The sequence below is a fragment of the Noviherbaspirillum autotrophicum genome (assembly GCF_000818395.1).
GTDB classification, from domain to species: Bacteria; Pseudomonadota; Gammaproteobacteria; order Burkholderiales; family Burkholderiaceae_D; genus Noviherbaspirillum; species Noviherbaspirillum autotrophicum.
Map to the genome: position 1 here is coordinate 1589556 of NZ_JWJG01000028.1, position 56486 is coordinate 1646041.

General features: G+C 58.2%; 55 protein-coding genes and 2 tRNA genes (2 of these 57 cut by a window edge). 32 read left to right on the forward strand and 25 right to left on the reverse strand.

Features of this window, described 5'->3' with window-relative positions:
• From hscA to uvrB, 10 genes are all read right to left on the reverse strand, one after another.
• Positions 1-401, reverse strand: the 5' end (the start) of a protein-coding gene (hscA, locus tag TSA66_RS08655) for a Fe-S protein assembly chaperone HscA (RefSeq protein ID WP_040039701.1). 1465 nt of this gene lie to the left of the window's left edge; the window shows 401 of its 1866 coding nt (coding positions 1-401); it begins with the start codon at positions 399-401; the stop codon falls past the left edge of the window.
• Positions 402-481: 80 nt separating this feature from the next.
• Positions 482-997, reverse strand: a complete 516-nt coding sequence (gene hscB, locus TSA66_RS08660; protein WP_040039702.1) for a Fe-S protein assembly co-chaperone HscB — start codon at positions 995-997, stop codon at positions 482-484.
• 130 nt (positions 998-1127) lie between these two features.
• Positions 1128-1451 (reverse strand): iron-sulfur cluster assembly protein IscA, encoded by a 324-nt coding sequence (gene iscA / locus TSA66_RS08665; RefSeq protein ID WP_040039703.1) that lies wholly within the window; start codon positions 1449-1451, stop codon positions 1128-1130.
• Between the two features lie 55 nt (positions 1452-1506).
• On the reverse strand, positions 1507-1896 hold the full coding sequence (gene iscU, locus TSA66_RS08670; protein ID WP_040039704.1) for a Fe-S cluster assembly scaffold IscU: 390 nt from the start codon (positions 1894-1896) through the stop codon (positions 1507-1509).
• Positions 1897-1926: 30 nt separating this feature from the next.
• Positions 1927-3180: an IscS subfamily cysteine desulfurase gene (locus tag TSA66_RS08675; protein WP_040039705.1), complete on the reverse strand. Its 1254-nt coding sequence runs from the start codon at positions 3178-3180 to the stop codon at positions 1927-1929.
• A gap of 17 nt (positions 3181-3197) precedes the next feature.
• Complete coding sequence (iscR, locus tag TSA66_RS08680; RefSeq protein ID WP_040039706.1) at positions 3198-3671, reverse strand: Fe-S cluster assembly transcriptional regulator IscR; 474 nt, start codon at positions 3669-3671, stop codon at positions 3198-3200.
• Between the two features lie 219 nt (positions 3672-3890).
• Complete coding sequence (locus tag TSA66_RS08685) at positions 3891-4862, reverse strand: hypothetical protein (protein WP_157691635.1); 972 nt, start codon at positions 4860-4862, stop codon at positions 3891-3893.
• 249 nt (positions 4863-5111) lie between these two features.
• Positions 5112-5633 carry a low molecular weight protein-tyrosine-phosphatase gene (locus TSA66_RS08690; RefSeq protein ID WP_040039707.1) on the reverse strand — a complete coding sequence of 174 codons (522 nt, stop codon included), beginning with the start codon at positions 5631-5633 and terminating at the stop codon, positions 5112-5114.
• 262 nt (positions 5634-5895) lie between these two features.
• Complete coding sequence (locus TSA66_RS08695) at positions 5896-6687, reverse strand: uracil-DNA glycosylase family protein (protein ID WP_040039708.1); 792 nt, start codon at positions 6685-6687, stop codon at positions 5896-5898.
• Between the two features lie 104 nt (positions 6688-6791).
• Positions 6792-8885 carry an excinuclease ABC subunit UvrB gene (gene uvrB / locus TSA66_RS08700; protein ID WP_040042347.1) on the reverse strand — a complete coding sequence of 698 codons (2094 nt, stop codon included), beginning with the start codon at positions 8883-8885 and terminating at the stop codon, positions 6792-6794.
• Between the two features lie 130 nt (positions 8886-9015).
• Here uvrB and TSA66_RS08705 point away from each other — a divergent pair, with 130 nt between their 5' ends.
• The 7 genes from TSA66_RS08705 to TSA66_RS08740 all read left to right on the forward strand — a co-directional run bounded on the left by TSA66_RS08705 (position 9016) and on the right by TSA66_RS08740 (position 17399).
• Positions 9016-10230 carry an amino acid aminotransferase gene (locus TSA66_RS08705; RefSeq protein WP_040039709.1) on the forward strand — a complete coding sequence of 405 codons (1215 nt, stop codon included), beginning with the start codon at positions 9016-9018 and terminating at the stop codon, positions 10228-10230.
• A gap of 98 nt (positions 10231-10328) precedes the next feature.
• A tRNA-Asn gene (locus TSA66_RS08710) sits at positions 10329-10404 on the forward strand.
• Between the two features lie 315 nt (positions 10405-10719).
• Positions 10720-11655: a peptidase U32 family protein gene (locus TSA66_RS08715; protein ID WP_040039710.1), complete on the forward strand. Its 936-nt coding sequence runs from the start codon at positions 10720-10722 to the stop codon at positions 11653-11655.
• Positions 11656-12070: 415 nt separating this feature from the next.
• Positions 12071-13771: a histidine kinase gene (locus tag TSA66_RS25470; protein WP_084199430.1), complete on the forward strand. Its 1701-nt coding sequence runs from the start codon at positions 12071-12073 to the stop codon at positions 13769-13771.
• A gap of 443 nt (positions 13772-14214) precedes the next feature.
• Positions 14215-15381 (forward strand): sensor histidine kinase, encoded by a 1167-nt coding sequence (locus tag TSA66_RS08730; protein WP_040039712.1) that lies wholly within the window; start codon positions 14215-14217, stop codon positions 15379-15381.
• Entirely contained in the window at positions 15378-16022 is a 645-nt protein-coding gene (locus tag TSA66_RS08735) for a response regulator (RefSeq protein WP_040039713.1), read from the forward strand. The genes TSA66_RS08730 and TSA66_RS08735 overlap by 4 nt, the downstream gene beginning before the upstream one ends.
• Positions 16023-16535: 513 nt before the next feature.
• Complete coding sequence (locus TSA66_RS08740; protein WP_232429431.1) at positions 16536-17399, forward strand: Crp/Fnr family transcriptional regulator; 864 nt, start codon at positions 16536-16538, stop codon at positions 17397-17399.
• A gap of 210 nt (positions 17400-17609) precedes the next feature.
• Here the strand turns inward: TSA66_RS08740 and TSA66_RS08745 are convergent, their stop codons facing one another.
• The gene (locus TSA66_RS08745) at positions 17610-18329 is read right to left on the reverse strand and encodes a phasin family protein (protein ID WP_084199432.1); all 720 of its coding nucleotides are present in this window, start codon (positions 18327-18329) and stop codon (positions 17610-17612) included.
• Between the two features lie 170 nt (positions 18330-18499).
• Complete coding sequence (gene phbB, locus TSA66_RS08750) at positions 18500-19246, reverse strand: acetoacetyl-CoA reductase (protein ID WP_084199949.1); 747 nt, start codon at positions 19244-19246, stop codon at positions 18500-18502.
• Between the two features lie 530 nt (positions 19247-19776).
• Between phbB and TSA66_RS08755 the strand changes: the two genes are divergently transcribed.
• The 4 genes from TSA66_RS08755 to minE all read left to right on the forward strand — a co-directional run bounded on the left by TSA66_RS08755 (position 19777) and on the right by minE (position 22423).
• The gene (locus TSA66_RS08755; RefSeq protein ID WP_157691636.1) at positions 19777-20259 is read left to right on the forward strand and encodes a hypothetical protein; all 483 of its coding nucleotides are present in this window, start codon (positions 19777-19779) and stop codon (positions 20257-20259) included.
• A gap of 312 nt (positions 20260-20571) precedes the next feature.
• The gene (minC, locus tag TSA66_RS08760) at positions 20572-21324 is read left to right on the forward strand and encodes a septum site-determining protein MinC (RefSeq protein WP_040039717.1); all 753 of its coding nucleotides are present in this window, start codon (positions 20572-20574) and stop codon (positions 21322-21324) included.
• 29 nt (positions 21325-21353) lie between these two features.
• Positions 21354-22169, forward strand: coding sequence for a septum site-determining protein MinD (minD, locus tag TSA66_RS08765; protein WP_040039718.1), 816 nt, complete (start codon positions 21354-21356; stop codon positions 22167-22169).
• 2 nt (positions 22170-22171) lie between these two features.
• Positions 22172-22423 (forward strand): cell division topological specificity factor MinE, encoded by a 252-nt coding sequence (minE, locus tag TSA66_RS08770; RefSeq protein WP_040039719.1) that lies wholly within the window; start codon positions 22172-22174, stop codon positions 22421-22423.
• A 128-nt stretch (positions 22424-22551) separates the two neighbouring features.
• On the opposite strand, the gene TSA66_RS08775 is transcribed toward minE, so the two are convergent.
• Positions 22552-22878 carry a hypothetical protein gene (locus TSA66_RS08775; RefSeq protein WP_040039720.1) on the reverse strand — a complete coding sequence of 109 codons (327 nt, stop codon included), beginning with the start codon at positions 22876-22878 and terminating at the stop codon, positions 22552-22554.
• Positions 22879-23177: 299 nt separating this feature from the next.
• Between TSA66_RS08775 and TSA66_RS08780 the strand changes: the two genes are divergently transcribed.
• The 7 genes from TSA66_RS08780 to TSA66_RS08805 all read left to right on the forward strand — a co-directional run bounded on the left by TSA66_RS08780 (position 23178) and on the right by TSA66_RS08805 (position 29309).
• Positions 23178-23543, forward strand: coding sequence for a hypothetical protein (locus tag TSA66_RS08780; protein WP_040039721.1), 366 nt, complete (start codon positions 23178-23180; stop codon positions 23541-23543).
• Between the two features lie 45 nt (positions 23544-23588).
• Entirely contained in the window at positions 23589-24068 is a 480-nt protein-coding gene (locus tag TSA66_RS08785) for a YMGG-like glycine zipper-containing protein (protein ID WP_232429432.1), read from the forward strand.
• 56 nt (positions 24069-24124) lie between these two features.
• On the forward strand, positions 24125-26347 hold the full coding sequence (locus TSA66_RS08790) for a YgiQ family radical SAM protein (RefSeq protein WP_084199434.1): 2223 nt from the start codon (positions 24125-24127) through the stop codon (positions 26345-26347).
• A gap of 538 nt (positions 26348-26885) precedes the next feature.
• Entirely contained in the window at positions 26886-27023 is a 138-nt protein-coding gene (locus TSA66_RS26815; protein ID WP_157691637.1) for a hypothetical protein, read from the forward strand.
• Between the two features lie 291 nt (positions 27024-27314).
• Positions 27315-28550, forward strand: coding sequence for a site-specific integrase (locus TSA66_RS08795; protein ID WP_040039723.1), 1236 nt, complete (start codon positions 27315-27317; stop codon positions 28548-28550).
• A 172-nt stretch (positions 28551-28722) separates the two neighbouring features.
• The gene (locus TSA66_RS08800; RefSeq protein ID WP_040039724.1) at positions 28723-28995 is read left to right on the forward strand and encodes a head-tail connector protein; all 273 of its coding nucleotides are present in this window, start codon (positions 28723-28725) and stop codon (positions 28993-28995) included.
• Entirely contained in the window at positions 28992-29309 is a 318-nt protein-coding gene (locus TSA66_RS08805; protein WP_040039725.1) for a phage head closure protein, read from the forward strand. Before TSA66_RS08800 ends, TSA66_RS08805 begins: the two co-directional genes overlap by 4 nt.
• Positions 29310-29419: 110 nt before the next feature.
• On the opposite strand, the gene TSA66_RS08810 is transcribed toward TSA66_RS08805, so the two are convergent.
• The 4 genes from TSA66_RS08810 to TSA66_RS08825 form a co-directional block, all read right to left on the reverse strand.
• Positions 29420-29494 (reverse strand) — tRNA-Val (locus TSA66_RS08810).
• Between the two features lie 37 nt (positions 29495-29531).
• A complete protein-coding gene (gene dnaQ, locus TSA66_RS08815) occupies positions 29532-30242 on the reverse strand; it encodes a DNA polymerase III subunit epsilon (RefSeq protein WP_040039726.1) in 711 nt (236 codons plus the stop codon).
• Positions 30243-30310: 68 nt separating this feature from the next.
• A complete protein-coding gene (gene rnhA / locus TSA66_RS08820; RefSeq protein WP_040039727.1) occupies positions 30311-30745 on the reverse strand; it encodes a ribonuclease HI in 435 nt (144 codons plus the stop codon).
• Positions 30738-31526 carry a class I SAM-dependent methyltransferase gene (locus TSA66_RS08825; RefSeq protein ID WP_040042351.1) on the reverse strand — a complete coding sequence of 263 codons (789 nt, stop codon included), beginning with the start codon at positions 31524-31526 and terminating at the stop codon, positions 30738-30740. The genes rnhA and TSA66_RS08825 overlap by 8 nt, the downstream gene beginning before the upstream one ends.
• A gap of 3 nt (positions 31527-31529) precedes the next feature.
• Here TSA66_RS08825 and gloB point away from each other — a divergent pair, with 3 nt between their 5' ends.
• Both gloB and TSA66_RS08835 read left to right on the forward strand, forming a co-directional pair.
• A complete protein-coding gene (gene gloB / locus TSA66_RS08830) occupies positions 31530-32303 on the forward strand; it encodes a hydroxyacylglutathione hydrolase (protein WP_040039728.1) in 774 nt (257 codons plus the stop codon).
• Between the two features lie 214 nt (positions 32304-32517).
• Entirely contained in the window at positions 32518-34026 is a 1509-nt protein-coding gene (locus TSA66_RS08835) for a transglycosylase SLT domain-containing protein (protein ID WP_232429433.1), read from the forward strand.
• A gap of 49 nt (positions 34027-34075) precedes the next feature.
• On the opposite strand, the gene TSA66_RS08840 is transcribed toward TSA66_RS08835, so the two are convergent.
• The 5 genes from TSA66_RS08840 to TSA66_RS26820 all read right to left on the reverse strand — a co-directional run bounded on the left by TSA66_RS08840 (position 34076) and on the right by TSA66_RS26820 (position 39947).
• The gene (locus tag TSA66_RS08840; RefSeq protein WP_040039729.1) at positions 34076-35686 is read right to left on the reverse strand and encodes an ABC transporter ATP-binding protein; all 1611 of its coding nucleotides are present in this window, start codon (positions 35684-35686) and stop codon (positions 34076-34078) included.
• Positions 35683-36726, reverse strand: a complete 1044-nt coding sequence (locus tag TSA66_RS08845; protein WP_040039730.1) for an ABC transporter permease — start codon at positions 36724-36726, stop codon at positions 35683-35685. The genes TSA66_RS08840 and TSA66_RS08845 overlap by 4 nt, the downstream gene beginning before the upstream one ends.
• Positions 36723-37784, reverse strand: coding sequence for a microcin C ABC transporter permease YejB (locus TSA66_RS08850; RefSeq protein ID WP_040042353.1), 1062 nt, complete (start codon positions 37782-37784; stop codon positions 36723-36725). The genes TSA66_RS08845 and TSA66_RS08850 overlap by 4 nt, the downstream gene beginning before the upstream one ends.
• A 10-nt stretch (positions 37785-37794) precedes the next feature.
• Positions 37795-39594, reverse strand: coding sequence for an extracellular solute-binding protein (locus TSA66_RS08855; RefSeq protein WP_040039731.1), 1800 nt, complete (start codon positions 39592-39594; stop codon positions 37795-37797).
• A 140-nt stretch (positions 39595-39734) separates the two neighbouring features.
• Positions 39735-39947 carry a hypothetical protein gene (locus TSA66_RS26820; protein WP_157691638.1) on the reverse strand — a complete coding sequence of 71 codons (213 nt, stop codon included), beginning with the start codon at positions 39945-39947 and terminating at the stop codon, positions 39735-39737.
• Positions 39948-39949: 2 nt separating this feature from the next.
• On the opposite strand from TSA66_RS26820, the gene fabI reads away from it, so the two are divergent.
• Both fabI and TSA66_RS08865 read left to right on the forward strand, forming a co-directional pair.
• The gene (gene fabI, locus TSA66_RS08860) at positions 39950-40732 is read left to right on the forward strand and encodes an enoyl-ACP reductase FabI (RefSeq protein WP_040039732.1); all 783 of its coding nucleotides are present in this window, start codon (positions 39950-39952) and stop codon (positions 40730-40732) included.
• A 355-nt stretch (positions 40733-41087) separates the two neighbouring features.
• Positions 41088-42497, forward strand: a complete 1410-nt coding sequence (locus tag TSA66_RS08865) for a DEAD/DEAH box helicase (RefSeq protein ID WP_040039733.1) — start codon at positions 41088-41090, stop codon at positions 42495-42497.
• A gap of 81 nt (positions 42498-42578) precedes the next feature.
• On the opposite strand, the gene senA is transcribed toward TSA66_RS08865, so the two are convergent.
• Complete coding sequence (senA, locus tag TSA66_RS08870; RefSeq protein WP_052452189.1) at positions 42579-43766, reverse strand: selenoneine synthase SenA; 1188 nt, start codon at positions 43764-43766, stop codon at positions 42579-42581.
• Between senA and TSA66_RS08875 the strand changes: the two genes are divergently transcribed.
• Positions 43766-44011 carry a hypothetical protein gene (locus tag TSA66_RS08875; protein WP_040039734.1) on the forward strand — a complete coding sequence of 82 codons (246 nt, stop codon included), beginning with the start codon at positions 43766-43768 and terminating at the stop codon, positions 44009-44011. The two genes, senA and TSA66_RS08875, sit on opposite strands and share 1 nt — an antisense overlap.
• 267 nt (positions 44012-44278) lie before the next feature.
• A complete protein-coding gene (gene leuA, locus TSA66_RS08880; RefSeq protein WP_040039735.1) occupies positions 44279-45988 on the forward strand; it encodes a 2-isopropylmalate synthase in 1710 nt (569 codons plus the stop codon).
• Positions 45989-46061: 73 nt separating this feature from the next.
• Here leuA and egtB read toward each other — a convergent pair whose 3' ends face one another.
• On the reverse strand, positions 46062-47291 hold the full coding sequence (gene egtB, locus TSA66_RS26550) for an ergothioneine biosynthesis protein EgtB (RefSeq protein WP_052452190.1): 1230 nt from the start codon (positions 47289-47291) through the stop codon (positions 46062-46064).
• A 9-nt stretch (positions 47292-47300) separates the two neighbouring features.
• Complete coding sequence (gene egtD / locus TSA66_RS26555; RefSeq protein ID WP_094299000.1) at positions 47301-48278, reverse strand: L-histidine N(alpha)-methyltransferase; 978 nt, start codon at positions 48276-48278, stop codon at positions 47301-47303.
• Between the two features lie 219 nt (positions 48279-48497).
• Between egtD and TSA66_RS08895 the strand changes: the two genes are divergently transcribed.
• The 8 genes from TSA66_RS08895 to TSA66_RS08930 form a co-directional block, all read left to right on the forward strand.
• Positions 48498-49163, forward strand: coding sequence for an ABC transporter ATP-binding protein (locus tag TSA66_RS08895; RefSeq protein WP_040039737.1), 666 nt, complete (start codon positions 48498-48500; stop codon positions 49161-49163).
• Complete coding sequence (locus TSA66_RS08900) at positions 49160-51709, forward strand: FtsX-like permease family protein (RefSeq protein WP_040039738.1); 2550 nt, start codon at positions 49160-49162, stop codon at positions 51707-51709. Before TSA66_RS08895 ends, TSA66_RS08900 begins: the two co-directional genes overlap by 4 nt.
• Positions 51709-52791 (forward strand): lipocalin-like domain-containing protein, encoded by a 1083-nt coding sequence (locus TSA66_RS08905; protein ID WP_052452191.1) that lies wholly within the window; start codon positions 51709-51711, stop codon positions 52789-52791. Before TSA66_RS08900 ends, TSA66_RS08905 begins: the two co-directional genes overlap by 1 nt.
• Positions 52788-54581, forward strand: a complete 1794-nt coding sequence (locus TSA66_RS08910; protein ID WP_040039739.1) for an ABC transporter transmembrane domain-containing protein — start codon at positions 52788-52790, stop codon at positions 54579-54581. Before TSA66_RS08905 ends, TSA66_RS08910 begins: the two co-directional genes overlap by 4 nt.
• A 106-nt stretch (positions 54582-54687) precedes the next feature.
• Positions 54688-54954 (forward strand): PepSY domain-containing protein, encoded by a 267-nt coding sequence (locus TSA66_RS08915; protein ID WP_040039740.1) that lies wholly within the window; start codon positions 54688-54690, stop codon positions 54952-54954.
• Between the two features lie 19 nt (positions 54955-54973).
• Positions 54974-55480, forward strand: coding sequence for a cytochrome b/b6 domain-containing protein (locus TSA66_RS08920; protein ID WP_052452192.1), 507 nt, complete (start codon positions 54974-54976; stop codon positions 55478-55480).
• A gap of 79 nt (positions 55481-55559) precedes the next feature.
• The gene (locus TSA66_RS08925; RefSeq protein ID WP_040039742.1) at positions 55560-56354 is read left to right on the forward strand and encodes a thymidylate synthase; all 795 of its coding nucleotides are present in this window, start codon (positions 55560-55562) and stop codon (positions 56352-56354) included.
• On the forward strand, positions 56354-56486 hold the start of the coding sequence (locus TSA66_RS08930) for a dihydrofolate reductase (RefSeq protein ID WP_040039743.1). The gene runs 350 nt beyond the window's last position; the window shows 133 of its 483 coding nt (coding positions 1-133); it begins with the start codon at positions 56354-56356; the stop codon falls past the right edge of the window. The genes TSA66_RS08925 and TSA66_RS08930 overlap by 1 nt, the downstream gene beginning before the upstream one ends.

Sequence of the window (56486 nt, forward strand, 5' to 3'; positions counted from 1 at the left end):
GCCAGTATCTCGGCAGATACTTCCACAGGGCTTTTCACGCCGGCGACAGTCTTGATCTGCACCATGCCCGGCGCATCGACGAAATCGTATGGCAGGTTTTCCGCGTAGGCGATGTCCTTCAAGCCGCGTCCCATGAAGCGCTTAACCGACACGATCGTATTCTTCGGGTCAGTCGTCTGCGCCGCCTGCGCCTTGTAGCCGATGTTTGCATGGCCGTTCGGCAGATAGCGCACGATCGACGGCAGCAGGGACCGGCCTTCCTCGTCGTTCAGGACTTCCGGAATGCTGCTGCGTACCGTCGCAACCAGCGAATTGGTGGTGCCCAGATCGATGCCCACCGCCAGCCGATGCTGGTGCGGCGCGGTGGACATGCCGGGTTCGGAAATTTGCAGGAGTGCCATTAGAATTTTTACTCTGTCAGTTCATTGGCGCGCGCAACAGGCGGGCGAATCGAAATCGGACTGAATGATAGCCCAGGAACTCATCCTTCGATATGTTCGAAGATATGCCCGATCTCCGTCGAAAACTTTTCGAGAAACATCAGCTTGCGCACGCCATGCGCAGCCTCGGCAAAATCTTGCGCATCCAGTTGTTCGCCGATTTTCCTCACTTCCGCCTTGCGGGCGCCTTGCAGCTCCGCGTTCAGCGCTTCCAGCGCATCGATATCCCTGGCTGCCTTCGCCTCTTCCAGCGCTTCGCGCCATTCCATCTGCTGCATCAGGAATTCGCCGGGCATCGCGGTGTTCGACTCTGTTTGCAAATCGATGCCGTTCAGCTCGCACAGGTAGGCCGCCCGCTTGTACGGATTCTTCAGCGTCTGGTACGCCTCGTTGGCACGCGTGGCCCACTGCATGGCGACACGCTTTTCGGTATCGGTCGCGTTGATGAATTTGTCGGGATGAACGCGGTTCTGCACCTCGCGATAGGCCTTGTCCAACGCCGCCATATCCGTATCAAAACGCTGCGGCAGGTGGAACAGCTCGAAGTGATTTTGCATGGCTATTTAAAACAAAAGCCTGCTCATTGATCGACAGGCTTATCTGAAATCTCAGGCTGCGCCACCCCCGCATATACGGGGAATGACGAACCAAACAAGCACAAAGGCTCTTTATGACGGCGATATTCGCTCAGATACTGAAACTTTCTCCGCAGCCGCACTCGTTCTTGACGTTCGGGTTGTTGAACTTGAAGCCTTCGTTCAGTCCCTCGCGCGCGAAGTCGAGTTCGGTGCCGTCGATATACGGCAGGCTCTTCGGATCGACGAACACCTTCACACCGTGCGATTCGAACACCATATCGTCCGGCGCGCTCTCGTCCACATATTCCAGCTTGTACGCCATGCCGGAACAGCCGGTGGTGCGTACGCCAAAACGCAGGCCCACACCCTTGCCGCGGCGTTCGATATAACGGTTGATATGCTTTGCTGCTTTTTCGGTCAATGTGACTGCCATAGTGCCTTACCACCTTTCGCAATGCCATTCCGGCACGCAGGCCGGAACTCCAAAATCAGGCCGCCTGCTTGGACTTGCTCTTGTAGTCCTGCACCGCCGCCTTGATTGCGTCTTCGGCCAGGATCGAGCAGTGAATCTTCACCGGCGGAAGCGCGAGCTCTTCCGCGATCTGCGTGTTCTTGATCGCCATCGCCTCGTCGAGCGTCTTGCCCTTGACCCATTCTGTCACCAGCGAAGATGACGCAATCGCGGAACCGCAGCCATAGGTCTTGAACTTCGCGTCTTCGATCACGCCATCGGCGCCGACCTTGATCTGCAACTTCATCACATCGCCGCAAGCCGGCGCGCCGACCATGCCGGTGCCCACCGACTCGTCGCCCTTGTCGAAGGCGCCGACGTTACGCGGGTTTTCATAATGGTCGAGGACTTTTTCCGAATAAGACATTTGATGCTCCTTATAACTTTGACAGGCCGCTCAGTGCGCCGCCCACTGAATCGAGTTGATATCGATCCCTTCCTTGTGCATATCCCACAGCGGCGACAGTTCGCGCAGCTTGGCCACCTTGGACTTGATCAGGTTGATCGTGAAATCGATATCTTCCTCGGTGGTGAAACGGCCGATGGTGAAGCGGATCGAGCTATGCGCCAGTTCGTCGCTGCGCCCCAGCGCGCGCAACACATACGAAGGCTCCAGGCTGGCCGAAGTACAGGCCGAGCCGGACGACACGGCGATATCCTTGATCGCCATGATCAGCGACTCGCCTTCGACATAATTGAAGCTGACGTTCAGGTTGTGCGGAACGCGGTGCTCCATGTCGCCGTTGACGTAGACTTCCTCAATCTCGTTCAACCCCTTGGCCAGGCGGTCGCGCAGCGCCTTGATGCGCACGATCTCGGCATCCATCTCTTCCTTCGCGATGCGGAAGGCTTCGCCCATGCCGACGATCTGGTGCGTCGGCAGCGTGCCGGAACGCAGGCCGCGCTCGTGGCCACCGCCATGCATCTGCGGTTCGATGCGCACGCGCGGCTTGCGGCGCACGTACAGCGCGCCGATGCCTTTCGGACCGTAAGTTTTGTGCGCGGTGAACGTCATCAGGTCGACCTTCCATTTTTGCAGGTCGATATGTACCTTGCCGGTCGCCTGCGCAGCGTCGCAATGGAAAATGATGCCCTTCGAGCGGCACAGTTCGCCGATCTCCGGAATCGGCTGGATCACGCCGATTTCGTTGTTGACCAACATGACCGATACCAGGATCGTGTCCGGACGAATCGCCTGCTCCAACTGCTCGAGCGTAATCAGGCCGTTGTCCTGCGGCTGCAGGTAAGTCGCTTCGAACCCCTGACGCTCCAGTTCGCGCACAGTGTCGAGGACCGCCTTGTGCTCGGTCTTGACCGTGATGATGTGCTTGCCCTTGGTCTTGTAGAACTGCGCCGCGCCCTTCAATGCCAGGTTGTTGCCTTCAGTAGCGCCGGAAGTCCAGATGATTTCACGCGGGTCGGCATTGACCAGCGCAGCGACATGCGCGCGCGCTTCTTCCACCGCTTTTTCCGCTTCCCATCCGTACATGTGGCTGCGCGAAGCCGGATTGCCGAACTGCTCGCGCAGGTAGGGAATCATCTTGTCGGCCACGCGCGGGTCGATCGGCGTGGTTGCCGAGTAATCCATGTAGATCGGGAAATGCGGCGCCTTGATAGTATCGATCAGGCTTTTTTCCAGAGGGGCGTTCATACGGTAATTCACTCCAATCAAGCAGCCACGTGGGGACGGTGCATCACGACCACGCTGTTGTCTGCATTCTTTTGTTTTTGCTGGTCTACCAAGTCTTTGAGAGAGACGGAATCGAGGTATTCGACCATCTTTGCATTAAGCGTGGACCACAGATCATGGGTCATGCAACGAGTGCCGTGCTCATGGCTGGAGCTATGGCAATTTTCCTTGCCGCCGCACTGAGTCGCATCGAGCGGTTCATCGACCGCGATAATAATGTCCGCAACGGTGACATCCTCCGCACGACGCGCGAGAGTGTAGCCGCCGCCAGGGCCACGGACGGATTCGACGATTTCATGACGGCGCAGCTTGCCGAATAACTGTTCCAGGTATGACAGGGAAATTTCCTGCCGTTGGCTAATAGCAGACAAGGTGACTGGACCTTTGTCCTGGCGCAAAGCCAGATCGATCATCGCCGTCACTGCAAACCGGCCTTTTGTAGTCAGACGCATAAAACCTCAGCTCCCAAGCGAAACTGTATCCAAGTTCTAACAAATACCCCGGATTCCCGAATATTTTAGTCAAGTATACCAAAGCCGACTGATTTTGTCAGGTATTCCGGGCAATACATGGACTTGGGTCGCGCAAGAGAGGATTATTTGATTGCTGCGGTGCAACTGAATGGATGCCATTATTTCATATTTCACTTCACGCCGCTTTCCCGCTTTTCTTTACTGCAGGCGCAAGCGCATGAAAACCATGAATGCAGCGGGCTCGCTCCCGTAAACAGGCGAAGCGGATGGAGGGACGACATAACGGCTCACGAATGCGCCGGTATCCACCTTAACTGCCCCCCGCCCCCCGCCTTCATGGAAATAGCCGAACGTCAGCTTATTCATCTTGAATGTGCGGTTCATCGCGGCACCGCTTTCTGCCACCAATTCGCCGCTGGCCACCTGTTCCAGCCGTCCGAACACTGCGTGCGGGCCATTGAAGCGAAGTGTGGATTCGATCAGATAGCCCATCGCCGGCTCACGCGACTTCCTGGTGTTTCTTCCCCAAGCGATCGTGCTTTGCCAATTGCCATTGTTCAAGGCGCGATTGTAGGTCGCCGATAAGGTTGCGCGTCGGACCTCCTCATCCGGCGCAAGCTGGTCCAAGTTGCTCAAGGTGCCACGGCTGAACTGAAAAGACCAATTCGGGGACGGATTGTAAGACAGCCGAGTCGACGTGGAATCCAGCCGCAATGCGTACTTGTCAGATGGCGAGCCATCATCCCGTACCTGCCCGGAGAACGCGGACCCTTCGAGCTTGAGCGCATGCCATGCATAGCCGACCGTAAAAACACGGGACGCTTGGCCGCTCGCATCCAGCCAATGGCTGGCGCGCCCTGATTCCGGATTGTCGACGCCAGACAGTCGGCGCATGTAGGAAACCGGCGGCCCTAACGCCGGCTCGCCCGGCATCCCAACGTAACCGAACAAGGAACTCCGGCTGCTCATAGCGAGACTATACGAGGCGGAGAAGCTTTGCTCCCGGACACGATTGCCCTCACGAGCTAGCATCAATGGGGCACGCCAATTCCATGCGGAATATATGACGGATTCGGCTTGATCGCTTGCCTTTTCAATTGCCGGCCCAGCATATATCGGGCAGCTTGCCACGCAACTTGCCACTGCCACCGCTGTTGTTATTGCCTTCATGCTGCGCCCCTTCCTGTTTGGCACACGAAGTCATTAGCACAATGCAAACCTCATACCAGTGCAACAGCAAAGTTTCTGCATCACCGCGAACCGACCTGCAATCTCGCCGAGAACGCCGATTCGTTCATTATCAGGAAGGGTTTAAGGTGGATTTTGTGGCGCCTAACGGGACATAGCACTGGCACTGCCCGCATGGGAAAAATTACAGCACCGGGCAAGCATTACAGTGCAAGATGCACCTGATATATCCTACATGCCGGGGCCGGGAGCCCGTGCTTCGAGGCGTTCAAGCGCGATATGACTTTGAACAAGAGTACGCATCAGCCCTTTGCAGGCATCCTCCACGTAATCCAGCACTCGATCAAAATCGGTACTGCCGCGGTAATAGGGATCAGGAACGACAGGCGTTTTGAATTTGCGCGAATACTCCATCAGCATGCCCAGTTTCGATTCACAAGCGGCCGGACACATGGTCTGCAACCTGTCCAGATTATTGAAATCCATTGCCAGCAGCAAATCGAATCGCTCGAAATCCTCCACACTGAGCTCACGGGCTCGCAGCATCGACAAGTCATAGCCGCGCCGCTGCGCAGCAGCAAGGGCACGCGGATCAGGCGGTTCACCGACGTGATATCCATGGGTGCCGGCGGAATCGACCACAATGCGATTTTGCATGTCCGCATTCTCGATCAGTTTTCGCATGACGCCCTCCGCAGTGGGAGAGCGGCAAATGTTTCCCATGCAAACAAACAAAATTTGAACATTTGCCATTGGACACTCGGCGATAAAAAATAAGCTGTCGTAAAAAGACCTGATGTCGATTTGGATGACGTGCTTCCCGCCCCTACCGATCCACAATTGCGTCGCCCCCGGGAGGAAAAAAGGTTAGCAACTTTGACGCCATCGCCCGGAAATGTACTTGAATAAGTTTTTCGGGCTGTGTTGCTTCATCGTCTGTTGAAATGACAATGACGATGATGATAAGTCGCAATAGATTTTCAAGTTAGGCAGACATCGATGCAGACACGCCACGTCATGCCTGTTTCAGCAACAAATGCATCGGACCGAATAGTTTTTGCATCGTCTCGTTACCGATAAAAGTGAGGTTATAGGGATGCTCCGACAGCGCCTTGGGAAATCGCGCAGTCGACGACAATCCCTTCAGCTGCTCCGCGATTTTCCCCCACAACACCAGTGTCGGCGGTGTCATGCTCTGTGCCTCTGCGTGCTCTGCCAGTGCCATCAGTACTACCTGCAGGAACGGCTGCCAGGCGCGCGCCTCTTTCGCCGGCGGCACATGAGGACGAAATACCAGCGCCGCATTCAGCAGCAGAAAGCCATGGCGCGTGAGATTTGCCTGCAACTCGGTCAGCGTTTGGATAAAGGGAGATCCGATGGCACGTGTCTTCATCGATACTTGTGCGATGGCGTCGCCCGACGCGTTATCCACCGTAAGCAACCCGTCGGTCACCAACAGCATTTTCATGAAATTACGCAGCGAGGTGGCACGATTGACCTGCTTCGACAGCCCCTTCTCGGACCAGAGGGACTCGACCGCACCATCCATGAAGCACACCCCGGTCGCACTCTGTTCTCGCGGATAAGGCCCCTCGCCCACCAGCACGTACCGCACCACGTCCAGTGGCTGCGAGAACGCGCCAAACATGCGCCCCGCAGTGGGCAGATAATTGTCCTCTGCCAGTGCAGGGAGATACGCCGGATCGGCTTCCGCAATCGATTCCAGCCCCTTTGCCAAGATGGAACGCCAGGAGGGATGCGCGAGCTTGAGCGCTTCTTGTATCGGCTGCGGAATCATTTTAGGCATAGCAGATAATCAATAAAAAGGGCGATTGTACCGTCGTCACACGGCGAAACCGCCCTTCGATGCATCCACAGCGAGCGCCGCAGCGCCGGTATTAAATTGCCTTGCTACTTGCCCAGCAGCGACACCACATTGTCTTCGCCCGGCACCCCGAACAGCTGTTCCTTCAACAGATGCAATTGGTCCCGTACCTGCGCCGCCTTTTCGAATTCCAGGTTCTTCGAATGGTCGAGCATCAGTTTTTCGAGACGCTTGATTTCCTTGCTGATCTGTTTTTCGGACATCGATTCATACTTCGCATGTTCCTGCGCGACTTCCAGTTCCAGACGTGCCTCGTGCGGGTTATAGACGCCATCGATCAGCTCGCGGATCTCCTTCTTGATGCCCTTCGGCGTAATGTTGTTGGCCTTGTTAAACGCGACCTGCTTGGTACGGCGACGCTCGGTTTCGTCGATGGCGCGACGCATCGAATCGGTTACCGTGTCGCCGTACAGGATCGCCATGCCGTTCAGGTTACGCGCGGCGCGGCCGATAGTCTGGATCAGGCTGCGCTCGGAACGCAAGAAGCCTTCCTTGTCCGCGTCGAGGATCGCCACCAGCGACACTTCCGGGATGTCCAGGCCTTCGCGCAGCAGGTTGATCCCAACCAGCACATCGAAGGTGCCGATGCGCAGGTCGCGGATGATTTCCACGCGCTCGACGGTATCGATATCGCTGTGCAGGTAGCGCACCTTCACGCCGTTATCGCCCAGGAATTCCGTCAGCTGCTCAGCCATGCGCTTGGTCAGCGTGGTTACCAGCACGCGCTCGCTTTTCTTCACGCGATCGGTGATCTCGGACATCAGGTCGTCGACCTGCGTGCTGGCCGGGCGCACTGAAATCTGCGGGTCAACCAGGCCGGTCGGGCGCACCACCTGCTCCACCACCTGCCCGGCATGCGTTTTCTCGTATTCGGCCGGCGTGGCCGATACGAAAACGGTCTGCCGCATCTTGGCCTCGAATTCCTCGAATTTCAATGGCCGATTGTCGAGCGCAGACGGCAGGCGGAAGCCATAATCGACCAGATTAGTCTTGCGTGCGCGGTCGCCGTTGTACATGCCATTAAGCTGCCCCAGCAGCACGTGCGATTCGTCGAGAAACATCACGGCATCCTGCGGCAGGTAGTCGACCAAGGTCGGCGGCGGCTCGCCCGGCTTGGCGCCGGAAAGGTGCCGCGAATAATTCTCGATCCCCTTGGTGAAGCCGATTTCCGTCATCATTTCGAGGTCGAAGCGGGTGCGCTGCTCCAGCCGCTGCTCTTCGACCAGCTTGTTCTCCTTGAGGAAGAATTCCAAGCGTTCGCGCAATTCTTCCTTAATGCTCTCGATGGCGCGCAGCACGGTCGAGCGCGGCGTGACGTAATGCGAACCCGGATAGATCGTAAAGCGCGGGATCTTCTGCCGCACGCGCCCGGTCAGCGGGTCGAACAGCTGCAGGCTGTCGATTTCGTCATCGAAGGTCTCGATACGCAATGCCAGTTCCGCATGTTCCGCCGGGAACACGTCGATCGTATCGCCGCGCACGCGGAAGGTGCCGCGCCCGAAATCCACCTCGTTGCGCGTGTACTGCATCTGGATCAGGCGCGCAATCACGTCGCGCTGGCTGACCTTGTCCTTGCTGCGCAAGGTCAGGATCATCTGGTGGTATTCGTTCGGATTACCGATACCGTAGATCGCCGACACGGTCGCCACGATCACCACATCGCGCCGCTCCATCAGCGACTTCGTGCACGACAGGCGCATCTGCTCGATATGCTCGTTGATCGACGAATCTTTCTCGATAAACAAGTCACGCTGCGGAACGTATGCTTCCGGTTGGTAATAGTCGTAATAGCTGACGAAATACTCTACGGCGTTCTGCGGAAAGAAATCACGAAATTCGCTGTACAACTGCGCCGCCAGCGTCTTGTTTGGCGCAAATATGATGGCCGGCCGCCCGAGACGCGCAATCACGTTCGCCATCGTGTACGTTTTGCCGGAGCCGGTTACGCCCAGCAGCGTCTGGTACGACAAGCCGTCTTCGATACCCTCGACCAGCTTCGCGATCGCAGCCGGCTGGTCGCCGGCGGGCGGAAACGGCTGGTACAGGCGATATGGGGAGTCCGCGAAGGTAACGATCTTCGATTCGTCGATGGGACTGGATACTTGGGATAAATCTGCCATCTGCATTCGACCTTTGGTAGAATAATAGGTTGCACATTAGCTTCAGGTTTCAAGACTGAAACTGACCACAACCCGGCTGCAAAAACGTGCAAAACACGTGCCTCGGCGGCCAACTTTTCATGTTATCACGATGAGCCAATCCCATCCTGCATCCCTGTTTTCCGCCATCGAAATGGCGCCGCGCGACCCGATCCTGGGCATTACCGAAGCCTATAACGCCGACAAGAACCCGAACAAGGTCAACCTCGGCGTCGGTGTCTATTACGACGACAACGGCAAGGTGCCGCTGCTCGAATGCGTGAAGAAGGCCGAAGCGCAGCTGATGGAAAAAGCTGCTCCGCGCACCTACCTGCCGATCGAGGGCTTGGCCGCGTATGACAAGGCAGTGCAGGAACTGGTATTTGGTGCCGACAGCCCGGTCATTCAAGAAAAACGTGCGGTGACCGCGCAGGCAATCGGCGGCACCGGGGCACTGAAGCTCGGCGCCGATTTCCTGAAGCGCTTCTCGCCGAACGCGCAAGTCTTCATCAGCGATCCGAGCTGGGAAAACCATCGCGCACTGTTCGAATCCGCCGGCTTCAACGTCAATAACTATCCTTACTACGATGCATCGACCCGCGGCGTCAACTTCAGCGGCATGCTCAACGCGCTGAAGGAAATGCCGGCCGGCTCCATCGTCGTGCTGCACGCCTGCTGCCATAACCCGACCGGCGCCGATCTGACTGAAGCGCAATGGACTGACGTGATCCAGGTGGTGACGCAGCGCGGCCTGGTACCGTTCCTCGACATGGCCTATCAGGGGTTTGGCGACGGCATCGACGAAGATGGCAAGGTGGTGCGCCGTTTTGCGGCTGCCGGCGGCCCGCTGTTCGTGTCCAATTCGTTCTCCAAGTCGTTCTCGCTGTATGGCGAGCGCGTCGGCGCCTTGAGCATCGTCGCCGCCAGCGCGGAAGAAGCTGCACGCGTGCTGTCACAATTGAAGCGCGTGGTACGCACCAATTACTCCAACCCGCCGACCCATGGCGGTCAAGTGGTGGCGATTACGCTATCCACGCCCGAACTGCGCAAGCTGTGGGAAGACGAACTCGCCGGGATGCGTGTGCGTATCCGTGAAATGCGCCAGGCAATGGTGCAGAAGCTGAAGGAAAAGGCGCCAGGCCACAACTTCGACTTCGTCATCCAGCAGCGCGGCATGTTCTCGTATTCAGGCCTGACCAAGGAGCAAGTTGGCCGTCTGCGTGACGAGTTTTCGATCTATGCTGTCGATACCGGCCGCATCTGTGTCGCCGCATTGAATTCGCGCAACATCGACGCTGTAGTCGATGCCATCGCCAAGGTGCTTTAACCTTGAATGGAAGAATTGATTGTTGTCTGTCATTGCGAAATCCATCAGAAAGTTTTGACAGCAACAGAAAATTCCTCCTATAATAGCGCTTCAGCTGTTCCCTGATAGCTCAGTCGGTAGAGCGACGGACTGTTAATCCGCAGGTCCCTGGTTCGAGTCCAGGTCGGGGAGCCAAAAGATTCGAGGGCTTACGTGAAAACGTAAGCCCTTTTTCTTTGGGTAGTCGAACTACCGCATCAGCATCGCCATCTTCCCCCGCATCGGGAAATTTCCCAATTTCAATTGACTCCCATCAAATATATTTTCAAACCAATTTGATACATTTCGCCCATTGCATTTTAGAAATAAAAGGCTTTTTGTGTCGCGAATTTGGCCTTCATTGTCCTGCCTTTCCATTTGCTTCGCATCCTGTTTTCGTGATTGCAGGCAACATCATGTATGTCTCAGCTACAGCACACCATCGGAAACTGTGCGTCACGGAAAAGCATCATGACGTTCGCAAACTTTTTCTCTAGCGATGCCACTGCGGAACCGTGCACAACGGCGCTGGAGCTTGTCTGTCCCGTCAACAGCTTAGTTACGCTCAGGACTGCAGTGGACCATGGTGCCGATTGGATTCGCCTTGATCATTCCATGCATGATCCAGCAGGCGGTCTTGCTGACCTGAATCCAGCCTCCGCCATTATCACCCGCGGCATCCGCTACGCGCATGACAAAAACCGTCGCGTGCTTCTGGCAATCCGTTCAGATATGCAGCCATCTTCATGGGGCAAGTTACGGGACATGATCGATTGTGCGGCGCGTTGGGGCGTCGATGCCATTGCACTTTCCGATCCATCGTTAATGCTTTATGCAGTCGCGCAGCACCCTCATTTAGGACTGCATTTCGAGATTCAGGAAGCATCGCTCGACGATGGCACCATCAATTTCTTCCAGCAGCGTGTTGGCGTAAGCAGAGTCCTCCTGCCTAGGATATTGACACTCGCCCAAGTGGCACGCATAGCGGCGAACACATCGGTCGAATTGCAGGTGACCGGCTTCGGCAAGCAATCTGCACTCGTTGCCGGTAGTAAGAGGCCTTTGCCAGTCGAGCAGCACATGGATAGCCGTGAGACGAATAACACACTAGACACTGACTGTGCGAACCTTTGCGGCACGGCGGAGCATGCCGTGAATGACAGTTGCTTCGTGCTCGAGAAATCACCGGGAACAGGCGCATTGAAATTGCTTCCGCAGTTGACCGCACTGGGCGTGCGCGCGATACAGGTCGAGGCACTGGAGTATGGTTCGACGCATCTGGCGCAAGTGACACGGGTGTGGCGCGAAGCGGTCGACGAATGCCTGGAGAATCTGGACCACTATGCGGTAAAGCCCTCCTGGATTGCCGGATTGCGCGGCGCTACACTGGATCGACGAAGCTCGTAGCTTTCTATCCAAATGTGGAATGTGCCGTGCCTGCCAGTAATCACCAAGAGCAAGGCGAGCCAGCCTGCCAATAGCCTTTCGGTATGATAGGTGCTGACACTTCCATGTAGGAACCTACGCCCATATCGGCACACCATGTTGCGCCGCAACAATTATGGAAATACGTAGGACCTATTTCCTGCTTTTTCTGCCAAGTATTTAACGTACCTGCCCCATCTCGTCACTGTGCCCGGTCCGCCAAGAGCGCTGATTAACAGTATTATTACTGTGTAAACCAACAGTTGCATCGATGCAAACACTTTAATATCATTCGATTGTCGCAGTGCAGCAAACCAGCCCGCTCTTGTCTGTACTGGACGTATTTAACGGTTGCGAATTCATCGCGCCATCATATTTCTGAGATTGGAGGGCGCCCATGAGCCAGACATACCCCGCCCCCCTTTTATCCGGAATATCGAATTCATTCTCAGGATGGCTGATAGCCGCTACCTGCCTGACCGTTACCGCCTTGGCTTGGTTCGATGCGAATGACGGCTCAAGGCAGGACGAACAAGCCTATTTCGAAAGCCAGACCAATAATATGGCTCTCCATATCGAGCGCTCGCTTTCGTTGCATGAACAAGCTATCCATGATGCGGCAACACTCGTCGCAAGCAAGGCAGGATCTCGTTCCGAATTACGCAGCCATTCCGGCACGCTGTCGTCGGTAGCGACCATGGCAGGTACACAAGAAATAGCATTTTGTCCAGCAACAGACTCCGCCAAAACTTCCCCCCCGTCAGAATCAGGGGCAAGTCGTCAACCGATCAAAATGTCCTATATCCCCCCGCCCCCCCCCGCGTTCAGCACGGCCGCCGTGCCGAATGAACTCTGGGGACACGCGCTGTCCACCGCGGCATCTTCGCCCTCAGCTTCGAGCCGGTCCAATGGCACACAGCCTGCTTCAGGCTATAACCTGCCACAAGCCACGTTACTCCTCTACCTTCCGGTCCATATGCATGACGAAAGCGGGCGGCATGATCGTCGCGCCGGGAAGGTGGCTGGATACGTCTATACATCTGTCCAATTAGGCGACTTCATTGAATCCTTGCGGGGAGACACGGAGCGCCGCCTCAGGGTCAAATTTTTTGAAGGACAGGCCGCCACCCCTGAATCGCTGCTCTACGACAGCAAGCCGGCCCCGGCGCCCGCCCAATCCCCTCCCGAATTCAGCAAGACCATCCCTATTGATATCCACGGCCATCACTGGACTGTCCAATTCGAAGCAGCACAGCCCGGCTTGCCATATTCCAGTAAAGGCCGCTCCCAAGCCTATATCCTCTTCGGCGGACTGCTTCTGGCATTAACGCTGCTGGGTGCCGCCATTTCACGCAGCAGCTCCCGCCAAGCCAATTCCAGCAAGCAGACGCTGCAGGAGTTGAAGAACCAGATCGACGCGCTCGAAGCACGCAGGGATCAGGAGCAAAAGCGTCTAGCGCAGGAAATGCACGACGACTTGGGACAATTGCTTGCCGCAATGAAGATGGACCTTGCCTGCCTCTCCCGCCATATACCAGCGGATGAAATAAAGGCCTCGCGACACTTGAACAGCATCAATGAGCTGGTTAATGCCATGATGACGTCCGTGCGCCGGATCATTTCCGACCTTCCTCCACAAGCACTCGACGACCTCGGGCTATTCGATGCACTCCGGCTGATGGCAAAAAAATTCGAAGAACGGCATCAGATCAGATGCCGGGTTCATTTGCCGGCCTCCGAGCCCCGCATGGCGCCGAGAGCGACATCGGCTATTTATCGCATGATCCAAGAGTCGCTCAATAACGTTGCCAAACATGCTTGCGCCACAAACGTGGAGATAAAAATGGAGACATTCGGTAACCGCCTTGAACTCAGCATCGCAGACAATGGCAAAGGCTTTTCGGCGAGTGCCTTGCACAAGGCCGGTTCGTTCGGATTGATCACAATGCGCGAAAGAGCGGCATCACTTAACGGCAGCATGAAAGTGGAAAGCACAAGCGGTGCCGGAACAATCGTCCACATCACACTTTCGCTGGACGAAAATTTGCAGCGCTGCACCGAACCGGATAAGCCAACGCTCCTGTCCGAAGGTGTCTGACTTGGCCTAACGTAGATTGCAGCAGTCCTCAGACTGCTGGAAATTCTCGCCGATCTCGGCGGAAGTGCCGGCTTCGAGCCAAGGCCTCATGCCCCTTCAATCTCCTCCCTCCCTTCCATATGCGCAAATTTCGCCATAGTAGCTGCATTCAAACTCTTGAAACTGCTCAATGAAATCAAGAGAACATTGCGCACCAACCCCGAGGGAAACCTTGTCGCATGGAGACGATTGTGAATTCTCAATTCGCATCGTTTTTGATCTGTTAATTTGAATTTTTCATGGTCATAGTCTGATACATGATCCAGCTCCTCGAGCAAAATCATCGAAACCCGCAATCAATGAAATCAGGCATGATTTATTTCGTCAGCCGCATGAATTCCAGCTAACTGCTTCCGATTACCTTGACCACCAGCTGACCACAGGTCCAATCAAAGAGAAATGTGATGATCACCCATTTGGAACACGGTTCTGGCAAGCTGTCCCATTACATTACTAACCTATCCCGGTTTCCCGCCAATAAAGTCGGCCCCTCCTTACTTTCCATCATCGAATCCGCCATGGACGGCGTCATCATTGTCGACGCCGCCCGCCAGATCGTGCTGGTTAATCAGAAGGTGGAACGTATGTTTGGCTACCCGGCAAGGCACCTGCTAGACAAATCCATTGACATCCTGCTCCCTCCCCGGCTCTGTACCGAACAGGGTCGCCGCATCGATCGTTTTGCGGCGGCACGCATGCATGGCAGGCGAATCAGGCTTGGCCTCAAAGGCATCCATGCAAATGGAGATCAATTGTCCCTGAACATCAGCCTTTCCCGCATCGCCGTACATGGCGAACCCTTCCTCGCACTGATTGTGCACAGCTTGACAGCAGAACGCAGCGCCGTTGAAACCAGGCGCCGCACGGTACGCCCGTCAGAACTCCGCAAGTGGGCTGCCTCCTCACAACTGGCAAGCGAGGTAGAGAAAAGACGTTTTTCCAAAAAACTCTATGACGACATTGGCCAACGCCTGAGCGTATTGAAGCTGGATCTGGATTGGCTAGAAAATCGCCTTCCCACGACAAATGCTGGTGTACCGGCGAGAGTTGCGCAAATGCAAGGTTTGCTCGATAACGTGATTACCATGACAAAGAGCATGGCCTCTGCCTTGCGCCCTCCCTTGCTGGACGATTTTGGATTATTGCCAGCAGTCGAATGGATGGTCGAAAATTTTCAGAAAAGGACGGCCATCTCTTGCAGCGTGGAGAGTAACGGGCTATCGATCAATCTCGGCGAGGCCATCGATTCGGCGATATTCAGGGTGATTCAGGAAGCCTTGGCCAATATCGAGAACCACTCTTCCGCTAGCAATGCGCGCATTGCATTCTCACGAGCCGCCAATCAACTCGATGTTATGATTCAGGATGATGGCATCGGGATGGTCGGCGGTAGCGAGAGTAAGCCTGGCTGTTATGGCCTGATCACGATGCAGGAACGTATTTTTGTACTTGGAGGTACAATCAGCATCGGCAATATAAAACCGCACGGTGTGCTGATCCATGCCTCCGTGCCAATAGAACCCGTTGCCACTTCCGAACCGCACTCACATCCTCCATTACCACGTCTATGATTCGCATTGTTATCGCCGACGACCACACCATCATGCGCGAAGGACTGAAGCGCATTCTCGATGGCGCCGACGACATTGAAGTCGTTGGAGAAGCCGTTGACGGTTTTGAGGCCCTTGCTCATGTGAGGAAAGGCGGGTTCGACCTGCTGATGCTGGACTTATCGATGCCCGGCCGCAGCGGGGTTGAACTGATCCGGCAGATCAAGGATGAGATGCCCAAGCTGCCCATCCTGATCCTGACCATGCACGAAGAAGAGCAATATGCGGTACGTGCGATACGCGCCGGCGCGCGCGGCTACCTGACCAAGGAAAGCGCAGGCACACAATTGGTCAGCGCCATTCGCAAAGTCGCTTCTGGACGTCCATATATCAGCTTGGAAGTAGCCGAGCAGCTGGCGATGGATGTGATGCCATCAAACGAAGAGCTTCCGCACAAGCAGTTGTCGAACCGCGAGTTCGAGGTATTTACCTTGCTAGTGAGCGGGAAGTCGATTACTGAAATCGCCGATTTCCTGCACCTCAGCGCAAAGACAGTCAGTACGCACAAAACGCGCATTCTGACTAAGATGAACATGAACTCGCTGGCAGAGATGGTGCATTACGCTGTCCAGCACCGCCTGCTCGGTCCGTTGACGAATTAAAAGTACCCCGTCCCGTACACCCCGGATATTTTCCCCACTGCGGGACGGCGCTACTGTTTTCACCCGACAGTAGACGCAGCACCGCATTATTCCCTCCTAAGTGGCTGTGATTGCGATAAGCCCGCAAGGCATAGCCATTAACTAATTTCCTCATCGCAATTTTCGCTACAGCGCCTTCCTTGAAACAAGCTATTGCCGATTCCTCTGTCAGGGTCAGCAAAATTCAGACCAAAATGTAGGGATATTCCTACATTCATGCCGTCTATCCTACATTGCAATTCAGCTCACACCGATAGCAAATGATTATTGCGGTTGCGATACTGTGCACTTCACCCGAAGTATGACAAGTGAGCAACTCGCCGCTGATTCTGGATCATTAAGCCAGCCTGGGAAGCGCGTTCCAAAAAATCAACAGGTGAATAATTAAAACGATTGTGTCGGTACTTTATGCCGGCGCACCAAAAAATGTTGTGAAGTATATTGAATCAGGAGCTGACTATGTTATCGACGCAAATGTCTGAAATGCGCACCGATCTACCCACATCTGCGCTACATCCGTCCGCGGCAGAAGCAGGATGGCAACGCCAAGGGAAACTTTGGTCCAATTTGAAAGAGCTGTGCGATATCCTGCGCATTCCATCCGCCACCATCCACACCGATGAGGAACTGCTGTTTCAGCACGTGCAATTCAAGACCGGTCAGCGTATTCATACTATCGGCCAGCCGTTCGATACTCTGTACATCGTTCACTCCGGCTTCCTGAAAACCGTCCTGATCGATGAATTCGGCAACGAACAAGTCCTGAGTTTCCCAATGAAGGGCGATCTGTTTGGCGTCGACGGCATTCATTCCAAGCGCTACGCCTCCGAGGCCGTCGCGTTGTCCAACTGTGACCTGATTCTGCTTCCCTTCAAAAAATTAACCGCACTTGGTCGCGCCCACGTCGAATTCGAACATGCAATATACAGCGTCATGAGCCGCGAACTCGTGCGTGAACAAGCCATGGTGAGCATGCTGGGCGCATTGAGTGCAGAAGCACGTGTTGCCCGCTTCCTGGTATCGCTGTCGGAACGTTATGCCGAAATGGGATATTCGAGCAAACTGTTCAACCTGCGCATGACGCGCCATGAAATCGGCAGCTATCTCGGCCTGACTTTGGAGACCGTGAGCCGCACCCTTTCTGCCTTCAATGAAATTGGCCTGATCACGGTTGATCAGCGCTCGATCGGCATCAAGGACGTTGATGCGCTTAAAACCCTGCGCCGGCTTCCTCCGTCCAGCTCGCGCGCCAAGCAGGTTTCTTCGAAAAAGGCAAAACAGGTGCCGAAGCAGCCGGAACAGCCGGATACCGACTGGGGACAGCTTGCGACTGCTTGATCACTATGTGATCAATTGTCGGCTCTGGCACTGACACACGCCACCATGCAAAAAAGCCCGACCTGATGAGATCGGGCTTTTTACTTCGCGCGTCACTTAAAGGTCAGCGCCTGATGGCCAGAGGGAATCACGAACCGGCACGCTGCCGCGTACTGTCCAAATTTTTGCCAGGCATATTCACCAATGTCCGTGAGTAAGCGCTGCGAAATCTTATTTGCGCTTTCCACCGCCAACTGGCGTCGGCCCCGTGATTGTCGGACCTCGCTTTTCTTCGATGCCGGCATTCCCTTCCGTCACGATCACAGCATTTTTTTCAATTGCGTTCGTTGTATGACGTGCCATATCCGCAGCAGAGGTAGCCATGTCGCGCACGCTGGCTCCCGCCGCCGTAGCAATGGTATCGGCCCCTTCCCTAGTCTTGGTTGCCGCATTATCGATCGCCGAGCGGGCGGCAACCATGTTTTTCTTGGCGAGTTCCGCAACTTCCTTGAATGCCGACTCCCACACTGAAAACATGCTTGTCATCGGATTAAATACAGCATCATTGGCTTGGGCCTGTGAAACGCCCAAGGGAACAGCTGTGTTTGTCACAGTATTCGATCCTAATTGCTCGATATAGTCTTGCATCGATCTGCCGATTTCATTCTGCATTTCGGCAAAAATCCGCATGATTTCCTTCTGATAATTCACAGCATCGTCAGGATTACGTGACAACAAACTCGATTGAAAAGTCGTGCCGACATTTCGCGGATCGCGCATGTTCGACATCGCTTGCGCAAACCTGAGCTGTTCATTGAATGCCCGATGGGTTGCACCGATAACTACGCGATCAATTTTTTCCGTCCCAGCGAAAATGGCATCCGCGAACCGCCGCGACGCTTCCAGCTGGGTCTGGTACATGTTGACCATGGGGCTAAGTACATTCTGCATAATGGCTCTCCAAGAAGAATGAGAAGAGTGTGAAAGCCTGCGTCAGATTTCGTTCTTTGATGGGCTTCAAATTTGACTCTGAATATTCTCTGCATATCCAGTGCATGCTTTCACTTGCCCCCTCTCGGCTTGAGATAGATCAAGCACTCTCCTGTTCGGAATTCGTTTCCTCAGCACATATGCTGACCACCATTGATTGCGATATTCGCCCCTGTCATAAAGCCGGCATCCTCTGAGCAAAGATATGCAATCAGGCTGGCGACTTCTGTCGGCTCGCCTAGCCGACCAACCGGTATCTCGGGAAGGATTTTCGTCTCAAGAATTTCTTTCGGAACCTTGGTGACCATCTTGGTGCGCAAATAGCCCGGCGAGACGGTATTGACAGTAATCCCCTTGCTCGCCACCTCCAGTGCCAGCGCCTTCGTAAAGCCATGCAGGCCAGCCTTCGCCGCCGAATAGTTGGCTTGTCCGAACGCGCCTTTTTGGCCGTTGACCGAAGAGATGTTGATGATGCGGCCCCATCGACTTTCGAGCATGCCGTGCAGCACAGGTTTCGTCATGTTAAACGCGCTGTCGAGGTTGGTTTCGATTACGGCGCGCCAGTCCTCCAGCGTCATTTTCTTCAACGTCGCATCGCGGGTGATGCCCGCATTGTTGACGAGCACATCAATGCGACCAAGATCGCCGACAACTTTCATCACGCCAGCCTCACAGGAGGCAAAATCGGACACGTTGACCATGTACGCGGAAAACTCGAAGCCGGCTTCCTTTTGAGCCTTGAGCCATGCAGGAACGTGATCGTTGTTCGGTGAATACGTTGTGGCTACGCGATAGCCGGACGTGAACAGTTTCTGACAAATCGCTTCCCCCAAGCCTCCCATTCCGCCGGTAACCAGCGCTACTCGTTGTGCATCCATACTATCCTCTCTGACTTCATGAAAAATATGCAGTGCCCCGCATGTGAACTGCATTTTGACGAGGCAAATCATTTTGCGCCCATCGCTCATGTGAGCGCGTGCGGTTTGTCAAAGCTGCGGCACCCGTCAGGAGCCTGCAATGTGTGCGTACGACGTTACTTAGCCGCGCCTTGCAAGGGCGTCGCCACGCACAAGAGCGCCGGCCATACGCTTGCCGCGTCCAGCATCAACTGCGACATTGACCGCTCTTTGGCATCTTAGAAATTCATCTCGATTCGAAAAATTTCTGCCGCTGTTTGGAAGTTCACTGCCGCCCTATCCAACCCATCGGGGCGAACCAGCCGCCGGTATAGCGGTCTATTGGGGAAAGCAACAGGTTCTGGAGGAAAAGGGATCGTGATCCTTCGCCGTGGTCACTAGTTACCATGTCACAGCATGGAGGCGAAGGCAGGCAACAGTCTGCTTCATTAGGCTATGAGCGAATGCAGCCCAGGTTCTACATTTCATATTCGCCGGGCAAACTCGGTTCCGTGTTTGCGCTGTTTTACTTCGAGGCCGGCGCCGACCTCTATGGCTGGCATATCGAGGCCAGGAGCCTGTATTTTTCTGCTGCCTTCTTCATGGTCGAGAACTTCTATGACAATCGTACGCCGCGCCTGTATCGCAGCGTGCAGGATGATGTCTACGGGCCATGGACTATTGACTATCCGCCGACTAAGGATGAGATCCGCTGCCCGGTGCCTGAGTCGGTAGGACACGAACTGGAACGCCTTCAGTCCCGATTTGTCGAGGAATGGCTTTTCTTCAAGAATGACCTTCACATCGAAGCTGAACTGGCGGCTTACGCGGCGCATGATATGCCGGCACAGGAAGTCAACATCAGGTCCAAGCGGCTAGCCCGTCTGCAAAAAACCGGAAACACATGGATATATATGCCCCCTGGGATCGATCTTAATGTGGTGCAGCTGCTGCGCAAATATTGGCGGCTGAGCGAAAAAGTCCCCGGGCACTAGTAGCATCGCGCCTCCCCACATGCCGATTATTTCCTCCGGCCCCGGCAATCAAAGGCCGCTCTCGACCAACTCTGGAGGAAAACACCTATTTTCCGCCACATCCGCGCAATTGGCCGGTTGATCTCGCATAATAGCGCCGTGCCAGCGGTTATAATTACTGCTAAGCACTAGCACGCGGTGAGCAATTATTCAAGGCGCTGGAACGGGCTGCATCTTTCATGCGGCCCGTTCCATTTGACCGGCCCGCTTCGATTTCTTGCTTATCAAGCGCGTGCGTGAAATGACGCAGGCGCATTCATTCCAGGCACTTTTATGTCCAAGACTCAAAGCAACAAGCCGATAGAGATCAAGATTTCAACCGTCGTGGCGGTATCCGCCCTCTTGCGTTCGCATGATCTGGCAACGCTGGATGGCGCGATGAAGTCGATGACTGGCGGCGCGCCTGATTATTTTGACCACGAGTTCGCAGTCCTCGATGTCGCAGGCTGCGATTTCAGCCAGGGCAGCGTGGACTGGCCTGCGGTAATTAGCCTGTTCCGGTCCTACAACCTCAATCCGGTTGCAGTGCGCGGCGCACCGGCCGGCATGGAGCAGGACATTCTTTCGCACGGCCTGAGCATCGATACGCTGGCCAAGCCGCGCCAGGAAACCCCGCAGGAAGAACCGGCTGTCGCAGCACAGCCGGAACCGCCTGTCGCTATCGAAGCGGCTCCAGCCGCGCCGGTGCCGGTACCCGCCATGATCATCGACACCCCTGTACGTGCCGGGCAGCGCATTTATGCGCGCGGAGCCGACCTGGTTGTCATGGCCGTAGTCAATCCAGGCGCCGAATTGATCGCGGATGGCTGCATCCATGTCTATGCGCCGTTGCGCGGGCGCGCTCTAGCCGGCGCCAGCGGCAATGCGGAGGCCCGGATTTTTGCGCTGAGCATGGAAGCCGAACTGGTTTCCATCGCTGGCATGTATCGCACGTTTGAAAGCGGCCTGCCGCCGGAGCTGGCGAAGAAGCCGGCCCAGGTCCGGCTGGCCGGTGACCGGATCGATGTATCATCCATCCGAGCTTAATTTTCGTATTTTCTGGAAGGAGTCTGTTTGTGGCGAAAATCATTGTTGTAACGTCGGGTAAGGGAGGCGTAGGCAAAACCACCTCCAGCGCCAGCTTCGCATCGGGTCTCGCCCTGCGCGGCCACAAGACGGCCGTGATCGATTTCGACGTCGGCCTGCGCAATCTCGACCTGATCATGGGTTGCGAGCGGCGCGTCGTGTACGACCTCATCAATGTGATCAACAATGAAGCGACGCTCAACCAGGCGCTGATCAAGGACAAGCATTGCGAAAACCTGTTCGTTCTGCCGGCCTCGCAGACACGCGACAAGGATGCGTTGTCGGAGGAAGGCGTCGAGCGCGTGCTGAATGATCTCGACAAGATGGGCTTCGAGTACATCGTGTGCGACTCTCCGGCCGGCATCGAGCACGGCGCGGTGATGGCATTGACCTTTGCCGACGAGGCGATCGTCGTGACCAATCCGGAGGTCTCGTCGGTGCGCGACTCGGACCGTATCCTCGGGATCATCCAAGCTAAATCGCGTCGCGCGCTCAACGGTCAGGAACCGGTCAAGGAGCATCTGCTGCTGACGCGTTACGTACCCAAGCGCGTCGAAGCCGGAGAAATGCTGTCGTTTACGGATGTGCAGGAAATCCTGCGTATTCCCTTAATCGGCATTATCCCGGAATCGGAATCCGTCCTGCACGCATCGAACCAGGGGCAGCCGGCGATTCATATGGCTGGCAGCGATGTCTCCGAAGCGTACAAGGATGTTGTCGCGCGCTTTCTCGGAAACGAAGTTCCGCTGCGCTTTACCGCTTATGAAAAACCTGGGCTGTTCCAGCGGATTTTTAAAGGCAAGTAAACATGGCGCTACTCTCATTCTTATTCAATAACAAACCGAAGAGCGCGAGTGCGGCCAAGGAGCGCCTGCAAGTCATTATCGCACGTGAGCGCAATGGCCGCGACGGCCCGGATTTCCTGCCGGCCTTGCACAAGGAACTGATCCAAGTCATTTCCAAATATGCGAAGGTCAATGCAGACGACATCAAGATCTCGCTTGATCGTCAAGGCAATCTGGAAGTGCTTGATGTGAATGTCGTTTTGCCGGACGCATAACAAGTCACACGGCAGTATCGATGTTTTGCGGGCCCGTGGGCAACGATCATGGATCCAACTTGGAAGGAAAGGCGCAGGCCATCATGCCTGCGCCATATATTTCACCTCTGTCGAAGCGACATCCGCAATCAGTGCAACTGGTGCTTCAGGTCGGATAGCTCGCGATGCGCCTGCATGACGGCGCTTCTCAATTCACCATCAACATTCCCTGAATTTTCGCATGCATCCTTGGCGCGATCGCCCAGATCTTCCAGATCATCGATGCACTGGCGAATCTGATTTTCATCCTGCCCCTGAATCAAGCTCCTTGCCTGCATGGCCCGCTGGTCCAGTTGCTGGATGCTGTCCTTCAAATCCATTGGAAGATTGGTTGCAGACTGACAGCATTCAGCTGCGTGATGGATGGTGTTTTCGATTTGATTGAAGCGTTGCTGGATTTCGTTTGCGCGCAACATGGTACCTCTCCTATCCGTTGTTGATACAAGTAAAAGGCCGCGGGTATATTTGATGAATGATCAACAATGGAGTTCCAAGGATGCCGCACCGCTGCGATTGATTAAAGAAATCGGAACCATCCGACCATAGAATGATGTTACCGGCGTTGGCACACTGGAATGCGCTCCACACAGAGAGCGATTGCGAACGCTGTCCGGATGCAGCCCTGTGAGCCGAACTTATGCAATTGCGGCAAGTCCAAATGACAAGGGGGCCTTATTCCGATGCGTCCGGCGTCATCTGCGGCTAGGAGGTCACCATGAAGAAGGTTGGGCCTGCAATCATTTTGTACCTGCTGCTCGCATTGCTGACAAATAGCTCTGCATGGGCGCATCAGCAATATCGTCATTGGCATGGCCATACGCACTCCAGCGTCGGTGTTTTTGTCGGCGTCCCGATCGTCCCGCCGGTGCACTACCGGTCGCCCACCTACTATGCCTATCCGCCAATTGTCGCCGTGCCTGCGCCTCCCCCCATCTATATCGAGCAAGGCGGGCATGACATCGACGAGCAGCCGAATTACTGGTGGTACTACTGCCCACTGCCGCAAGGCTATTACCCGTATGTGCAACGGTGCCCGCAAGGCTGGAAGCGTGTGGCGCCGCAACCTCCTGATTTGCAATAACGTGTCATGTGCACCGCACAATCCTTGAAGTGGACTGCCTTCGTCATGACGATGACACTCGCCGCATGCACCACCGTACCGCCGAACGAGCCCAGCGTACTGGTGCTACCCGGTACGGGGAAGAGCTTTGAACAGTTCCGCGTCGATAACGCCGAGTGCAAGCAGTTTGCCCAGGAGCAGACCGGAGGACGCACGCCGGATAGCGTGGCATTCGACAGCGGAGTGCGCAGCGCCGCCGTCGGCACAGTTCTTGGCGCCGCAGCGGGCGCTGCGATCAACGGCAGGCAGGGTGCCGGGGTGGGCGCTGGCAGCGGGGTGGCCCTTGGCGGACTGGCGGGGACCGAAACCGGCCAGAGTTCCGCCGAGCGCCTGCAACAGCGCTATGACTTCGGCTACGAACAGTGCATGTACGCGAAGGGACATCGCGTTCCCGTCTCTGGCGGCGACCTGATGAACGATTTCTTCCGCGGGCGCGGCGGACAACATTATGTCGCTCCACCGCCCCCTGCGGCTCCGCGCCAGTAGCCCTCTACCCCGGCCGCCCTCCGGCACAAGGCATTTCCGGTACAATCCGCCCCACCATGAATGCACCTCCGAACCTGTTTTCCTACCCCCGTTACCGGCCCGATTACACCATCGCAGCCCCATTTCTGCCGATGTCCCGCAAGGAAATGGATGCGCTCGGATGGGATTCCTGCGACGTCATCCTGATCACCGGCGATGCCTACATTGACCATCCAAGTTTCGGCATGGCGCTGATCGGACGTTTATTGGAAAAGCAAGGTTTCCGTGTCGGCATCATCAGCCAGCCGGATTGGCATTCGGCGGAACCATTCCGCGCACTTGGCAAACCGAACCTGTATTTCGGCATCACGGCCGGCAATATGGATTCCATGATCAATCGGTATACCGCCGATCGCAAGATCCGCTCGGATGACGCCTATACCGCCAATGCCGAGCCGAACAAGCGCCCCGATCGCGCGCTGACGGTATACGCCCAGCGCGCGCGCGAAGCCTATCCTGAGACGGCTATCATCATCGGCAGCATCGAAGCCAGCCTGCGACGCATCGCCCATTATGACTACTGGTCCGACAAGGTACGCCGCTCGGTATTGCCGGATTCGAAGGCCGATCTCCTGTTGTTCGGTAATGCCGAACGTGCATTGGTCGCCCTGACGCACCGCCTGGCAGCAGGCGAATCGATCAAGGCGATCCGCGATCTGCGCGGCACCGCCTTCATGGTGCCGCCCGGGTGGAAGCCGGCAGCCGACTGGAGCGAAGCCAATTCAACCCGTGTCGATACGCCGGGAAGGGTCGAGGCGCATCCCGATCCCTATGCAATGAAGGAAAAAAATGCCGAAAGCTGTTCGACCGAGGGCAAGCCGGCCGAACAGCCGGTGCTGATCCTCAGTCGCGAAGAGCGGCAAGCCGCGCTGAAGGAACAGCACAACAAGACGGTGGTGCGCCTGCCCTCCTACGAGCAAGTCAAGGACGACCCGGTAATGTACGCGCATGCGTCGCGCGTCTTTCACCTTGAATCCAACCCCGGCAACGCACGCGCCCTGGTGCAGGCCCACGGCGAGCGCGACGTCTGGCTCAACCCGCCACCCCTGCCGCTGGCGATGGACGAGATGGACGGCATCTATGACGTCCCCTATGCGCGATCACCGCATCCGAGCTACGGCAAGGCGCGCATCCCGGCATGGGAAATGATCCGCTTCTCGGTCAACATCATGCGCGGCTGCTTTGGCGGATGCACCTTCTGTTCGATTACAGAACATGAGGGTCGCATCATCCAGAGCCGGTCGGAGCCGTCCATCCTGCACGAACTCGAACAGATCCGAGACAAGACCAAAGGCTTCACCGGCACCATCTCGGACCTGGGCGGACCGACGGCCAACATGTATCGCCTCGCATGCAAGGACAAGAAGATCGAGGAAACCTGTCGTCGCCCCTCCTGCGTGTATCCGAGCATCTGTGTCAACATGAGCACCGATCACAGCAAACTGATCCAGCTATACCGCAAAGCGCGCGCCATCCCCGGCATCAAGAAAATCCTGATCGGTTCCGGCCTGCGTTACGACCTCGCGGTACGCTCGCCCGAATACGTGAAAGAACTGGTGACGCACCATGTCGGCGGCTTGCTGAAAATCGCCCCGGAACATTCCGAAGAAGGCCCGCTGTCAAAAATGATGAAGCCGGGGATGGGCGCTTACTACAAGTTCAAGGAACTGTTCGAGAAGTATTCGAAAGAAGCGGGCAAGGAACAGTACCTGATCCCGTACTTCATCGCAGCCCATCCCGGCACCACCGATGAAGACATGCTCAACCTGGCGCTCTGGCTGAAAAAGAATAACTTCCGCCTCGACCAGGTGCAGGCGTTTGTGCCGACGCCGATGGCCACCGCTACCGCGATGTACCATAGCCGCAAGAATCCGCTGCACAAGGTCACGGCCGATTCGGAGACGGTTGAGACCCCGCGCGCCGGTAAAGTACGGCGCCTTCACAAGGCTTTCCTGCGCTATCACGATCCGGAAAACTGGGAAATTTTGCGCGAAGCGCTCGTCCGCATGGGGCGCTCCGACCTGATCGGAAACAGCGAAAGACATTTAGTCCCACGCTATACCCCGACGCATGCGCTGGCCGCCATCGAGCGGAGCAAGGAAACGCCAGGCCCGGACAAGCTTGCGAAAAAATTTGGCCAAAACAAGCCGCGTCCGGGAGCGGCGGTGGTTCGTACCCCGGCCAATAGCCGTCCGATGCCCAAAAAGCCTCCACAAGCCTTGAAAGGCGGGAGAAAATAGCGCAGCCTTGTCCATTACGCGGCTAACGCGCTCTTTTTATATCGACGCATCTGCCTTGCTCAGTTATAAAAAAACAGAATAACTGGTATCACCACAATAAAGCAGACTTACATAGGGTGGGGAGATATAGTGGAATTGTCTCCTCCAACTCTCCTTGAATTGGATTTAGCCCGCAACCGAAAGGTGTGCGGGCTTTTTTTTACCCGTCGGAATTGTTCCTCGCCGCTGTGGCGCAGTATTTCGCGATGACCAGATAATGTTGAGGGATTGCATGCCCCGACTCTAATCAACGCATAAATTTTCTTTAAAATCAACGCGCTAGAATATATAGCCCATGCTTATTAACAACGTTAGCCGTTGTAAATTTCAGCAGCCGTACAGCTGGAACGGCAGACCGTGACTTCTGGAGCCAGTCGTCAACAGTTGATTTTCCTCAACTCCATTTCTTAAAGATTTGCTTGTTAGACTATTGCTTCGTAGAACAGCCTCTGTACAATAATCTTTAGAAAGCCGTTGTCGCATCTCAACGAGGAATGCCATGCAAAAATCCACAAGCCAGGCAACGGTTACCGTTTCCCGGTTCAATTTCAACAAACTGCAAGCAGTCGCCTGCATCGCCTCCTCTGCGGCTTGCAGTATTGGCCTGATTTATTGGGCAATCAAGGCGCTCAGCTGAATTCCGGATCGCGCCGACAAGAGAACCTCGTGGAGAAAGAGCAAATAAAAAAGCCTGCTTGCGCCGGCTTTTTTATATTGTGCCCCTGTTTGAGGCCACTGAAAATCCGTGGTGGACAGTACTGGGATTGAACCAGTGACCCCCGCCGTGTGAAGGACAGAAACATAGTTTTTAGGGGTAAATAGCAGTATTGCACATCGTTTAAAATCAAGCACTTAGACAATGCTTGTTAACTGCCGTCCATGCTGATACACTGCGGATCAAGTCCACCAGAAGTCCACAGCGAAAAGCATGAAAGCAAAGATCGACCGGGAGCTACTGAGAAGCGTCAAGCCTGGCGCTAAAGTATTCGACATTGCCGATACTGAACTAAAAGGTTTTACCGTTCGCATCACCCCTGCCGGCGCTATTACCTATGCCATTCGCTACACAGGCAAGGACGGCAAGCAGGTCCGCTACTCCCTTGGCAAGAACTTCCCCACCACCACCGTTAGCGACGCGCGCGAAGAAGCGCGCATCCTGCTTGGAAAAATCGCCGGCGGAGACAATCCCGCCGAAGAAAAGAAAGCCAAGACCAAGGGAAAGCTAACGCTCTTCTCTTTCATCGATGGCGAATATGGCGACCATCTGCGCGCTCATAACCGCACCGCAGCATCAATTATTGACCGCCTTAAAAAGCTATTTGCCGAGTTCGGCAACAAGCCGCTATCCGAGTTCGACGCAAGAACCATCGATAAATGGCGCGCCGGCCGGATAAAGGACGGGAAGAAGGCCGCCACCGTCAACCGCGACATGAACGCGCTGAAGTCCCTATTCTCGCGCGCCGTGGATTGGCGTCTGATCGATGAACATCCGATCAAGTCTATCAAGCGTATGGAAGAATCTGGCGGCAAGATCGTCCGATTCCTGACCGACGATGAAGAAAAGAGACTACGGGCGGCACTGGACGCGCGCGAATTGCGCGACCGCGAAGGCCGAGCCCGTGCGAACGCGTGGCGTGCAACCCGTCACTACGACCTGCTTCCGGCAATCGATGACCATCATTTTGTTGACCATCTAAAGCCGGCAATACTGCTGTCATTGAACACCGGGATCAGGCAAGGCGAATTGCTCACCCTTCGATGGTCTGATGTTGACCTCGATCTAGCGATTCTGACGGTACGGGACGAGGCAGCAAAGAGCAACAAGACCCGGCACCTTCCGCTCAATGACGAAGCTAAAGCCGCTTTGACTCAATGGAAAGCGCAGCAACCGCAAACCGATCTTGTATTCCCTGGGCGCGAAGGCAAACGCATGACTGAGGTAAAAACGGCATGGGGCAAGCTGCTGAGGGATGCGCAAATCGAAAATTTCCGCTGGCACGACATGCGGCATCACTTCGCAAGTCGACTGGTAATGGCCGGCGTAGACCTAAACACCGTCCGCGAGCTGCTTGGGCATTCCGATATAAAGATGACGCTTCGTTACGCTCACCTTGCACCAGAGCATAAAGCAGCAGCAGTACAGAAACTTATGAGAACGCTGTAACCGACCCGGCGGCACCGGAAACGGTGTCTGGCGTTACCTTGATCAGCACGATGCAGAATTTGTGCTGATGTCGGCATGGGATTATCCGGTCGAATTTGTCGATGATTTTATTGATAGCGGCAAGCTAGCGTTTTCCGCTTGCGTGGCCGGCACTTACAACCTGGAGGAATGAATGATTAGCCTGGACGAAGTAAAAAACCATATTCGCGTAGTCGGCAACGACGACGATGCGGCGATCACCGCCATGATTGCGACCGCTACAGCCCATATCGAGAACTACACAGGCGTGGCCTGTGGCGACGATGCCCCTGCCCCGGTCAAATCAGCGGCGCTGCTAATGGTGGGCGACTTGTACGAAAACAGAGAGGCACAATCCGAGCGGCCACTATCGGAAAACAAGACGTTCACCCTCCTGCTGAACCCCTATCGGATGATGGAAGTATGAGAGCCGGAAAACTTCGTCACAAAGTGACCATTGAACGGTATAGCGAAGGGCAGGACGAAATCGGGCAACCGGTTCAGACTTGGGAGACGGTCGGCACCTTCCCTGCCAGCGTGGAACCGATCAACGGACGGGAATACTTCGCAGCAAGTGCGGCACAGTCCGAGGTTACAACCAAGATCAGGATGCGCTATCAGGCAGGCATATTGTCGAGCGACCGCATCACCCACGGCGCGACCGTTTATGACGTGCTGAGCGTCATCAATCCTGAAATGCGGAATGAAGAACTGGTTTTGATGTGCAAGTCCACGGCTTAACGGAATGGACTATTTCTGCCGAATAAGTCCATCGGAAGTCCACAAAAGAAAAAGCCGACTGTTTCTAGTCGGCTTTATATTTCTAACTAATTGATTTTATTATTGAATTTTGGTGGACAGTACTGGGATTGAACCAGTGACCCCCGCCGTGTGAAGGCGGTGCTCTACCCCTGAGCTAACTGTCCGAAGAGGTCGGCATTATCTCACAACTGCTGCAGCGAATCAATTTGTGATTGCTGCACGCCATACGCAACTGCCTTTCGCTTCCTTATCCAGTCGATCGAGCAAAGCTTCGTGATCGGCCATTTCCTCTGCCGAGGCTTGCAGCACGATAATTTCGGTGGTCGTCGCAACCTCAATGACTTCAGTATTGGCCGCACTTGCTTCCGGAACGGCCAGATCAATTGTGAGGCTGTTCTGGCCGCGCGTCATTGCGAGATACACTTCCGCGAGCAGCTCGGCATCAAGCAACGCGCCGTGCAGTGTGCGATGCGCATTCGAAATACCGTATCGGTCGCACAACGCATCAAGAGAATTGCGCTTACCCGGGTGTATTTCCTTGGCTTGCACAAGGGTGTCCGTCACCATCGCGACATGCTGCACGAAGCGTGGAAAGCCCAGGCGGTCAAATTCGGCATCGAGAAAAGCCAGATCGAACGGGGCGTTATGAATGATGATTTCGGCATCCTTCACATAGTCGCGCAGCGTATCGGCGATCTCGGCAAACTTCGGTTTATCGCTAAGGAATTCCGTGGTCAGGCCGTGTACCGCGAGCGCGCCCTCTTCCGAGTCGCGTTCGGGATTGATATAGGTGTGAAAATTGTTGCCGGTCAGTCGCCGGTTGACGATCTCGACGCAGCCGATTTCAATAATGCGGTCTCCGGAGCGCGGATTCAAGCCGGTCGTTTCGGTATCGAGGACAATTTGGCGCATGCGTTTCGTGTGTAACGTAAGTAAGTTTAGCTGTGTTTTTGAGCCAGAACAGGACCTGCGACAGAGTGTCAGGACACGGATGCCACGCCCATATTGGCTAGCCTGTCGGCGCGTTCATTACCATCATGCCCGGCATGACCCTTGACCCAGCGCCATTGAATGCTGTGCGTTGCCTGGGCACTGTCGAGAGCTTGCCACAGGTCGACGTTCTTGACCGGCTCCTTCGACGCGGTCTTCCAGCCACGCGCTTTCCAGCCGTGAATCCATTCGCTGATGCCTTTTTGAACATACTGGCTGTCAGTATGCACGACCACTTCGCAGGGTCGCTTGAGCGCGGAAAGCGCTTCGATCACGGCTTTCAATTCCATGCGATTGTTGGTGGTATTCAGTTCGCCACCAAAAAGCTCCTTCTTGTGCTCGCCTGCGATCAGCAATGCTCCCCAACCGCCGGGGCCGGGATTTCCCTTGCACGCCCCATCGGTATAAATCACAACTTTATCCATTCCTATTTTTCTGCCTGTGTATCTTGTTAGTCGCTGGCACGCCTTGGCGCGCGGTCGCAGTTTGCTTGGTCCACACCGGTCCAATCAGACGCATGCCACGAATACGCTTGAATGCATGGACCATGTAAACCGCGCCGAGATAAGGCCACCAGCGATTGCCAGCCTTTTCCATGAAAGCAAAGCGCTTCAGCCATTTTTCCGTGGTACACGGCGGCGCATAACAGCCGAAATGGCCCCGATTTACCTCCATATTGAGCAGTTTCAGCCAGTCCTTCAGACGCGGCACGCTAATGAACTCACCGTCCTGCGGCATGAAATGCGCCCCCGTCAAGCGCCCCGCTACTTGGCGCAATCCCCAGAGACTAGCCGGATTGAAGCCGCAGATAATCACTTGCCCTTCCGGAATCAGCACCCGCTCAACTTCACGCAACACCTGATGCGGCTCGGCCGCAAATTCCAGCACATGGGGCAGCACCACTAAATCGAGGCTTTGTGATGCAAACGGCAGTTCGGCAAAGTCATGCACCACGACGATGGGCGCGCGCCTGTCACTTTGTACCTTGCCCGGCATTTGCGTGTCGGTCAGCCATTTGTTGGGCATGCGGTTCGCCTGCAGCGCTTGAATCTGCGGCAAGCCAATCTGGACCGCATTGAATCCGAAAATATCCGCCGTCAATTCGTCCAGCCGCGCCTGCTGCCATGCCCTGACATAGCCACCGGTCGGCGTCTCCAGCCAAGGGCCGAGCGCTATAATGGATTTTTCAATTGGCGGATGGTCCATCATATGTTGACTGTATTGGCTGTTCCGGCTTTTCAGGACAATTACTTGTGGTTGATTCACGACGGCAGGCATGCCGCAGTGGTCGACCCGGGAGACGCAACACCGGTTCTTGCAGCGCTTAATGCACATCAACTTTCCCTGGCCGCTATTCTACTGACACATCATCATGCTGACCATGTTGGCGGCGTGCCGGGCCTGTTGGCAAACTTCCATGTTCCCGTATTCGGACCGCGTCATGAAGCGATTCCTCAAATTACCGAGCCATTGAGTGAGGGCGACACTGTTACGATACCCGAATTAGACTTGACGCTCGCTGTACTCGACGTTCCCGGTCACACAAAAGGACATATTGCTTATGTCGCCCACCAGCAGCAATGGCTGTTCTGCGGCGACACCTTGTTTGCCGGTGGCTGCGGCCGGTTATTCGAAGGTACGCCAGAACAGATGGCGGCTTCTTTGACCAAGCTTTCCGCTCTGCCAGACGCAACGCAAGTCTATTGCGCGCATGAATACACGCTCGCCAACCTGCACTTTGCCAGAGAGGTGGAACCAGACAATCCAGCGCTTGATCCTCGCATCCAGGCCGAGCAGGCAAAACGTGACCACGGCCTCCCCACCATCCCGTCCACCATTGGTTTGGAACGGTCCACCAATCCCTTCTTGCGCTTTCATGAGCCCGCCATTGCAGAGCGGCTCATCGCCTTACAACATCTTTCCTCCAGGGAACCAATTGCTGTTTTCACTGCCTTACGGCAATGGAAAAACACCTATCGTTGAGATGACGCATTCCCTTGTAAAATTGTTATGATAGATAATAGTGGTGGAATGTAATAAACCTTGACGTAGGAAAACACGATTACGTAAACTCCCGGGCATTTAATCCGCTCGCCCGACAGTTCGCGCCCCATTAGGGGCGCGTCGAATGTTTGAGTGCGGGTTTCGAGCCAGCCGACTGCCGATGCGGCGGTATACCAAAAGCAAGTGAGGCCACATGCATCTGCCGAAAACAACAAAACTATCTATTGCAGCACTATTTCTATTCGGCACCCCACTTACCACGCTGGCCAACGACCTTTCCCTCCCCCTCTACAACTGGGCGCAGGCATCCGCGCTCGACAAGCCATACGATCCGAACGATCCGATCGCACAAGTGCTGGCGATGGAGGAAGTCGATGTCTGGGGACGCATCCGCAAGGGTTTCGGCATTCCGGACCTGAACAATCCGCTGGTCGAGAATCAGCTGCAGTGGTACACCTCGCGCCCCGATTACATCCAGCGCACCACCACGCGCGCCTCGCGCTACCTGTTCCACGTCGTGCAGGAACTCGAAAAGCGCGGCATGCCGACCGAACTGGCGCTGCTGCCCTTCATTGAATCAGCCTTCAATCCGCAGGCTTATTCGACTGCGAAGGCTGCCGGCATGTGGCAGTTCATTCCATCGACCGGCCGCGACTTCAACCTCAAGCAAAGCATCTTCAAGGACGAGCGCCGTGACGTCTTGGCGTCGACCGATGCGGCGCTGACCTACCTGCAAAAGCTGTATGACATGTTCGGCGACTGGCAACTGGCGCTGGCCGCATACAACTGGGGCGAAGGTTCAGTGCAGCGCGCGGTCAACAAGAACCGCGCCGCCGGCTTGCCGACGGACTTCAACAGCCTTTCGCCACTGATGCCGGTTGAAACGCGCAACTACGTGCCGAAACTGCAAGCAGTCAAAAACATCATCGCCATGCCGGCGCAATACGGCATCGCACTGCCCAAGGTGGAAAACCAGCCGTATTTCGTCACCATCGGCAAGACGCGCGATATCGACATCAAGGTTGCCGCGCAGCTCGCCGAGCTATCGGTCGATGAGTTCAAGGCGCTCAATCCGCAGTTTAACCGCCCGGTCATCACCGGCAGCTCCGACACCCAGATCCTGCTCCCGCAAAGCAACGCAGCCAAGTTCAAGGCCAATCTGGCGAAATGGGGTCGCGCCTTGTCGTCATGGACTGCGCACAAGGTCACGAGTGCGCGTGAACGCATCGAGACGATCGCCTCGAAGTTCCACACCACGCCGCAGGTGATCCGCGAAGTCAACAACATTCCGCCGAATATGCGCCTGAAGGCCGGCTCGACCGTGCTGGTGCCAAAGGCTGAAGGCGCACCGGAAAGGGACATCGCGCCGGAGATTGTGGACAATGCGACCATCGCGGTCGAACCGGATGTGCCGGATACCCGCCGCATCTATGTCAAAGTCGGCAAGCGCGACACCCTGGCGTCGATCGCCAAACGCAACCAGGTGAGCATCGCGCAGATCAAGAGCTGGAATAGCCTGAAGCATGACAAAGTGTCTTCCGGGCAGACCCTTCAGCTTCACGTACCTTACAAGGCCTCGAAAAACGGCTCCTACCACGTCGCCCGAGGGAGCACGCCGCCGCATCGCAAAGTTGCCCCGCCGGTGCGCAAGAGCAAAGCAACGGCAACTACATCCAAAACGCACAAGAAGCACCGCGGCTAATCAATCGCCCCAGCGACTGCACAGGCCGTACTGCTGGGGCTGCCATCATTTACTCCTGTCCCGGCGCGCCGATCCTGCCCTCCTCCAGGGTCGAATAACTGGAGGCTGCAAGCAGGCGCTTGGTGTAGGCCTGACGCGGATGGGACAGCACCTCTTCCGTAGTGCCGCTTTCAACGACCTTTCCATCCTTCATTACCATCACGCGATGCGCCATCGCGCGTATGACCGCGAGGTCATGGCTGATGAACAGGTAGGCCATACCGTACTTGCGCTGCAACTCGGCGAGCAGCAACAGGACTTGCTGCTGCACCGAGACATCGAGCGATGAAGTAGGCTCGTCTAGCAGGAGCAGCTCCGGCTTCAGCACCAAGGCGCGCGCAATCGCGATACGCTGGCGCTGCCCGCCCGAAAATTCGTGCGGATAGCGCGACATCATTTCCGGCGCAAGGCCGACCTCGGCAAGACTTTGGGCGACGGCATCGCGCAGGCCCGTCTTGCCCAGCTTGGGCTGATGCAGCTCCAGTCCCTCGCCGACAATCTGCTCGATCGTGCGGCGCGGCGACAACGAGGCGAACGGATCCTGGAACACTACCTGCATACGCGCGCGCAACGGTCGCAACGCCGCGCTCGGCATCTCGCTGATCGGGTTGCCGACAAATGCGATACGCCCCGTTACCGACGCCGACGACAGCCGCAACAAGGCCATGCCTAGCGTAGATTTGCCGGAGCCAGATTCACCGACAATGCCGAGCGTCTCGTGCGGCTTCAAGGTAAGGTCGACGTTGTCGACTGCCACAAACTCCTTCTTCTTGAACCAACCCATCGGAATCGAGAACGTGCAGCGCACCTGTTCGGCCACCAGCAAGGGCGTCGACGAGTCATCGACGGCGTCGACTGCGCGCGTCGGATGGCTGGCCAGCAGCTTGCGCGTGTAGGCTTCGCGCGGCTGGGCAAATAGGTCATGCGTGGTTGCGGCCTCGATCAAGCGCCCACGCTCCATCACACCGACCCGGTCGGCAAAATGGCGCACCAGGTTCAGATCGTGGGTGATCATCAACACGGCCATGTTCTCTTCGTGCTGCAACTGGTTCAGCAACTCCAGGATCTGGACCTGGATCGTCACGTCCAGCGCGGTCGTCGGTTCGTCCGCGATCAGGAGCTTGGGCTTGCACGCCAGTGCCATGGCAATCATCGCACGTTGACGCTGCCCCCCGGACAACTGGTGCGGGAACGCGAGGGCGCGCCGCGCCGGCTCGGGAATGCCGGTCTTGTCCAACAAATCCACCGCGCGCTGCGCCGCCATCTTTGCGCTCAAGCCCTCGTGCAGCATCAGTACTTCCGCAATCTGGTTCCCAATGGTGAACAAGGGGTTGAGGGCGGTCATCGGCTCCTGGAAAATCATCGCTATGTCCTTGCCGCGCACCGCACGCATCGCCGCTTCCGGTTTCTTCAGCAAGTCGTTGCCGTCGAACAGGATGCTTCCGCCATAGCGCGCGTCCTGGTTCAGTCGCAGTACGGCGAGCGAGGTTACCGTCTTGCCCGATCCCGATTCGCCGACCAGGGCGAATTTCTCGCCGGGTGCGATACTGAAACTGACGTCGTGGACGACCGTGGACGATCCAAACGCCACATTCAAATTCTTGACGTCGAGCAAGCTCATGCCTTCCTCCTGACGTCCAGCGCATTACGCAGCGCATCGCCAATATTGGTCAGCAGCAGCAAGGTCAAGGTCAATGCAAAAAAGGTCGACAGCGCAATCCACCACGCGTCCAGGTTGTTCTTGCCCTGCGCCAACAGCTCGCCGAGGCTCGGCGTCGGCGGTGGCACACCCAGCCCGAGGAAGTCGAGGCTGGTGAGCGACAGGATGGCCGCGCTCATGCGAAAAGGCAGAAAGGTTACGACAGGGGTCAGGCTGTTGGGCAGCACATGGCGCCAAATGATGGTTCGGTTCGACAGGCCCAGTGCACGCGCCGCCTGCACGTACTCGAGATTGCGGTTACGCAGAAAATCGGCGCGCACGTAGTCTGACAACCCCATCCAGCCGAACAGCGAGAGCAGGATCAGCAAGAGGCCGAGGCTTGGCTGGAAGATCGATGCAAAAATGATCAGCAGGTACAGTTCCGGCATCGATCCCCAGATTTCCATGAAACGCTGGAAAAACAGGTCGGTCTTGCCGGCAAAATACCCCTGGATGGCACCGGCCAGCACGCCCAGGATCACGCCCGTGATTGTCAGCGCGAGGCCGAACACGACTGAAATGCGAAAGCCGTACAACAGCCGGGCGAACACGTCGCGCCCCCTGTCATCGGTACCGAGCCAGTTATCTGCGGAGGGAGGCGCGGGATTGGGCGACTTGGCGAAGTAATTCAGCGTGTCGTAGTAATAGTGATTGATCGGATAGATCGCCCAGTTCCCCTTCTTCCGGAACTGGTCTTGGATGAAGGGATCGAGATAATCCGCCTGCGAATCGAAATCGCCGCCAAAATCCTTCTCCGAATAGGTATGCACCATGGGGAACATCATGGTGCCGTTGTAGCGTGCCAGCAGCGGCTTGTCATTCGATATCACCTCGGCCATCAGGCTCAGGCCGAACAGCACGAGGAAAATGACCAGACTCCAGTAGCCCCGGCGATTCTGCTTGAAACGCAGCCAGATGCGGCGCCCCGGCGAGATGGATGGCGTAGTTGTAGTTGCGTTCATCGGTTCAGACTCTCGAATTGCACCCGCGGGTCGGCCCACACATAGCACAGGTCGCCTATCAGTTTCACCACCAGTCCGATCAGCGTAAACAGGTAGAGCGTGCCCATCACGACCGGGTAATCGCGCCGCACCACCGACTCGTAGGACAGCAGACCCAACCCGTCAAGCGAGAACAGGGTTTCGATCAAGAGACTGCCGGCGAAAAAGGCACCGATGAATGCCGCCGGGAATCCGGTCACCAGCGGAATCAGCGCATTGCGGAATACGTGCTTGTACAGCACAGCCTGCTCGCTCAGTCCCTTGGCGCGCGCTGTCAGCACATACTGCTTTCTGATCTCTTCGAGAAAGGTGTTCTTGGTCAGCATCGTCATCACCGCAAACGAGCCAGCGACCGAGGCGGTGACCGGCAAGGTGATATGCCACAGGTAATCAAGGATCTTGCCGAACCAGGAAAGCTGCTCCCAGTCGTCGGAGGTCAATCCGCGCAAGGGAAACCATTGCACGAAACTTCCACCGCCGAACAGCACCAGCAGCAGCACGCCCAGTACGAAGCCGGGGATCGAATAGCCAATCAGCACCGCAAGGCTCGTCACCACATCGAACCGAGTCCCTTCGCGCACCGCCTTGGCAATACCGAGCGGCAGCGAAATGAAGTAGGTAAGGAAGAAGGTCCACATGCCGATGCTGATCGATACCGGCAGTTTCGACTGCACCAGCTGCCACACATCCTTGTGGTGATAAAAGCTCTGCCCCAGGTCGAAGCGTGCAAAACCTTTCAACATCAGCCAGAAGCGCTCTGCCGGCGGCTTGTCGAAGCCGTACAGCGCCTTGATCTCTTTCACCCGTTCCGCGTCGATACCCTGACGGCCGCGATATTCGGCGGCGCCACCTCCCGAGGCCTCGCCGCCGGCAGTCTGTCCCTTTTTCAGCTCGATCAAGGCTTGTTCGACCGGTCCGCCGGGCACGAACTGAATGACCGCAAACGTAATCGCCACCACCCCGAGCAGCGTCGGAATCATCAGCAGGACGCGTTTTCCAATGTAAGACCAAATGTTCATCATTGCCCTCTCATCGCGCTTTCTGCTGCCACCAGGTTGAGATCACATACGGGTCGGCCGCATAGTACAGCGGCAGCTTGGCGGGAATGCCGAAGCGGTTGTGGTAGGCGACCCGATGGGTGGAAGAATACCAGTGCGGAACGACGAGATACTTGTTCAGCAACACGCGGTCCAGCGCGCGCGCCGCAGCAACCAGCTGCCGGCGCGACTCAGCCATGACCACAGCCGTGATCAGCTTGTCGACCGCGGGATCCTTCAGGCCCCAGGCATTGTTGGAGCCTTTTTCGTCGGCCGCCTTGGAGCCGAGCATGTCGAACAGTTCGTTGCCGGGGCTGTTGGTGTCCGGGAAGCGGATGCTGGTCATGTCGAAATCGAACTCTTCCATGCGCTTTTGCACCAGCGCGTAGTCGGCGGTGCGCTGGTTGACCTGGATACCGAGCTTTTGCAGGTTGCGCACATACACCGTGATGATGCGCGACAGTGCTGACTGGTCATCCAGGATTTCGAATGTGAATGGTTCACCCTTGCTGTTGCGCAGCGCCCCGTCACGGTATTCCCAGCCGGCTTCCTTGAACAGCGCCTTCGCCTGCAACAAGTTGGCACGCAGGGAACCGGGAGGATTGGTGCTTGGCGGTACCGGCACCGGGCCGAACACGGCCAGATCGAGCTTGTCGCGCAGCGGCTCCAGCAGTTTCAGTTCATCCGCCGTCGGCATGCCGGTCGCCGCCAGCTCACTGTTGTTGAAGAAGGAATAGATGCGCTTGTACTGGTTATAGAAAAGCTGGCGGTTCATCCATTCGAAATCGAGCGCCAATCCAAGTGCCTGGCGCACCCGCGGGTCCTTGAACTGTGGATGGCGCAGGTTCATCACGAAGCCTTGCATGCCGGCCGCGTTCGAGTGCGGCAGCTCGCGCTTGACGAGTTCACCACTGGCAAACTTCGGTCCGATATAGCTGCGCGCCCAGTTCTTCGCGCTGTATTCGACCACCACGTCGAATTCACCAGCCTTGAACGCTTCCAGTCGCGCCACATCGTCCTTATAAAAGCGATACACGATGCGTTCGAAATTGAACATGCCCCTGCGGGCCGGCACGGCGTCGCCCCAGTAATTAGGATTGCGCTTGTAGGTGATGGAACGGCCGACATCGTAGCGTTCGATCAGGTATGGGCCGGTGGTAATTGGCGGTTCGAGCTGAATCTTGTCGAACGACGTGTTCGCGCCCCACTTGCGTGAAAAAACCGGCACACCTCCGACGATCAGCGGCAATTCGCGGTTGAGCGTCTTGAAGTCGAAGCGCACCGTGAGGTTGTCCACCACAACGCACTGCCGGACATCGGCAAACACCGTCTTGAATTGCGGCGCGCCCTTGGCCATCAGCGTGTCGTAGGAATACTTGACGTCGGCGGCAGTGACCGGATCGCCATTGTTGAACCTCGCTTTCGGGTTCAGCCGGAATGTCATCGACATCCGGTCCGGCGCCAGTTCCATGTCCTCAGCCAATAGCCCATACATCGTTGCTACTTCGTCGGAGGAGCCGGTCGTGAGTGTTTCGAACATCAGGTTGGAGACACCGGCGGCCGATACCCCCTTCAGGGAAAACGGGTTGAATTTGTCAAAGCTCGTGCGCCGATCCGGATTGGCAAGGTACAACGCCCCGCCACGCGGGGCGTCCGGGTTGACGTAATCAAAGTGCGTGAAGCCGGCCGGATATTTCGGCGCGTCGTACAGGGAAAATGCATGAGCCGCAAACGCGCTGCCGCTAGCTTGAAGGAAACTGAGGAACAGGAAGGAAAAAAGGAATTTACGCATCCGCCTAGATATGAAAGAAGCTGTCGCCGTAGCCGCACAGAAGCAGGCTATTGTACCCATTTAAAAGGAGATCGCATGGTGCTGCGCCGAAAATGCCGTTGACATCCGAAGCCGCAGGGCAATGGCAAGGGACGGTTTTATCATGGGAAATTTCCGTCAAAATTGATTTTTGATATATCCCATGGTGAACGCAAAAGTTGCCCTTGAGCCCACTCCCCCCTACAATCTTGCCGAGTTGAAAAATCCGGACGCAAAAAATCGGCAAAATATTCGTCTTTTCGGCGCTCCATGCGCTTGATGTACCGACGCCCGTCCTCAAAGCGCATAAAATACGCAAAATCATTTGGAGTCATTTATGGCATTCCTACAAGGCAAAAAAATACTGATCACCGGTCTCCTGTCCAACCGCTCCATCGCCTACGGCATCGCTCAGGCATGCAAGCGCGAAGGTGCCGAACTGGCATTCACCTATGTCGGCGAGCGCTTCAAGGACCGAATCACCGAATTCGCGAAAGAATTCGACAGCAACCTGATCTTCGACTGCGACGTCTCCAGCGACGATCAAATCAACGCACTGTTCGCCGATCTCGGCAAATCCTGGGATCATCTGGACGGCCTGGTGCACTCAATCGGTTTTGCGCCGCGTGAAGCGATTGGAGGCGATTTCCTGGAAGGCTTGTCGCGCGAAGCTTTCCACATTGCGCAAGATATCTCCGCCTACAGTTTTCCGGCGATGGCCAAGGCCGCGTTGCCGATGCTGCGTCCCAATGCCTCGCTGCTGACCCTGACGTACCTGGGCGCGGTGCGCGTCACGCCGAACTACAACACCATGGGCCTGGCGAAAGCGTCGCTGGAAGCCAGCGTGCGTTACCTGGCCGAATCGCTCGGCCCGAAAGGCATCCGCGTCAACGGCATTTCGGCCGGCCCGATCAAGACGCTGGCCGCGTCCGGCATCAAGGATTTCAGCAAGCTGCTCGGCATCGTCGCCGCCCATGCACCGCTGCGCCGCAATATCACGATCGAAGACGTAGGCAATACCGCAGCCTTCCTGCTGTCCGATCTTGCCAACGGCATCACCAGCGAAATCACCTATGTTGACGGTGGCTTCTCGCATGTGATGTACGCGCCAACGGAATAAGTCTTTTCCCTCTCCCACAAGCGGGAGAGGGGTCTTTCTTCCTTGCAGGCGCCATACCCGCCTGCGGGAAAATAATTCGGCACCCAACAGATTTAGTCTGTATAATTCGCCGCTGTGCACTGCAGCAAGCAGTCACTTGAGCAGCATCGCAACCCTTTAGCTGTACGATAAAGCCATCCCGCCTTTTGGTGTTGACATTCCAGACACCGTCCCGGCGCAAAGCTTTGTGCCGAAATCTCTCAGAATTTTTTCTCAGCTGTTTCGTTGGTTCGCGTTGCATTTTTACATTCGCGCAACGGCCATGAACGTGCTTGTCACGCTTTGGTCGCGGCGTTGATTTATACGAAAGAACACAATGAGTTTTGAAGCCCTAGGCCTGCACACGTCCATCCTGAAAGCCTTGACCGAAGCTGGCTATACCAAGCCTACGCCGGTACAAGAACAAGCGGTTCCCGCAGCATTGCAAAACCGCGACCTGATGGTGTCGTCGCAGACTGGCTCCGGCAAGACTGCAGCATTCATGCTGCCGGCGCTGCACAAATTCGCCCTTGCCGAGCAACAGCTCCAACCCGGCACCAAAACGCCCAACCAGGAACGGCAATCCGTGCGTGCACGCGGCGAGCGCCCGCGCTTCCAGCCTGCGCAACCGAAGATGCTGGTGCTGACGCCGACGCGCGAACTGGCGCTGCAGGTGACGACGGCCACCGCCAAGTACGGTTCCTATCTGCGCCGCGTGCGCGCCGTATCCATTTTGGGCGGCATGCCATATCCGAAGCAGATGCAACTGCTGGCCAAGAATCCCGAGATCCTGGTGGCGACCCCGGGCCGCCTGATCGACCATATGGAGTCGGGCAAGATCAACTTCTCGCAGCTGGAGATTTTGGTGCTGGACGAAGCCGACCGCATGCTCGACATGGGCTTCATCGACGATATCGAAAAGATCGTCGAGGCAACACCGGAAACCCGCCAGACCATGCTGTTCTCGGCAACGCTGGATGGCGTGGTAGGCAATATGGCCAAGCGCATCACGAAAGACCCGCTGGTGATCCAGATCGCCAGCGCCGGCACCCGTCATGAAAACATCCAGCAACGCGTGCACTTCGTCGACGACATGTCGCACAAGAACCGCCTGCTCGACCACCTGCTGCGCGATGCCTCGCTCGACCAAGCGGTGGTGTTTACCGCAACCAAGCGCGACGCCGATACCATTGCCGACCGCCTGAACATCGCCGGCTTCGCCGCTGCAGCACTGCATGGCGACATGCACCAGGGCGCACGCAACCGTACGCTCGACGCGCTGCGCCGCGGCCAGGTGCGTGTGCTGGTAGCGACCGACGTCGCCGCGCGCGGCATCGACGTGCCGGGCATCACGCACGTGGTGAACTATGATCTGCCGAAATTCCCGGAAGACTACGTGCACCGTATCGGCCGTACCGGCCGTGCCGGCCGCAACGGACAGGCAATCTCCCTGGTGAACCATTCGGAAAACATGAACATCAAGCGCATCGAGCGCTTCACCAAGCAGATCATTCCGGTGGACGTGATCGAAGGCTTCGAACCGAAGAAGACCGCGACCGCACCGCGCAGCAACCGCAAGCCGGGCGCGCCGCGTTCGAGCGGCTGGAAGCCGGGCGACAACCGCGGCAATAGCAGCAAGCCGGGCCAGCGCAGCTTCAGCAAGCCGGCCGGCCCGCGCAAGGAAGGCGGCTTCAGCAAGGGAGCGCGTTCTGGCGAGGGCGCGCGCCGCACCTACGGCGACCGCTGATCGTTCTTATTGCATCAACAAAAACGGCCGCCCGGTAACCGGAGCGGCCGTTTTTTTACGTGCTGCCGTTTCGCATATGGGCTACATCGCACACGTACGAAAGCCGATGAACATGTCGTTCCGCCCCGGAAGGCAGAAATTGCGGAATTTCGGCGAGCGCAGGCGCAACCGGGTGGCAAACGACGCGCCGCGCACCGCCTGGTGCGTCATGAAATGTGGTTCGGAATACTCGCGATACGCATCCGCGGAAAATCCTGGATAGGGTTCGAACGGCGAGCAGGTCCATTCCCAAAGGTCGCCCCAACGCAGCGCCGGATGCGCCGCCAGCGCCGCGTATTCCCATTCGGCTTCCATCGGCAGGCGCCTGCCAGCCCAGGTGCAATACGCCTGCGCCTCGAACAGGCTGACATGGCGTATCGGCTCGTGCAGCGGTAGTGCGATCTGCCGGCCGAATCGCTGGCAGCGCCAGCGATTGCCCTCGGGTTCCCAGTCGCGCGGCGCCGACATGTCGTTGCGCATCAGCCAGTCGCGCCCGGCCGCCGTCCAGAACTGCGGATTCTGATAGCCGCCGTCGGCAATGAATTCCCCATACTGCGCATTCGATACCAAAGTCGAATCCATCGTGAAGGGCGGCACATAGACAGCGTGCTCCCATTTTTCATTGTCGAACACAAAGCCGTTGTCGGACTTGCTGCCCAACTGGGTCGTGCCGCCAGGAAAACGGATTTCGCCTTGCGCCCAAGCCGGCATGCTGTGCTCCGCCAGCTGTTGCGGCAGACGCACGCCGAGGGTCTGCAGCATGTTGGCAAGCATTTCGCCGCGCATGTCTTCATATGCCAGCACCAGCCGATACGGGTACAGTGCCGTGGCATCGTTTTTGGCGCGGCCGAGTTTGTCGAGCACGCGATCCAGCACTTCGCGGCAATAGGTTTTCAATGCCCCCGTGCTGGGCAAATCAAGGCTCCAGCGCGCGCGGTGTGGTACCGTGTTGGCATCAAACCAGTCGTCGCCCTTGGTCAGCAGCGAGGTGCGCTGGGCCGCATGCGGCGCGCTCGATTGCGCCTCGCGCAGAACGTACCATTCGGCAAACCATGCAATATGCCCGAGCTCCCATAATGGCGGATGAACTTCGGTCAAGAGTGGCACCTTGCGCGGCACATCCAGTCCTGTGGAAGTGAAACAATCAAACAGGGTGAGCGTATATTCGCGCGCGTCCTGCAATGCACCGGCGAGCTCGTTCGGCGTTGCCGTTCGAAAGGAAAAATTCATTGCTGTACTGGATGAAACCAGAAAGTTTCGCTGTCTTCATTATCGACGGCACGGTGACAAATGCCAACAAGCGATACGCTGCAACGCCGCACCATTCCAGCCAACCTCAGGCGATTGCGTGCTTGACAACGCGTCGCCTGCTCTTCTACAGTGGACACATGTCGATCGCTCGCGCACATCACTTCCTCCTTTCGCCTATCGTCCGCTGCCTGCCGGCGAGCGCGCTACTGCGCCTGGCGCGCTGATACTTTCCCCCTCCCTGTTGTCTGTTGTTGCCCGCATGCCGAGTTGGCGATGCGGATGTCGATTTTTCCAAAGGCTATCCTTTCATGCATTTCAAGCGAATGCCCGTCACGATTATCTGCGGCGACCTCGTCGTCACGATGATCTTTGCGCGTTCGCTTTCCCTGCTGCCGCTACCGATCGGTTGCCTGGCCTTGCGCTAGTGGTAGTCAGGCAGCCTCTTCGCCACATCTGGATTTCCCTTAACTTAAAGACAAAAAGGATTCACCATGATGTTGCCCAATCCTGCAGCCAAATACCGCCCCTTTCCGCCTGTTCAGCTGAGCGACCGGACCTGGCCGGACCGTCTTATCATGCGGCCTCCGGTGTGGATGAGCACCGACCTGCGCGACGGCAATCAGGCCTTGATCGAGCCGATGGATGGCGAGCGCAAGCTGCGCTTGTTTGAAATGCTGGTAAAGGTCGGCTTGAAGGAAATCGAAGTCGCCTTTCCATCCGCGTCCCAGACCGATTTCGACTTCGTGCGCAAGCTGATTGAGGAAAATCGCATACCGGCCGACGTGACGATCGAGGTGATCACGCAATCGCGCGATGACTTGATCCGGCGCACCGTCGAATCGCTGCGCGGAGCGCGCCGCGCAATCGTGCACCTGTATAACGCCACAGCGCCAGCCTTCCGGCGCATCGTGTTCGGCATGTCGCGCCAGCAGGTGCGCGACATTGCGGTTGCCGGCACGCGCTTGATCAGGCAATTGACCGCCGAGCGGCCGGAAACGGAGTGGATATTCCAGTATTCGCCTGAAACCTTCAGCATGACGGAACTGGATTTTGCGAAGGAAGTGTGCGACGCGGTGTCCGACATCTGGCAGCCGACGCCGCAGCGCAAGATGATCATCAACCTGCCGACCACCGTCGAATGCAGCACACCCAACGTGTATGCGGACCAGATCGAATGGATGCACCGCCATCTGGCGCGTCGCGACGCGATCGTCCTCTCCGTGCATCCGCATAACGACCGCGGCACGGCAGTGGCGTCGGCGGAACTGGCAGTGATGGCCGGCGCCGACCGGGTGGAAGGCTGCCTGTTCGGCAATGGCGAGCGCACCGGCAACGTCGACCTGGTGACGCTGGCGATGAATCTCTATACCCAAGGTGTGCATCCGGGGCTGGATTTTTCGGATATCGATGCAGTGCGCCAGTGTGTGGAAGACTGCAACCAGATTCCGGTGCATGCGCGCCATCCGTATGCCGGCGACCTGGTGTACACCGCGTTTTCAGGGTCGCACCAGGATGCGATCAAGAAGGGCTTTGCGCAGCAGCGGGCGAACGCGATCTGGGAGGTGCCGTATCTGCCGCTCGACCCGGCCGATGTCGGCCGCAGCTACGATGCCGTCATTCGCGTCAACAGCCAGTCCGGCAAGGGCGGCATGGCTTATCTGCTGGAGCAGGAGTATGGAGTGCAGCTGCCGCGCCGCCTGCAGATCGAGTTCAGCCGCGTCGTGCAACAGGTCGCCGATGAATCCGGCAAGGAAGTTGCCGCGCATGACATCTACCGCATTTTCCGGCAAGTCTACCTCGATGCCGCGTCGCCCTATGCATATGGGACGCACCGAATGACGGACGATCCCGGGCAATCCGGTATGGTGCGCGTGCAGGCAGAACTTCGGCGTGCAGACAGGCCGATAATCGTCAGCGGCAGCGGCAACGGGCCGATCGACGCGTTCGTGCAGGGTATGGGTGCCGCGGGACTGGATCTCCGCCTGATGGACTACCACGAGCATGCCACCGGCAGCGGCGCGGATGCGCTGGCGGTGTGCTACGTGGAACTGCGCGTAGGCGACAATCCGACGCTCTTCGGCGTCGGCATGGACGCCAATATCGTCACGGCGTCATTCAAGGCCGTGCTCTGCGCCGTAAACCGGCAGCTTGCGTTCGACCGCACCAATGACGCAATGGCGGGCGAGACAGCAGTGGCATGACGCCCTCCCCTGCGCTTGCGCTGGTCCAAGCGCAGGGGGAATAGCCCTATTGTGCCTGCCCCCGGTATCGACTTCACCCGCTGGATTTCGCCAGGCGTAGCCCGGCAAACTGCCAGCGTGCGCTGGCCGGAAAGAAGTTGCGATAGGTAACGCGGGCATGCCCGGCTGGCGTCGCACAGGATGAGCCTCGCAGGACGTACTGGTTGGACATGAACTTGCCGTTGTATTCGCCGATCGCACCGTCCGCAGCCCGATATCCGGGATAAGGCGCGTAACTGCTCAGCGTCCACTGCCAGCAAGCCCCGAACAGCTGGGACAGTCTGGCCGCCTGCAGCGCTTCCTCGGCGGTCGGATGCAATCCCGGGGCGCCGAAATCGCGCGCGCCCGAGGCAGCATGCTCCCACTCGGCTTCGGTCGGCAGGCGCGCGCCGGCCCAGCGCGCATAGGCATCCGCCTCGAAGAACGAGATGTGCACCAGCGGCCGGTCCAGGTCGAGCGGCTGCAGTCCGTGCAACGTGAATTCGCGCCAGCCATCTTCATGACGCCGCCAATACATCGGCTGCATCAGTTCGTTGGCGCGCACCCAGTCCCATCCCTCCGACAGCCACAGCGAAGCCCTGGCATAGCCGCCGTCTTCTACGAAGGAAAGATATTCGGCGTTGGTGACGAGGCAGGACGCTAGCGCGTACGGTTCGAGGAACTGGCGGTGACGCGGCGTTTCATTGTCAAAGCAAAATGCTTCGCCGGAATGACCGATCTCCACCACGCCGCCGTCGAATGTGCGCCAGCCGAGCGGAGCACGAGGCGATGCGGGCGTGAACCCGGCATCCGTGTAGGCCGGCCACAACGGATTCAACGACAGCAGGTGCTTGACGTCGGTCAGCATCAGTTCCTGGTGCTGCTGTTCATGGTGCAAGCCGACGTCCAGCAGCATGTCCAAGTCCGAATCACCGCCGCTCCGCTCCAGCAGGACCGCCATACGCTCGTCGACGTTGCGCCGGTAGGCCAGCACCTCGCCTAAAGCGGGGCGGGTCAGCATGCCACGCTGCGGGCGCGGGTACTTGTCGCCGACGCCGTTGTAGTACGAATTGAACAGCATCCGGAAGGCCGGATGAAAGGGGCGGAAATCCCGTTCGAAACGTTCGAGAATGAAAGTTTCGAAAAACCAGGTGGTATGCGCCATGTGCCACTTGACCGGACTGGCGTCGGTCATCGATTGCACGCAGCAATCTTCCTCGGACAAGGGCGCGGCCAGCGCCAGCGTATGGCGGCGCACGGCATCGAAGCGGGAAGACGTCGTCATCACCAGCTCCTACTGCACCCGGGCATGACACACCATGAACCAGCCGCGCTCATCGGTCCAGGTCTGTGTCCGGCCGAAACCCGAGCGCTCCAGCAGTTGCAGGAAGCCGTGCCGGGTGTACTTGTAACTGCTCTCGGTGTGGATCCTTTCTCCCGGCAAGAAGCGACGCCTGCCTCCTCGCCAGCTCACATGCGCCTCGCGCCGCGCTTCCAGGTGCATCTCGACGCGGCCGCATGCTTCGTTGAAATAGCCACGATGGCGCCAGTCGCGCAAGTCGAAGTCCGCGCCGACCAGGCAGTTCAGGTGCCGCAACAGGTTGAGGTTGAACGCGGCAGTCACGCCGAGTGCATCGTCATAGGCCGCGTCAAGCGTTTGCCGGTCCTTGAGCAGGTCGACCCCGATCAGCAGGCCGCCGTCCGGCCCGCAAGCGTCGCGTATCCGGCGCAGCAGCGTGGCCGCCTGCTCGGGCGCGAAATTGCCGATCGATGAGCCGGGATAAAAGAACAGGCGTCGCTCATGCTTGACCGCATCGGGCAAATCCAGCGAAGCCGAGAAATCCATGCCGATGCCGACCATCTTGATATGCGGCACTTGCTGCCGCAGCCGAGAAACCGCGTCGCGCAGAAAATCGACGGAAATATCGACCGGCACGTACTGCAGTGGCTGCAACGCGGGAAATAGCCGCGCCGCCTTGGCGCAGTTACCCGCCCCAAGGTCGATCAGGGTCACGCCATGTCCGGCAGTGCGCGCAATGTCGGCAAGATGCCGCTCCATGATGGCGGCTTCAGTGCGTGTCGGATAGTATTCCGGCAGCTCGCAAATCGCTTCGAACAGCTTGGACCCGAGCGCATCGTACAAGTATTTCGGAGAAACAACAGCTTGCGCCGCCAGCAAGCCATCATTCAGTTCGGCATGCACCGCATGCGGGTCGCTGTGACCAATCTGGATAAAGTCCCGCGCCGCGTCAGTGGTCGTAGAAAGAAGCATGGAGTCTGGGATGTCGAGTTGCTCGACAGCCAGACACGCCGAGGAGCAATCGAGGGTTGGGATTTTGGTTATCATATTGGATCAATAAACCGGACCATTGAGGCGGCACAAGCGCGCATATGCTTATGTCGTATTTGTCTTTACCGCCTTGCAAGAACACGCCGTTTCCTTTCTTTAACTACTTGCAATTCACCAACAGAACCGGCACCCCATTCCCCAATGCTGAAACTGCATGAGCTCACCAAGTCGTACGCCGACGGCAGGCGCGTTTTGAACCGGCTGTCGTACTCGCTCGGCGCAGGCGAATACGTGGCCATCATGGGCGAGTCGGGTGTCGGCAAATCGACGCTGCTGAACCTGATTGCCGGGCTGGATACGCCGGACAGCGGCGAGGTGGTCATCGATGGCACGGCGATCTCGTCGCTGGACGAAGACGCTGCGACCCGCTTGCGGCGAGAGAAGTTCGGTTTCATCTTCCAGGCGTTTCACGTGCTGCCGCATCTGACCCTGCTGCAGAATGTCGCCCTGCCACTGCTGCTGAACGGTGCATCCGCCGAGCGCGCATACGACATGCTCGATGCGGTCGGCCTGCGCGGACGGGCCGGGGATTTTCCGCGCCAGCTGTCCGGCGGTGAGCTGCAGCGCGTGGCCATCGCACGCGCGCTGGTGCATCGCCCTGCCCTGATCCTGGCCGACGAGCCGACCGGCAATCTCGATCCGGATACCGCGCACGACGTGCTTGCGCTGCTGCGCAACGAGATCAGGGAAAACGGCGCATCCGCCATCATCGTGACCCACTCGCCCGCCGCCGCCGCAACAGCCGACCGCGTGCTGACGCTGACCAAGGACGGGCTGCAGCCCGCCGCATTGCGCCCCCGGGAATGACAGGCACCGCGCGCTCCCGCCTGCGCCTGAACCGCTGGCTGATGCTGGGCGAATGGCGCGCGCATCCGGGCCGGGCGCTGGTCGCGATGCTGGCGATTGCACTTGGCGTGGCGCTCGGGTTTGCAATTCATTTGATCAACGCCGCCGCCTTCAACGAGTTTTCCGCCGCCGCCAGAAGTCTGTCGGGGCAAGCCGACCTGCAGGTGCGTGGCGCGCAGGCTTTTTTCGACGAGTCGCTGTACGCACAGCTGGCCCAGCATGACGGTGTCGCGCTGGCCAATCCGGTGCTGGAACTCGACGCCACCGTTCCCGGCCGGGAAGGCGCGCTCAAGCTGCTCGGCATCGATCCATTGCGCGCCGCCCGCATCGCCCCCGACCTGATCGGCGTGCCCGCGCCCAACCAGCCCTTCGATACGCTTGCCGACGACACGATCTTCCTGTCGCCGGCCGCCATGGCGTGGCTGCAGGTCAGGCAAGGCGATATCCTGCGGCTGCAATCCGGCACCGCGATCGTCCCATTGCGGGTGGCCGGAAGCATTGCACACGCCCGGCCCGGACAACGTATTGCGGTCATGGATATCGGTGCCGCGCAATGGCGCTTCAATCGCCTCGGCCTGCTGTCGCGCATCGACCTGAAGCTGACATCCGGCATCGAGCGCAGCCGCTTCAGGCAAGCGCTGGCCGGCGAGCTCGGCAGCTGCTGCCTGCTCAGCGAGCCGCAGGACCAGGACACCCGCACGGCCAACATGTCGCGCGCCTATCGCGTCAACCTCAATGTGCTGGCGCTGGTGGCGCTGTTTACCGGCGCCTTCCTGGTTTTCTCGACGCAGGCATTGTCGGTTATCCGGCGCCGCAGCCAGCTTGCGCTGCTGCGCGTGCTCGGCCTCACGCGACGCCAGTTGCTCGCGCAGATCCTGCTGGAAGGCGCGGCGCTGGGCGTGGCCGGCTCGCTGCTGGGGCTGGCGGCGGGGTATGCGATGGCTGCGGCGGCATTGCGCCTGTTCGGCGGCGACCTGGGCGGCGGCTACTTCCCCGGCGTGCAGCCGGCGGTGCAGTTCTCGCCGCTTGCCGCCCTGGCGTTTTTCGGGCTTGGCAACGCCGTCGCTCTGCTTGGCTGCGCCAGCCCGGCATGGGAAGCGGCGCGCGCCAGGCCGGCCGCGGCGCTCAAGACCGGCAGCGAGGATGTGGCGTTGTCGCGCCTGGCATCGCCCTGGCCGGGCCTGGTGTGCATCGCGCTGGCGCTCGGGTTGACGCAAGCGCCTGCCGTGTTCGAGCTGCCGGTATTCGGCTACCTCGCGGTCGCCCTGCTCCTGGTCGGCGGCATTGCCTTGATGCCGCGCGCGGCCGCCCTCCTGTTCTCGTGGGCTGCGGCCGCTGCCGGCAAGCGCAAGGCCGAGGTCGTGCCGATTCTGGCGCTGGCGCGGCTGTCGAATGCGCCGAACCAGGCATCGATCGCGCTGGGCGGCGTGCTGTCAAGCTTCAGCCTGATGGTGGCGATGGCGATCATGGTCGCCAGCTTCCGCATTTCCGTCGACGACTGGCTGTCACACCTGTTGTCCGCCGACCTGTACGTGCGTTCCGCCAGCGGCGGCGCGACCGGCGCTTTACGTCCCCAGGAGCAAAGCGCGATCGCGGCTACGCAAGGCGTCGCGCGTGCGGCATTCCTGCGCTCGACCCAGCTGGCGCTGGATCCCGACCGGCCTCCGGTCGCGCTCATCGCCCGCCCCATCGATGCCGCCCGACCGGAGGCGACACTACCGATCATTGGCGCGACCCTGCCTGCGCAGCGCATTCCCCGCGATGCCATTCCCGTGTGGGCATCGGAAGCGATGCTCGATCTGTACGGCTACCGGGTCGGCATGCAAGTGCGGCTTCCGCTTGCCGGCCGCACGGTCGATGCACTCGTCGCCGGCGTATGGCGCGACTACGCGCGACAGTCGGGCGCGATTCAGATGCGCCTGGTCGATTACCGCACCCTGACCGGCGACAGCGAGGTCAACGACGCGGCCTTGTGGCTGCAGGCAGGCTCCAGCGTGGAGCAGGTCGAAGCGGCGCTGCGGCGCCTGCCGTTCGGTGCCGCGCTGGAATTTGCCGAACCGGGCGAAATCCGCGCCATCAGCCTGAAGATTTTCGACCGCAGCTTCGCGGTGACCTACCTGCTGGAATTGGTGGCAATCGTGATCGGACTGTTCGGCGTGGCAGCCACGTTTTCGGCGCAAACCCTGGCACGCGCCAAGGAGTTCGGCATGCTGCGCCATGTCGGCGTGACCCGGCGTCAGATCCTGGCCATGCTGGCGGCCGAGGGCGGCGCGCTGACGCTGCTTGGCATCGCGGCGGGGTTCGTTCTCGGCGGCGCGATCAGCCTGATCCTAGTGTACGTGGTCAACCCGCAGTCCTTCCACTGGACCATGCAACTGCACGTGCCGTGGTCGGCGCTGGCAGCGGTGGCGTTGCTGCTGCTGGCCGCATCGGCCTTGACTGCGCTGGTGGCAGGACGATACGCGGTATCGGACGCTGCCGTGCGCGCAGTGAGGGAGGACTGGTAATGAGGCTTTTATCGTCGCTGAGGTACGCGCTGTTCGGCAGCCTGTTTCTTGCAGCATTGTCGTTCGCCGCACCGCCCAGCTTTTCGCCCGTTGTGCCGGGCCACTCGCTCGCATTCCCGCGCGACTTCGGCGCCCATCCATCGTTTCGTACCGAATGGTGGTACGTCACCGGCTGGCTGCAAGGCGTCGATCAAAAACCGGTCGGCTTCCAGGTGACTTTCTTCCGCTCGGCGACCGGGCACGACCGCACCAATCCGAGCCGTTTCGCTCCCACGCAGCTGATCATCGCGCACGCGGCCTTGTCCGATCCGCGCGTTGGCAAGTTGCTGCATGCCCAGGACAGCGCGCGCGAAGGATTCGGCATCGCGTTCGCCAAGGAAGGCGACACCGACGTCAAGCTGGGTGACTGGCGACTTAATCGCACCGATGGCGGAAACTATCAAGCCGAGGTCGGCGCGCGCGAATTCGCGCTGTCTCTGACCCTGACGCCAAAGCAGGCGCCGCTGCTGCAAGGCGATAACGGCTATTCGCGCAAAGGCCCACAGGCAGCGCAGGCCAGCTACTATTACAGCGAGCCGCAACTACAGGTCAGCGGCACGGTGACGCGTAACGGCAAGACCATTAAAGTAACCGGCACGGCCTGGCTCGACCATGAATGGTCGACCACGGTGCTTGATCCGGATGCGGTCGGCTGGGACTGGGTCGGCGCCAACCTGGATGACGGCTCGGCATTGATGGCGTTCCAGGTGCGCCGCAAGGACGGCACCAGGCTGTGGGCGCACGTCGCCTTGCGCGACGCTTCCGGGCGCATCACGCGCTTCAGCCCGGACCAGGTGCGCTTTGCGCCGCAACGCACCTGGCGCTCGCCGCGCACCAACGCCGCCTACCCGGTCGAGACCCGCATCGACACCGGCGGCATCGCCTGGCAATTGACACCGCTGCAGGACGACCAGGAACTCGACTCGCGGCAATCGACCGGCGCGGTGTACTGGGAAGGCGCGGTCAGCGTCACCCGCGACGGCAAGACTGCGGGACGCGGCTACCTCGAGATGACCGGCTATGTGAAACCTCTGAAACTATGAACTCCAAAGAACAACCGAAGGGCCGACTGGCGACGCTGCGCGGGCTGCAGCCGTTCCTGGCGCCATACAAGAAGCAGTTCGTCCTGGCCGGCATCGCGCTGGTCATCGCGGCAGGCGCCACGCTCGCCATCCCCTATGCGTTCAAGCAGATGATCGATGCCGGCTTCGGCGCGGCTGGCGCAGCCGGAGCAAAAAACGCCGCCCACATCGACCTGTATTTCATCGCGCTGTTCGGCGTGGCCTGCGTGCTTGCCGTCGCGACCGCGGCCCGGTTCTACATGGTGTCCTGGCTGGGCGAGCGCGTTACGACCGACCTGCGCGGTGCGGTCTATTCGCACGTCATCACGCAAAGCCCGCAGTTTTTTGAAACCACCCAGACAGGCGAAGTGCTGTCGCGCCTGACCACGGACACCACGCTGATCCAGACGCTGGTCGGCACCAGCGTGTCCATGGCATTGCGCAATGCGCTGCTGTTCATCGGCGGCCTCGTCATGCTGTTCGTGATCAGCGTGAAGCTGTCGTCGGTCATCATCGTGCTGCTGGCAGCGGTGGTGCTGCCGATCGTCGTGTTCGGCCGCCGCGTGCGCAAGCTGTCGCGTGCCTCGCAGGACCGGGTGGCCGACGCATCGGCGCTGGCGGGGGAAATCCTCAATGCGATGCCGACGGTGCAGGCATTCACCCATGAAGGCGACGAAGCGCATCGCTTCCGCTCGTCGGTCGAGCGCGCCTTCGAGACCGCGATGCAGCGCATCCGCGCGCGCGCCGCGCTGACCGTCATTGCCATCCTGCTGGTGTTTGGCGCGATCGTGTTTGTACTGTGGCTCGGTGCGCATGCCGTGGTACGCGGCAGCATGACGGGCGGCGAGCTCGGCCAGTTCATCCTTTACGCCGCCATAGTCGCCGGGGCGATTGGCGCGCTGTCGGAAGTCATCGGCGATGCGCAACGTGCCGCCGGCGCGGCAGAACGCCTGCTGGAGCTGCTTTCAGTGCGCTCCCCGATCCGGTCGCCGGCGCAACCCGAGCCGCTGCCGGCGCGCGCCGCCAACAGCGCCGCGCTGACGCTGCGCGATGTCGGCTTCCGCTATCCTTCACGCCCCCAAACGCCGGCACTGTCGCACCTGTCGCTCGATATCCGCCCCGGCGAAACGGTCGCCGTGGTCGGGCCGTCCGGTGCAGGCAAAAGCACGCTGTTCCAGCTGCTGCTGCGTTTTTACGATCCGCAGCAGGGCCAGATCATGCTCGACGGCGTCGACATCCGCCGGCTCGACCTGCATGCGCTGCGCGGCGCCATCGGCGTCGTGCCGCAGGATACGGTAGTGTTTTCGGCCAATGCCCTGGAAAATATCCGCTACGGCCGCGCCGGCGCCAGCGACGAGGAAGTGATTGCCGCGGCAAAGATGGCGGCGGCCCACGAGTTCATCGAAAAGCTGCCGCAGGGTTACCAATCCTTCCTGGGCGAGCGCGGCGTGCGCCTGTCCGGCGGCCAACGGCAGCGCATCGCGATCGCGCGCGCCTTGCTGAAAAATCCTCCGCTGCTGCTGCTCGATGAAGCGACCAGCGCGCTCGATGCGGAATCGGAACGCCTGGTGCAAGGCGCGTTGCAAGCGGCCATGGCCGGGCGCACCACGCTCGTGATCGCGCACCGGCTGGCGACCGTGCAGCGCGCCGACCGCATCCTCGTCATGGAACACGGGCAGGTCATCGAAAGCGGCACCCACGCGGAACTGATCGCGCAAGGCGGGCTGTACGCCAGCCTCGCCGCGTTGCAGTTCTCGCAAGACGCGGCATAAGTGACGCCAAGCGCCGGCAATAAAAACCTTGACCCAGTTGACAATGATTCTCGTTTGCATGTGCTAACATTTGCATCCGGCATATCTTCTCAACAAGGAAAACACCATGCGCAAACTCGTCGTTTCCACCCTGTTGCTCGCTCTTTCCGGCACTGCATTCGCCAGCGCCAAATGCGCCAAGCATCCGAAGGAAGAATGGATGAAGGAATCCGACGCCAAGGCCAAGCTGGAAGCCGAAGGCTACAAGATCAAGAAGTTCAAGGTCGACGGCAACTGCTACGAAATCTACGGCCACAACAAGGAAGGCAAAAAGGTCGAAATCTATTTCGACACCAAGACGCTGGACGTGGTGAAGTCGGAAATCGAAAAGTAATCCCGCCATCGGGATCGCTGTGATAGCCGTCTGGGACCGCATCGTTCGCTTCGTCCACTGGAGCGTGGCGGCGCTGGTCCTTGCCAACTTCGTCTTCGAAACAGGCCCCCTGCATCGCTACGCGGGCTACCTGGCCGTGGCGCTGGTCGCGCTGCGCCTGGTGTGGGGATTCACCGCCACCGGTTATGCCCGCTTCTCCTGCTGGTGGCCGGGATTCGGAAAGACTGTCACCTACCTGCGCCAAACGATCGCGGGACGCGCCCCGCGTTACATCGGCATCAATCCGATGGGCGCCGCGATGGCGGTGTTGCTGTGGCTGCTGATCGCCTCGCTTGGCGTCACCGGATGGATGATGGGCCTCGACGCTTACTGGGGCGAGGAATGGCTGCAGGAGCTGCACGAAACGGTCGCCTATGTGCTGCTGGGCGGCGTGGCGATTCATGTCACTTCCGTTATCGTCGTCAGCATCAAGAGCCGGGAGAACCTGCCGAAGGCGATGTTGACAGGTAAAAAACGTTCTTCCTAGCCCCGCGCCTCCCTCTTTCCTGCGGGCCAAAAAGCGCCGATGCTTCCGGTAAAATAGCGCATCTCTCGAAAACTTCCCTATGCGCCAATACCTCGACTTCATGCGCCATGTGTACGAACATGGCACCGAAAAAACCGACCGCACCGGCACCGGCACCCGCTCCGTGTTCGGCTACCAGATGCGTTTCGATCTGCAAGACGGCTTCCCGCTGGTGACTACCAAGAAGCTGCATCTGAAATCCATCATCCACGAGCTGATCTGGTTTCTGGCCGGCTCGACCAACATCCAATACCTGAAAGACAATGGCGTGTCGATCTGGGACGAATGGGCCGATGCCGAGGGCAACCTGGGGCCGATCTACGGCTACCAGTGGCGCTCCTGGCCGACACCGGACGGGCAGCACATCGACCAGATTGCGCAGGTGCTGGACCAGATCAAGAACAATCCGGATTCGCGCCGCATGATCGTCTCGGCATGGAACGTGGCCGACATCCCGCAGATGAAGCTGCCGCCCTGCCACGCCTTCTTCCAGTTCTATGTCGCCGACGGCAAGCTGTCCTGCCAGCTGTACCAGCGCAGCGCCGACATCTTCCTCGGCGTGCCCTTCAATATCGCGTCCTACGCGCTGCTCACCCACATGATGGCGCAGCAGGCAGGACTGGAGGTGGGCGAATTCATCTGGACCGGCGGCGACTGCCACCTGTATTCGAACCACATGGACCAGGTGCGCGAACAACTGTCGCGCGCGCCGTTCGCTTTGCCGAAGCTGGTCATCAAGCGCAAGCCGGACTCGATCTTCGACTACAAGTACGAGGACTTCGAGGTCACCGGATACCAGTCGCATGCGGCAATCAAGGCACCGGTGGCAGTGTAATGGCACTGCTCACCATCGTCGTGGCCACCGACGCAAACCGTGGCATCGGCATCAACAACACCCTGCCGTGGCGCCTGCCGGAAGACCTGGCGCACTTCAAGCGCACCACGCTCGGCCACCCGGTCATCATGG

Excerpts from the sequence above, each read along its gene's own strand:
- TSA66_RS08840 (WP_040039729.1), bottom strand. The coding sequence starts at position 35,686 with ATGAGCTTGCTCGACGTCAAGAATTTGAATGTGGCGTTTGGATCGTCC.
- leuA (WP_040039735.1), top strand. The coding sequence starts at position 44,279 with ATGATGTTGCCCAATCCTGCAGCCAAATACCGCCCCTTTCCGCCTGTT.
- TSA66_RS08850 (WP_040042353.1), bottom strand. The coding sequence starts at position 37,784 with ATGAACATTTGGTCTTACATTGGAAAACGCGTCCTGCTGATGATTCCG.
- egtD (WP_094299000.1), bottom strand. The coding sequence starts at position 48,278 with ATGCTTCTTTCTACGACCACTGACGCGGCGCGGGACTTTATCCAGATT.
- TSA66_RS08775 (WP_040039720.1), bottom strand. The coding sequence starts at position 22,878 with ATGTTGCGCGCAAACGAAATCCAGCAACGCTTCAATCAAATCGAAAAC.
- TSA66_RS08780 (WP_040039721.1), top strand. The coding sequence starts at position 23,178 with ATGAAGAAGGTTGGGCCTGCAATCATTTTGTACCTGCTGCTCGCATTG.
- TSA66_RS08865 (WP_040039733.1), top strand. The coding sequence starts at position 41,088 with ATGAGTTTTGAAGCCCTAGGCCTGCACACGTCCATCCTGAAAGCCTTG.
- TSA66_RS08825 (WP_040042351.1), bottom strand. The coding sequence starts at position 31,526 with ATGGACCATCCGCCAATTGAAAAATCCATTATAGCGCTCGGCCCTTGG.
- TSA66_RS26820 (WP_157691638.1), bottom strand. The coding sequence starts at position 39,947 with ATGACTCCAAATGATTTTGCGTATTTTATGCGCTTTGAGGACGGGCGT.
- TSA66_RS08690 (WP_040039707.1), bottom strand. The coding sequence starts at position 5,633 with ATGGCAAATGTTCAAATTTTGTTTGTTTGCATGGGAAACATTTGCCGC.
- TSA66_RS08745 (WP_084199432.1), bottom strand. The coding sequence starts at position 18,329 with ATGCAGAATGTACTTAGCCCCATGGTCAACATGTACCAGACCCAGCTG.
- TSA66_RS08895 (WP_040039737.1), top strand. The coding sequence starts at position 48,498 with ATGCTGAAACTGCATGAGCTCACCAAGTCGTACGCCGACGGCAGGCGC.
- TSA66_RS08705 (WP_040039709.1), top strand. The coding sequence starts at position 9,016 with ATGAGCCAATCCCATCCTGCATCCCTGTTTTCCGCCATCGAAATGGCG.
- TSA66_RS08835 (WP_232429433.1), top strand. The coding sequence starts at position 32,518 with ATGCATCTGCCGAAAACAACAAAACTATCTATTGCAGCACTATTTCTA.
- TSA66_RS08730 (WP_040039712.1), top strand. The coding sequence starts at position 14,215 with ATGATCACCCATTTGGAACACGGTTCTGGCAAGCTGTCCCATTACATT.
- senA (WP_052452189.1), bottom strand. The coding sequence starts at position 43,766 with ATGAATTTTTCCTTTCGAACGGCAACGCCGAACGAGCTCGCCGGTGCA.
- minC (WP_040039717.1), top strand. The coding sequence starts at position 20,572 with ATGTCCAAGACTCAAAGCAACAAGCCGATAGAGATCAAGATTTCAACC.
- dnaQ (WP_040039726.1), bottom strand. The coding sequence starts at position 30,242 with ATGCGCCAAATTGTCCTCGATACCGAAACGACCGGCTTGAATCCGCGC.
- iscA (WP_040039703.1), bottom strand. The coding sequence starts at position 1,451 with ATGGCAGTCACATTGACCGAAAAAGCAGCAAAGCATATCAACCGTTAT.
- TSA66_RS08845 (WP_040039730.1), bottom strand. The coding sequence starts at position 36,726 with ATGAACGCAACTACAACTACGCCATCCATCTCGCCGGGGCGCCGCATC.
- TSA66_RS08900 (WP_040039738.1), top strand. The coding sequence starts at position 49,160 with ATGACAGGCACCGCGCGCTCCCGCCTGCGCCTGAACCGCTGGCTGATG.
- minE (WP_040039719.1), top strand. The coding sequence starts at position 22,172 with ATGGCGCTACTCTCATTCTTATTCAATAACAAACCGAAGAGCGCGAGT.
- TSA66_RS26815 (WP_157691637.1), top strand. The coding sequence starts at position 26,886 with ATGCAAAAATCCACAAGCCAGGCAACGGTTACCGTTTCCCGGTTCAAT.
- hscB (WP_040039702.1), bottom strand. The coding sequence starts at position 997 with ATGCAAAATCACTTCGAGCTGTTCCACCTGCCGCAGCGTTTTGATACG.
- TSA66_RS08805 (WP_040039725.1), top strand. The coding sequence starts at position 28,992 with ATGAGAGCCGGAAAACTTCGTCACAAAGTGACCATTGAACGGTATAGC.
- uvrB (WP_040042347.1), bottom strand. The coding sequence starts at position 8,885 with ATGGCAGATTTATCCCAAGTATCCAGTCCCATCGACGAATCGAAGATC.
- fabI (WP_040039732.1), top strand. The coding sequence starts at position 39,950 with ATGGCATTCCTACAAGGCAAAAAAATACTGATCACCGGTCTCCTGTCC.
- TSA66_RS08715 (WP_040039710.1), top strand. The coding sequence starts at position 10,720 with ATGACGTTCGCAAACTTTTTCTCTAGCGATGCCACTGCGGAACCGTGC.
- TSA66_RS08800 (WP_040039724.1), top strand. The coding sequence starts at position 28,723 with ATGATTAGCCTGGACGAAGTAAAAAACCATATTCGCGTAGTCGGCAAC.
- egtB (WP_052452190.1), bottom strand. The coding sequence starts at position 47,291 with ATGACGACGTCTTCCCGCTTCGATGCCGTGCGCCGCCATACGCTGGCG.
- TSA66_RS08795 (WP_040039723.1), top strand. The coding sequence starts at position 27,315 with ATGAAAGCAAAGATCGACCGGGAGCTACTGAGAAGCGTCAAGCCTGGC.
- TSA66_RS08905 (WP_052452191.1), top strand. The coding sequence starts at position 51,709 with ATGAGGCTTTTATCGTCGCTGAGGTACGCGCTGTTCGGCAGCCTGTTT.
- iscR (WP_040039706.1), bottom strand. The coding sequence starts at position 3,671 with ATGCGTCTGACTACAAAAGGCCGGTTTGCAGTGACGGCGATGATCGAT.
- phbB (WP_084199949.1), bottom strand. The coding sequence starts at position 19,246 with ATGGATGCACAACGAGTAGCGCTGGTTACCGGCGGAATGGGAGGCTTG.
- iscU (WP_040039704.1), bottom strand. The coding sequence starts at position 1,896 with ATGTCTTATTCGGAAAAAGTCCTCGACCATTATGAAAACCCGCGTAAC.
- TSA66_RS08910 (WP_040039739.1), top strand. The coding sequence starts at position 52,788 with ATGAACTCCAAAGAACAACCGAAGGGCCGACTGGCGACGCTGCGCGGG.
- gloB (WP_040039728.1), top strand. The coding sequence starts at position 31,530 with ATGTTGACTGTATTGGCTGTTCCGGCTTTTCAGGACAATTACTTGTGG.
- TSA66_RS08685 (WP_157691635.1), bottom strand. The coding sequence starts at position 4,862 with ATGAAGGCAATAACAACAGCGGTGGCAGTGGCAAGTTGCGTGGCAAGC.
- TSA66_RS25470 (WP_084199430.1), top strand. The coding sequence starts at position 12,071 with ATGAGCCAGACATACCCCGCCCCCCTTTTATCCGGAATATCGAATTCA.
- TSA66_RS08855 (WP_040039731.1), bottom strand. The coding sequence starts at position 39,594 with ATGCGTAAATTCCTTTTTTCCTTCCTGTTCCTCAGTTTCCTTCAAGCT.
- TSA66_RS08785 (WP_232429432.1), top strand. The coding sequence starts at position 23,589 with ATGACGATGACACTCGCCGCATGCACCACCGTACCGCCGAACGAGCCC.
- TSA66_RS08915 (WP_040039740.1), top strand. The coding sequence starts at position 54,688 with ATGCGCAAACTCGTCGTTTCCACCCTGTTGCTCGCTCTTTCCGGCACT.
- TSA66_RS08925 (WP_040039742.1), top strand. The coding sequence starts at position 55,560 with ATGCGCCAATACCTCGACTTCATGCGCCATGTGTACGAACATGGCACC.
- TSA66_RS08695 (WP_040039708.1), bottom strand. The coding sequence starts at position 6,687 with ATGCCTAAAATGATTCCGCAGCCGATACAAGAAGCGCTCAAGCTCGCG.
- TSA66_RS08735 (WP_040039713.1), top strand. The coding sequence starts at position 15,378 with ATGATTCGCATTGTTATCGCCGACGACCACACCATCATGCGCGAAGGA.
- TSA66_RS08740 (WP_232429431.1), top strand. The coding sequence starts at position 16,536 with ATGTCTGAAATGCGCACCGATCTACCCACATCTGCGCTACATCCGTCC.
- TSA66_RS08675 (WP_040039705.1), bottom strand. The coding sequence starts at position 3,180 with ATGAACGCCCCTCTGGAAAAAAGCCTGATCGATACTATCAAGGCGCCG.
- TSA66_RS08790 (WP_084199434.1), top strand. The coding sequence starts at position 24,125 with ATGAATGCACCTCCGAACCTGTTTTCCTACCCCCGTTACCGGCCCGAT.
- rnhA (WP_040039727.1), bottom strand. The coding sequence starts at position 30,745 with ATGGATAAAGTTGTGATTTATACCGATGGGGCGTGCAAGGGAAATCCC.